Source organism: Pseudomonas sp. GW822-FHT04H02 (assembly GCF_058800645.1).
In genome coordinates, this window is record NZ_JBXAMM010000006.1 from 171,346 (window position 1) to 229,016 (window position 57,671).

The following is a 57,671-nucleotide window of genomic DNA, read 5'->3' on the forward strand; positions in this document are numbered from 1 at the left end:
GGCAATCAGCTCGGAGCCGGGAATCGGTCGGTCGAACAGGTAGCCCTGGCCCACGTCGCAGCGGTGGCGGCGCAGGAAGGCCAGTTGCTCGGCGGTCTCGATGCCTTCGGCGACCACCTTGATCTTCAGGTTGTGGGCCATGGCGATCACCGCGGAGGTGATTTCCATGTCGTCCTGGTTGTCGGGGATCTCGTGGATGAAGCTGCGATCGATCTTGATGATATCGATGGGGAATTTCTTCAGGTAACTCAGGGACGAATAGCCGGTGCCGAAGTCGTCCATGGCCAGGGTCAGGCCGAGTTTTTTCAGTTGTTCCAGCTGCTGGTGGGTGTCGTCGGTGGCTTCCAGCAGCAGGCCCTCTGTTAGCTCAAGCTCCAGCAGCGAGGAGGGCAGCTGTTCTTCCTTGAGGATGCTGGCGATGGAGGCCACCAGGTCCGGGTCGGAAAACTGCTTGGGCGACAGGTTGATGGCCACGTGCAGGTTGCCCATGCCGGCGGCGGTCAGTTGCTTGCTCATGCGGCAGGCCTGGCGGGCGATCCACTTGCCGATGGGGATGATCAGGCCGGTTTCTTCCGCCACGCTGATGAACTGGTCGGGGCGGATCATGCCCTTTTCCGGATGGTTCCAGCGCAGCAGCGCCTCCATGCCCAGCAGGCGGCCGCTGCGCAGGCACAGCTTGGGCTGGTAGAACACGTCCAGCTCGTTCTGGGTCAGGGCGCGGCGCAGGTTGTTCTCGACGAACAGTTTGTAGCTGGCCTCGGCGTTCAGCGCCTCGGTGAACACCTGCACCTGGTGCTTGCCGTTGGCCTTGGCCTTGTGCAGGGCCAGGCCGGCGTTGCGCATCAGGGTCTGCGGGTCACGGCCGTGCAGCGGCGCACTGGCCAGGCCCACGGAGCCGGTGACGCTGATCAACTGGTTGTCGACGAACATCGGCTTGTCCAGGGTCATCAGCAACTGGCTGGCGATCTGTTGCCCGGTTTCCAGGTCGGTGTTGTCCAGCAGCACGGCGAATTCGTTGCTGGCGAAGCGCGCCAGGCTGCCGCTGGGGCTCAGGCTGTTGCGCAGGCGCCGGGCCAGGCTGATCAGCAGTTTGTCGCCGGTCTGGTGGCCGAGGCTGTCGTTGATCCGCTTGAAATTGTCGATGTCCACCAGCAGCAGGCTGATCGGGGTATCGCTGTCTCGGGCAAAGCGTTCATCGAGGTTGCGGATGAAGGCGGGGCGGTTGCCCAGGTTGGTCAGGTTGTCGGTGTAGGCCAGGCGCTCGATGCGCTGCTGGGCGAGCTTGGTCTGGGTGATGTCTTCGTAGATGCCGATGTAGTGGGTCAGCTCGCGGTTGTCGCCATACACCTTGGAGATCGACAGCTGGCCCCAGTAAGGCTCCAGGTTCTTGCGCCGGCTCTTGAACTCGCCCTGCCAGCTGTTGCTCTTGGCCAGGCTGGACGGAGCGTCGAACAGCAGCTCGCTGAGGTTTTCCAGGGCCGGCAGTTCGGACAGGCGGTGGCCATGGACCTCTTCGGTGCTGTATTGGGTGATCGCCGTGAAGCTGGGGTTGACGTACTCCACCACGCCGTCGCAATTGACCAGCAGGAAGGCGTTGGCGCTCTGTTCCACGGCGCGCTGGAACAGGTGCAGGGCGCTGGTGGCGGCCCGCCGGTTGTGATTGTTGATGACCTGGGCGAACTGGTCTGCCAGTTCGCCGGCGAAGGCGATCTCGTCGGACTGCCAGGCCCGGGTCATGCCGGTCTGTTCCAGGCACAGTACGCCGACCACCTGGCCGTCGATGCGGATGCTGGCGTCGAGCATGGCGTTGACGTCCCGCGGGCGCAGGCTCTCGGCCATCTCCCGGGTTCGCGGGTCGCGCATGGCGTTCTGCGCGTCGATGGCGCGGCAGCTGTGCAGGGCTTCCAGGTAGTCGGGAAAGCTGCTGGCGTCGATGGACTCCGGCATGCGGTATTCCTGGGGGCCGCGGTGATAGGCGGCAATCGGCACCAGTTGCTGGTCTTCCAGGTTCCAGATGCTGGCGCAGTCGATCTGGTAGATGTCGCAGGCGCTGCGGGTAATCAGTTCGGCAGCTTCCTTCAACGAATTGCCGGTGCTGTAGCGCTGGCGGGTCAGGAGCAGGATCAAATCCTGCTGCGCACGCACCCGTTCCAGGTGCTGCAATTGCTCCTGCTGGGCCCGCTGGTTGAGTTCCAGGGCGATCTGCAGGCGGGTGTTCTGGGTTTCCAGATCCAGTGCCGGCAGCGCCGAAGCATCGCTGAACAGCCCTTCGACCACCAACAGGTAGCCGCGCAGCAGGTGCCGGTTGTGCTGTTTGTAGGCTTCGCCCAGCTCGAGGATGCTCAAGGGCCCCTGGGCGGTGTGCAGGGTATAGCGGATCAGGTAATGGGAGCTGTTGCTCAGTTGCTGCTGGATGGTGTCGTGCAGCTGATAGCGGGCTTCGGGCTCCATCAGGCTGGCATAGGGCGAGCCGACCAGGGCGCAGAGTTCGACGGCGGGCAGGCCGAACTGGCGTTCGCAATTGGGATCGAGAAACAGCAGCGCCCAGCTCGCTTCATTCAGCCGTTCGAAACGCAACATGCCGAGCCGCGAGGGCACAGGCAACTGCGTCACTACCTCGGCCGCCATACGGCTGGCGGCATCGGGTTGGCTTTTCATGGGGAAACTCGCTTCGAAATTGCTGATCGCGCCGGGCTCACGCCCTCTTTACTGTTGCCTGCGGCAAGGTTGCATCATGGCGCATCGACTGACAAGTAAGATGAAGGCTAAGTGCTATAAACCTGTATCGGCAGGCAGAAGGATTTCTGCAAAGTAACTTTTTTGCTGTTTGGCGTCGTGCACTGACGGGCAATTGGCGACGTTTTTCTGGCAAAAAAAGCCCCGCCAAATTGACGGGGTTGAGGTACGAGCGTGGCGCTCGGAAAGCGTGCGCTACCGGCCCGCCCATGACAGGAGGGCCGGTACGCGGGTTACAGCAGAATGGTGCGGATGTCCGCCAGCAGGTCGCTCAGGCGCTTGGTGAAGCGTGCGGCGGCCGCGCCGTTGATCACACGGTGATCGTAGGACAGGGACAGTGGCAGCATCAGTTTCGGCTGGAAGGCCTTGCCGTCCCAGACTGGCTGGATGGTGGCCTTGGAAACACCGAGGATCGCCACTTCCGGCGCGTTGACGATCGGCGTGAAACCGGTGCCGCCAATGTGCCCGAGGCTGGAGATGGTGAAGCAGGCGCCTTGCATCTCGTCCGCGGAGAGCTTCTTGGTGCGGGCTTTTTCCGCCAGGGAAGCTGCCTCGGCCGCCAGTTGCAGCAGGCTCTTCTGGTCGACGTTCTTGATCACCGGTACCAGCAGGCCATCCGGAGTGTCCACGGCGAAGCCGATGTTCACGTACTTCTTGCGGATGATCGCCTTGCCGCTTGGCGCCAGGGAGCTGTTGAAGTCCGGCAGTTCCTTGAGCAGGTGGGCACAGGACTTGAGCAGCAGCGGCAGGATGGTCAGCTTGACGCCGGCCTTCTCGGCCACGGCCTTCTGTGCAACGCGGAAAGCTTCCAGCTCGGTGATGTCGGCCGAGTCGAATTGAGTCACGTGTGGCACGTTCAGCCAGCTGCGGTGCAGGTTGGCGGCGCCGGCCTGCATCAGGCGGGTCATCGGCACTTCTTCGATTTCACCGAAGCGGCTGAAGTCCACGACCGGAATCGGCGGGATGCCCGCGCCACCGGTTGCGCCGCCAGCAGCTGGCGCTTCCTTGGCCTTCTGCATCATGGCCTTGACGTAGACCTGCACGTCTTCTTTCAGGATGCGACCGTGCGGGCCGCTGGCGCCGACAGCGCTCAGTTCGACGCCGAATTCACGGGCCAGTTGACGCACAGCCGGGCCGGCGTGAACTTTCGCGCCTGGCTTGGCAGGTGCGGCGGCCGGGGCGGCAGCAGGTGCAGCGGCAGCCGGGGCAGCAGCGGCGGCTGGAGCCGGAGCGCTTGGCGCCGCAGCCGGAGCCGGGGCAGCAGCAGGCGCTGCGCCTTTGACTTTCAGCTTGAGGATCAGATCGCCGGTGCCGACTTCGTCGTCCAGCTTGATGGAAACGCTTTCCACCACGCCAGCGGCAGGCGATGGAATTTCCATGCTCGCCTTGTCGGATTCCAGAGTAATCAGCGACTGGTCGGCTTCAACGCTGTCGCCAGCCTTGACCAGCACTTCGATGATCTTGGCCTTGCCGGCCGAACCGATGTCCGGAACGTGGATGTCCTGAACACTGTCAGCCACTGGAGCAGCCGGGGCTGCTGCAGGCGCAGCGGCAGCGGCCGGAGCAGCAGCCTGGGCCGGAGCGGCAGCAGCAGGAGCCGCAGCAGCAGGAGCCGCAGCACCCGCCACTTCCAGGTCCAGGATCAGGTCGCCGGTGCCGACTTCGTCGTTGAGCTTGACGCTGATGGCCTTGACCACGCCAGCGGCAGGCGACGGGATTTCCATGCTTGCCTTGTCGGATTCCAGGGTGATCAGCGATTGATCAGCCTCGACCTTGTCGCCGACCTTGACCTGGATCTCGATGATCTGGGCCTTGCCCGACGAACCGATGTCCGGCACGTGCACTTGCTGAACCGAAGCGGCAGCAGGGGCTGCGGCTGGGGCTGGCGCTGCGGCAGGAGCAGCCGCCGGTTTGGCTTCAGCTTTTGCCGCAGGAGCAGCCGCCGGGGCCGCAGCAGCGGCGCCCTCGACTTCCAGCTCGAGCAGTTCGTCGCCTTCTTTCAGACGGTCGCCCAGCTTCACCTTGAGGCTCTTGATGACGCCGGCTTTCGGGGCCGGCACTTCCATGCTGGCCTTGTCCGATTCCAGGGTCAGGATGCTCTGGTCGGCTTCGATACGGTCGCCGACCTTCACAAACAGTTCGATTACTTCACCTTCACCGCTGCCGATGTCAGGTACGCGAATGAGTTCGCTCACAGAAAGTCTCCTCAGCAGTCCAGTGGGTTGCGTTTTTCCGGGTTGATACCGAACTTGGTGATGGCTTCAGCCACGACCTTAGGTTCGATGTCACCACGGTCAGCCAAGGCTTCCAGGGCTGCCAACACCACGAAATGACGGTCTACTTCGAAGAAGTGACGCAGTTTCTTGCGGCTGTCGCTGCGGCCGAAACCGTCGGTGCCCAGGACTTTGAACTCCTTGGATGGGACCCACTGGCGGATCTGCTCGGCGAACAGCTTCATGTAGTCGGTGGAGGCGATGACCGGACCCTTGCGGCCGTTCAGGCACTCTTCGACGTAGCTCAGCTTCGGCTTCTGGCCAGGGTGCAGGCGGTTGCTGCGTTCCACGGCCAGGCCGTCGCGGCGCAGTTCGTTGAAGCTGGTCACGCTCCAGACGTCGGCAGCGACGTTGAACTCGTCACGCAGGATCTTCGCGGCTTCGCGAACTTCGCGCAGGATGGTGCCGGAGCCCATCAGTTGCACGTGGTGCGCGGCCTCGCGGGTGTCTTCTTCCAGCAGGTACATGCCCTTGATGATGCCTTCCTCGACACCGGCCGGCATGGCTGGCTGCTGGTAGGACTCGTTCATCACGGTGATGTAGTAGAAGACGTCCTGTTGCTCTTCGGTCATCTTCTTCATGCCGTCCTGGATGATCACCGCCAGCTCGTAGCCGTAGGTCGGATCAAAGGTGCGGCAGTTCGGGATGGTCCCGGCCAGCATGTGGCTGTGACCGTCTTCGTGCTGCAGGCCTTCACCGTTGAGGGTGGTACGGCCGGCAGTACCGCCGATCAGGAAGCCCCGGGTACGGCTGTCGCCGGCAGCCCAGGCCAGGTCGCCGATACGCTGGAAGCCGAACATCGAATAGAAGATGTAGAACGGCAGCATTGGCTGGTTGTGGCTGGAGTACGAAGTACCGGCAGCGATGAAGGAGCTCATGGCGCCCGCTTCGTTGATGCCTTCTTCGAGGATCTGGCCCTTCTTGTCTTCGCGGTAGAACATCACCTGGTCTTTATCGACTGGCTCGTAGAGCTGGCCGACGGAGGAGTAGATGCCCAACTGGCGGAACATGCCTTCCATACCGAAGGTACGGGCTTCGTCCGGGATGATCGGCACGATGCGCTGGCCGATTTCCTTGTCCTTGACCAGCTGCGCGAGGATCCGCACGAAGGCCATGGTGGTGGAGATTTCACGGTCGCCCGAGCCGTCGAGGATGGCCTTGAGGGTATCCAGTGGCGGAGTCGGGACGCTGAAGCTCTTGGCGCGACGCTGCGGCACGAAACCGCCCAGTGCGGCACGACGCTCGCTCAGGTAGCGGGCTTCGGCGCTGCCTTCTTCTGGTTTGAAGAACGGCAGGTTCTCGATGTCGTCGTCTTTCACCGGAATGTCGAAACGGTCGCGGAACAGCTTCAGGCTGTCGACGTCGACTTTCTTGGTGTTGTGCGCGGTGTTCTTCGCTTCGCCGGCGCCGGTGCCATAACCCTTGATGGTCTTGGCCAGGATGACGGTCGGCTGCTCTTTGTGGTTGACCGCCTCGTGGTAGGCCGCATAGACCTTGTACGGGTCATGGCCGCCACGGTTGAGTTTCCAGATCTCGTCGTCGGACAGATCGGCAACCATCGCCTTGAGTTCAGGGGTATTGAAGAAGTGCTCACGGACGAACGCACCGTCCTTGGCCTTGTAGTTCTGGTACTCGCCGTCGATGACTTCGTCCATGCGACGTTGCAGGATGCCGTCGACGTCCTTGGCCAGCAGTGGGTCCCAGAAACGGCCCCAGACCACCTTGTTGACGTTCCACTGGGCACCACGGAACACGCCTTCGAGTTCCTGGATGATCTTGCCGTTGCCGCGAACCGGGCCGTCGAGGCGCTGCAGGTTGCAGTTGATGACGAAGATCAGGTTGTCCAGCTTCTCGCGGCCGGCCAGGGAGATCGCGCCCAGGGATTCCGGCTCGTCGCACTCGCCGTCGCCCATGAAGCACCAGACTTTCTGTTTGCCGGCAGGGATGAAGCCACGGGCTTCCAGGTACTTCATGAAGCGCGCCTGGTAGATCGCCTGGATCGGGCCCAGACCCATGGAAACGGTCGGGAACTGCCAGAAGTCAGGCATCAGCCAAGGGTGCGGGTAGGACGACAGGCCATTGCCATCGACTTCCTGGCGGAAGTTGTTCATCTGGTCTTCGGTGATGCGGCCTTCCATGAACGCACGGGCGTAGACGCCAGGCGATGCGTGACCCTGGAAGTAGATCAGGTCGCCGCCGTGTTCGTCGGTCGGGGCCTGGAAGAAGTAGTTGAAGCCGATGTCATACAAGGTGGCGCTGGAGGCGAAGCTGGAGATGTGACCGCCCAGGTCAGAATCTTTCAGGTTCGTACGCATGACCATGGCCAACGCGTTCCAACGTACCAGCGAGCGAATGCGGCGTTCCATGAACAGGTCGCCAGGCATGCGTGCTTCGTGGGTGACGGGAATCGTGTTGCGGTACGGCGTGGTGATGGCGTAGGGCAGTTGCGAGCCGCTGCGGGTCGCGAGTTCGCCCATACGGGTCATCAGATAGTGAGCACGGTCTTCGCCTTCTTTGTCGAGAACCGATTCCAGGGCGTCCAGCCATTCCTGGGTTTCGACGGGATCGAGGTCTTGCATGGCTTGCTCCAGGGCGGAAAGGCTTCCAGAATCGGTTGCCTGAGTTTGCGACTGGCCTTTTGGGCAGACGATTATAAATTCTTGGATTGCCGGAGGTTGATCCAGCGGCGTGTAGTTTTACTACAAATCGTCGGCCATTTCAGCCTTTCGAATGTATATACGAGTAGTAAAACTACAGAAGAGCGGCTTGTGGCCTCCTGCTGCGTTGTGAGAATAATCGTTACTGTTGGTCGATGACTAACGGGAATAGGTAATAAATTAATGCCAGCTGCTAAAAAAAACCTATTTTCAGCTATTTCTAACTTTTGTTCGACAGTCCATCAGGCGGCCTGCCCGCGACATCCGTCCCCGCCCGCATTTTCCACGCCGATCAAGGATAGCCCATGAGCCTGCCCGCGCTTGCCCCCGTCCCCGCGATTCTCTTGCCATTGGTCAGCCGCGCAGAGCAGTCGTTGCGTGGCGCCGTCGCGGCCCTGGAAGGCGATCCCGGGTTGGCCGACTGGAGCGCCGAACGCTGGGCGGAGTTCGCCCGGGTGGGCGCCGCCAGCGACTTTGTCATTGAACAGAGCCTGCGTGACCCTTTGATGTTGCTGGAGCTGGTGCGCAGCGGCGAGCTGGACCGCCCATTCGCGCCTGGGGAGTTGTGCGCGCAAATCGCCGCCGCGGTGCAGGCGGCCGAGAGCGAGGATCAATTGGGGCGCGTGCTGCGGCGCCAGCGCACCCGTCAGCAGGTGCGGATCATCTGGCGCGACCTGACCCGCCAGGCGGATCTGGTGCAGACCTGCCGCGACCTTTCCGATCTGGCCGACGCCTGCATCGACCAGGCCTATCAATGGTTGTATCTGCGTCACACCCAGCAGTTCGGCGTGCCCACCGGCGGGCGTAGCGGCGAGCCGCAGCAGATGGTGATCCTCGGCATGGGCAAGCTGGGGGCGGTGGAACTCAACCTGTCGTCGGACATCGACCTGATCTTCGCCTACCCCGAAGGCGGCGAGACCGTCGGCGTCAAGCGGCCCCTGGATAATCAGGAGTTCTTCATTCGCCTCGGGCAGCGCCTGATCAAGGCTCTGGACCCGATGACCGTCGACGGGTTCGTGTTCCGCGTCGACATGCGCCTGCGGCCCTATGGTTCTGCCGGTGCCCTGGTGCTGAGCTTCAATGCGCTGGAGCAGTACTACCAGGATCAGGGGCGCGACTGGGAACGCTACGCCATGATCAAGGCCCGGGTGGTGGCAGGGGATCAGGCCGCCGGTGCGCAGTTGCTGGACATGCTGCGGCCTTTCGTCTATCGCCGTTACCTGGACTTTTCCGCCATCGAGGCGCTGCGCACCATGAAGCAGCTGATCCAGCAGGAAGTCCGGCGCAAGGGCATGGCCGACAATATCAAGCTGGGCTCGGGGGGGATCCGCGAGGTCGAGTTCATCGCCCAGGCTTTCCAGCTGATCCATGGCGGACGCGACCTGAGCCTGCAGCAGCGTCCTCTATTAAAGGTGCTGGGCACTCTGGAAGGGCAGGGCTACCTGCCGCCTGCCGTGATCAGCGAGCTGCGCGAAGGCTATGAGTTCCTGCGCTATACCGAGCACGCGATCCAGGCCATCGCCGATCGCCAGACGCAGATGCTTCCGGACAATCCCCAGGATCAGGCGCGGATCGCCTTCATGCTGGGCTTTGCCGACTGGAACGCCTTCCACGAACAGTTGATGCACTGGCGCGGCCGGGTAGATTGGCACTTCCGTCAGGTCATCGCCGACCCGGATGAGGATGAAGGCGCCGAAAGCGAAGTGGTGGTGGGTGGCGAATGGCTGCCGTTGTGGGAGGAAGCCCAGGACGAGGAGGCCGCCTGCCGCCAGTTGCAGGAGGGCGGCTTCGTCGATGCGCCCAAGGCCCTGCGTGCCCTGGCCGGTCTGCGGGGCAGCCCGCAGCTACGTGCCATGCAGCGCCTGGGACGCGAACGTCTGGATGCCTTTATTCCGCGGTTGCTGGCCCAGGCGGTGGAGCACGCCAATCCGGACCTGGTGCTGGAGCGAGTGCTGCCGCTGGTGGAAGCCGTGGCGCGGCGTTCGGCCTATCTGGTGCTGCTCACCGAGAACCCGGGGGCTCTACGTCGTCTGCTGACCTTGTGCGCCGCCAGCCCGTGGATCGCCGAGCAGATCACCCGCTTCCCCCTGCTGCTGGATGAACTGCTCAACGAAGGGCGCCTGTTCAAGCCGCCCCTGGCGCCGGAACTGGCTGCCGAGTTGCGCGAGCGCCTGACGCGCATTCCCGAGGATGACCTGGAGCAGCAGATGGAAGCCCTGCGCCACTTCAAGCTGGCCCACCGCCTGCGAGTGGCCGCCTCGGAGATCGCCGGCAGCCTGCCTTTAATGAAAGTCAGCGATTACCTGACCTGGCTCGCCGAAGCGATCCTGGAGCAGGTGCTGGCCCTGGCCTGGCGCCAGACGGTGTCCAAGCACGGTGCACCGCTGCGTACCGACGGCACCTTGTGCGACCCGGGCTTCATCATTGTCGGTTACGGCAAGGTCGGCGGCATCGAGCTGGGCCACGGTTCCGACCTGGACCTGGTGTTCATCCATGATGGCGACCCCCAGGCGGAAACCGACGGGCCCAAACCCATAGACGGTGCGCAGTTCTTCACCCGGCTGGGGCAGCGCATCATTCACCTGCTGACCACCCAGACCAACTCCGGCCAGCTCTATGAAGTGGATATGCGCCTGCGGCCTTCCGGCGCTTCGGGGTTGCTGGTGAGTTCCCTGGGGGCCTTTGCCCGCTATCAGGAAAACGAGGCCTGGACCTGGGAGCACCAGGCGCTGGTGCGGGCGCGGGTGCTGGTGGGCAGCCAGGATGTGGGCCAGGCCTTTGAAAAGGTCAGGGCCGCGGTGCTGGGGAAAAAACGCGACCTGCCCAGGCTGCGCCAGGAAGTCAGCGAGATGCGGGCCAAGATGCGCGACAACCTGGGCAGCCGCCTGACCGCCGCCGGAACCGCAGCCAATGCCTTCGAAGCCACGGCGCCGTTCGACCTCAAGCAGGACGCCGGAGGTATCGTCGATATCGAATTTATGGTGCAATACGCGGCCCTGGCGTGGTCCGAAGAGCACCCGTCACTGCTGCGCTATACCGATAACATCCGCATCCTGGAAGGTCTGGAGCAAGTCGGGCTGATGCCCGCGAGCGATGCCAGCCTGCTGCGCGAGGTCTACAAGGCCTACCGTTCCGCGGCTCACCGGCAGGCGTTGCAGAATGAGGCCGGAATCATTACCGGTGATCAATTTGTGACCGAACGACGGGAAGTGTTACGAATTTGGCGCGAGCTGGGGCTAAGCTAAGCGGCCTGAGAAGGCCAACCATGTATTCGGCGGGCCTTGCCGGCTCGCCCAAACTGAACCGGCGGTGAAGGCCGCGGTGCTGGATTCTCGAGGCGGGGAGGCGTATGCCTCCCCGGTTCGTTTATGGAAACCACATGAATATTCTGATCGTTGGGCCCAGTTGGGTCGGTGACATGGTGATGGCGCAGACACTCTTCGAGTGCCTGAAACAGCGTCATCCACAATGCGAGATCGACGTGCTGGCCCCCGAGTGGAGCCGGCCGATCCTCGAACGCATGCCCCAGGTGCGTCGGGCCCTGAGCTTTCCCCTGGGCCATGGCGCCCTGGAACTGGCGACCCGCCGGCGGATCGGCAAGTCCCTGGCTGGCCAGTACGATCAGGCGATCCTGCTGCCCAACTCGCTGAAGTCGGCGCTGGTGCCGTTTTTTGCCGGCATTCCCAAGCGCACCGGCTGGCGCGGCGAGTTCCGCTACGGCCTGCTCAATGACGTGCGCAAGCTCGACAAAGAACGTTATCCGCTGATGATCGAGCGCTTCATGGCCCTGGCCTATGCGCCCGGCGCGGAACTGCCCCAGCCTTATCCGCGGCCGAGCCTGCAGATCGATCCGCAAAGCCGTGAGGCCGCCCTGGCCAAGTTCGGTCTGACTCTCGATCGGCCGGTGCTGGCGCTGTGCCCAGGGGCGGAGTTCGGCGAGGCCAAGCGCTGGCCGTCCGAACATTACGCCCAGGTGGCCGAGGCCAAGATCCGCGAGGGCTGGCAGGTGTGGCTGTTCGGTTCGAAGAATGACCATGCTGTGGGTGAAGAGATTCGCGGGCGACTGATTCCCGGCTTGCGCGAGGAATCGACCAACCTCAGCGGCGAAACCTCCCTGGCCGAGGCCATCGACCTGCTGTCCTGCGCCGACTCGGTGGTGTCCAACGATTCCGGCTTGATGCACGTGGCTGCGGCGCTCAATCGCCCGCTGGTGGCGGTGTACGGCTCCACTTCGCCGGGCTTCACCCCGCCCCTGGCAGATCAGGTCGAGGTGGTGCGCCTGGGCATCGAATGCAGCCCGTGCTTTGACCGCACCTGCCGCTTCGGCCATTACAACTGCCTGCGCCAGTTGTTGCCGCAGCCGGTGAACGAAGCCCTGCAGCGGTTGCAGGGCACCGTGGTCGAGGTCCAGTAAGTTGCGGGTACTGTTGATCAAGACGTCCTCCCTGGGTGATGTGATCCATGCATTGCCGGCCCTTACCGATGCTGCGCGGGCGATCCCCGGGATCAAGTTCGACTGGGTGGTGGAAGAGGGCTTTGCCGAAATTCCCACCTGGCATCCGGCGGTAGGCAAGGTGATACCGGTGGCGATCCGTCGCTGGCGCAAGAACATCTGGCAGACCATCAAGAGTGGCGAGTGGCGGCGCTTTAAGCAGAGCGTGCGCTCGACCAAGTACGACCTGGTGATCGATGCCCAGGGCCTGCTCAAGAGTGCCTGGCTGACCCGTTACGTGCGTGCCCCGGTGGCTGGGCTGGACAAGAACTCGGCCCGCGAGCCTCTGGCTTCACGCTTCTATTCCCGGCGCCTGGCGGTGGCCCGTGGGCAGCACGCGGTGGAGCGCGTGCGTCAACTGTTCGCCGTGGCCCTGGGCTACGACCTGCCCCAGGGCCTGGGCGACTATGGCCTGAACGTCGAAAAACTCGTGGAGTTGCCGCGCAAGAAGCCCTTTGTGCTGTTCCTGCATGGCACCACCTGGGACACCAAGCACTGGCCCGAGGCCTACTGGCGCGAGCTGACCGAACGCATGGGCATGCTCGGCGTCGAGGTCAAGCTGCCCTGGGGCAATCCCGCGGAAAAGGCTCGCGCCGAGCGCATCGCCAGCGGCCTGAAAAACGCCACGGTGCTGCCGAAGCTGAACCTGGCCGGGGTCGCCAAGGTGCTGGCCGATGCCCAGGCCTGCGTGGCCGTGGACACCGGGCTGGGCCACCTCGCCGCGGCACTGGATGTACCGACCATCTCACTGTTCGGGCCGACCAACCCGGGGCTGACCGGCGCCTATGGCCGGGTGCAGATCCACCTGGGCAGCAACTTCCCGTGCGCGCCGTGCCTGCAAAAGAAATGCACCTATCAGCCCACCGCTGTGGACCAGCAGCGTTATGACCTCAAGCGCGAGTGGCCGCTGTGCTTCACTCGCCTGAATCCCGAGCGTGTCGCCAGCCGACTGAGCACCCTGTTACTGGCTGAGGAGCCGCGCTGATGCAATTGGCTTTTGTCCTTTATAAGTATTTCCCCTTCGGCGGCCTGCAGCGCGATTTCATGCGCATCGCCCTGGAGTGCCAGCGGCGCGGGCATCAGATCCGTGTCTACACCCTGATCTGGGAAGGCGATGTCCCTCCCGGTTTTGAAGTGCTGGTGGCGCCGGTCAAGGCGCTGTTCAACCATCGTCGCAATGAAAAGCTCAGCGCCTGGATGGAGGCCGACCTGGCCAAGCGCCCGGTGGACCGGCTGGTGGGTTTCAACAAGATGCCGGGGCTGGACGTGTACTACGCCGCCGATGGCTGTTTCGAGGACAAGGCACAGAACCTGCGGCACTCCCTGTACCGGCGCTGGGGCCGTTACCGGCACTTTGCCGAGTACGAGCGCGCGGTGTTTGCCAAGGACGCCAAGACCGAGATCCTGATGATCTCCGAGGTCCAGCAGCCGCTGTTCATCAAGCACTACGACACCCCGCTGGAGCGCTTCCATCTGCTGCCGCCGGGGATCGCCCAGGACCGCCGGGCACCGGCCAACGCCGCCGAGATCCGGGCGGATTTTCGTCGCGAATTCAAGCTCAAGGATGACGACCTGCTGCTGGTGCAGATCGGTTCCGGGTTCAAGACCAAGGGTGTGGACCGCAGCCTCAAGGCCCTGGCGGCATTGCCCTCGGCGCTGAAAAAACGCACCCGACTGTTTGTAATCGGCCAGGACGACCCCAAGGTATTCCAGGTGCAAAGTGCTGCGCTGGGGTTGAGCGACCAGGTGCAGTTCATGAAGGGCCGCAGCGATATCCCGCGGTTTCTGCTGGGCGCCGACCTGCTGATTCACCCGGCCTACAACGAAAACACCGGCACCGTATTGCTGGAGGCCCTGGTGGCCGGCCTGCCGGTGCTGGTCAGCGCGGTCTGCGGTTATGCCCATTACATTGCCGAGGCCCAGAGCGGCCTGGTGCTGGATGAGCCGCTGGAACAGGCGCAGCTCAATCAATACCTCACCACCATGTTGACCGACGACGCTGCACGCGCGACCTGGAGCCGAAATGGCCTGGCGTTCGCCGAGACGGCCGACCTTTACAGCATGCCGCAGCACGCTGCGGATGTGATTCTGGCGGAGCAACACCGATGAAGTTGATGCTTGCCGAACCCTTCAAGAGCCTCTGGGCCGGACGCGATGCGTTCGACGCTGTCGAGGGCCTGAAGGGCCAGGTCTACCGTGAGCTGGAAGCGCGCCGTACCTTGCGTACGGAAGTCGACGGCCGCGGTTATTTCGTGAAGATCCATCGTGGTATCGGCTGGGGCGAGATCGTCAAGAACCTGGTCACCGCCAAACTGCCGGTGCTCGGCGCCGGCCAGGAATGGCGCGCCCTGGAGCGCCTGCATCAGGTGGGCGTGCCCACCATGACCGCCGTGGCCTACGGCGAGCGTGGGGCCAATCCGGCAGACCAGCATTCGTTCATCGTCACCGAGGAACTGGCGCCGACCGTCAGCCTCGAAGATTTCAGCATCGGCTGGGTCAAGCAGCCGCCGGCGCCTGCGCTCAAGCGCGCGCTGATCGCCGAGGTAGCGCGCATGACCGGCATGATGCATCGTGCCGGGGTCAACCACCGCGACTGCTATATCTGCCACTTCCTGCTGCACACCGATCGGCCTGTCACTCCCGAAGGGCTCAAGCTCTCGGTGATCGACCTGCACCGGGCCCAGACCCGGCCGAAGATCACTCAGCGCTGGCGCAACAAGGATCTGGCGGCGCTGTATTTCTCGGCCCTGGATATCGGCCTGACGCGCCGCGACAAGCTGCGCTTTCTCAAGGGCTACTTCCAGCAGCCGTTGCGGCAGATTCTGGCCGAGGAGGCCGCACTGCTGGCCTGGCTCGAAGGCAAGGCGGAAAAGCTCTACGCCCGCAAGCAACGGTACGGAGATGCACTCTGATGGCGAGCTGGAACCTGGACCCGGCCTATCAGGCGTTGGCGGAGGATTTCGGCAGTCTGGAAGCGGTGTTTGCCCTGCAGGGCGAGCACCTGACCCGGGATCCGTTGTCCGAAGTCATCCGCGTCGAGCGTGGTGGCGTCAACTATTACGTCAAGCGCTATACCGGCGCCGGCAAGAATCTGCGGCGCTACCTGGGCAAGCCCCGGGTCAAGTTCGAGTGGCAGAACCTCAAGCGCTTCGCCAAATGGGGCATTCCCACCGCCGATGTGGTGGCCTGGGGCCTGGAGCGTCGCTGCCTGGCCTATTCCCGGGGGGCGATGATCACCCGGGAGCTGCCGCGTACCGAGGATCTCTCGGTGCTGGCCGAACGCAACGACCCGCGTCTGCAGGACCGTCGTTGGGTGGATGGCGTCAGCCGTCAGTTGGCCGCTTACACCCGGGTCATGCATGACCACCGCTTTACCCACAATGATTTGAAGTGGCGCAACCTGCTGGTCGACGACCAGGACCGGTTGTACCTGATCGATTGCCCGAACGGCGATTTCTGGCGTGGTTTCTGGCTCAAGTACCGGATCACCAAGGACCTGGCCTGTCTGGATAAGGTGGCCAAATACCATCTGTCGGCCACCCAGCGCCTGCGTTTCTACCTGCAATATCGTCAGCGTGATCACTTGAGTGCCGCCGACAAGGAGCGTATTCGCCACGTGGTGAGATTTTTCGAGGGGCGTGAATGACTGATTTTCTGGCGTCCGAGGAGCGTGCGCTGCTGGAGCGCAATGGCCTCGGCACTTTCGACCAGCTGTGGGCCACTCAATTGGAAGCGGTGGATGAACCCAATACCGGTCGTGGCGGCAGCAGCAGTGTGTTTCGCCTGGATGTGGAAGGGCAGGGGTTCTACCTCAAGCGCCAGACCAACTACCTGACCCGGACCCTGCACCGGCCCTTTGGCGAGCCGAGTTTCGCCCGTGAATTTCGCAATATCCGCCGCTACCAACAGTTGGGCATTCCGGCCTTGCAAGCGGTGTTCTTCGGTATGCGCAAGGTCGATGGCGAGTCCCGGGCGATCCTGGTGACCCGGGCCCTGGATGGCTGGGATGACCTGGATGCGCTGCTGTTGCGGTGGGACCAGCTCAGCGAGCATCAGCGGCAGGCGGTGCTCCAGGCTTGCGGGCAACTGGCCCGGCAGCTGCACGGCTTGCGCCAGGTGCATGGCTGTTTCTATCCCAAGCATATTTTCCTGCGGGCCGAGGGCGATGGGTATCAGGCGCAGTTGATCGACCTGGAAAAGACCCGGCCCCTGCTGTTTGGCCAGCGTGATCGGGTCAAGGATCTGGAACCCTTGCTGCGCCGGGCTGCGGTGTGGAGCAGCGATGAGGTGCGCAGCCTGCTGGCGGCCTATGTGGGCCAGCCTCAGGACAGCTCCCTGGTGGATGCCTGGGTGGCGCGGCTCAGTGCTCGGCGCAGCCACAAGGGGGCACGCTGATGCGTCTGTCTGAACTGAAGAACAGCGGGCGCAGCCCGACGCTGCCCTTGAGCCTTGAGTTGGCGGACGCCGCCGGCCCGGCACAGTTGCAGTTGCTGAGCCTGCTGCGGGTGCTGCCGGGGCAGCGTTACGTGGGGGCCGGGGTCTGGCGCGGGCGTCCGGTGCTGGCCAAGCTGCTGGTGGGCTCCAAGGCCGCTCGGCATTTCCAGCGAGAATTGCAGGGTGTGCGCCTGCTGGCAGAACAAGGGCTGACGACGCCCTTGCTGCTGGCGGACGGTTTGCAGGAAGGCGAGGGCGGCTGGCTGCTGTTCGAGTTACTGCAGGGCGCACAAAGCCTGGGCGACGCCTGGAAGCAGGTGGAAGCTCTGCCAGTGCTGGCCGACGAGCAGGCTGAGGTACTGGCCGAGGCCCTCGGGGCTATCGGCCAGTTGCACGCCAAGGGCCTGTGGCAATCGGACCTGCACCTGGACAATCTGCTGCGCCATGATGGCCGGCTGTATTTGATCGATGGGGCGGGGATCTGTGTCGAAGAGGCGGGCAAGCCCCTGTCCCGGCAGAAGGTCCTGGAGAACCTCGGGGTATTCTTCGCCCAGTTGCCCAAGAGCCTGGAACCGTTCACCGAAGAGTTGCTGGTGCACTACCTGTTGAGCAACGCCGAGCATGCCTTGCCCCTGGAAGCCCTGCAGAAGCAGGTGAACAAGGTCCGGGGCTGGCGCCTGCGGGACTTTCTCAACAAGGTCGGCCGCGAGTGCACGCTGTTCAGCGTGCAGCGCGGCCCGTTCGCCTTGCGCGCGATCCGCCGCGAGGAAGAGGCGGCGATGCTGCCGGTGCTGGAGCAGGCCGACGCCCTGCTGGATCAGGGCCATCTGTACAAGACCGGTGGCGCGGCCAGCGTTGGGCGGGTCGAGGTTGCGGGCCGGCCGCTGGTGATCAAGCGCTACAACATCAAGGGCTTTGCTCACTGGCTCAAGCGCTTCTGGCGCCCGAGCCGGGCCTGGCATTCCTGGCGCGAAGGCAATCGCCTGGCGTTCCTGGGCATTGCCACGCCCAAGCCTCTGGCCTTGCTGGAGCGGCGTTTCCTGTGGCTGCGGCGCAGCGCCTACCTGGTGACCGAGCATCTGCCAGGGCCGGACATCATCGAGCGCTTTGCACCCTTCGTGGACAGCGGGCAAGCCCCGGAGCCGGAATTGCTGGCGCTGGACCAGCTGTTTGCCGAGCTGATCAAGGAGCGCATCAGCCATGGCGACTTCAAGGGCCATAACCTGTTCTGGCAAGAGGGTCGCTGGGCGCTGATAGACCTCGACTCCATGTGCCAGCACTCCAGCCTGAGCAGCTTTGCCCCGGCTTATGCCCGTGATCGCGCACGATTCATGCGCAATTGGCCGCAAGACAGCAATTTGTATCAAGTGATTGACCAGCGCCTGCCCAAGACGGCCCAGGGCACCGAGGCCTGACCTGCGACCCATGGCCGCTGCCTGCGCCGCGGCCACGGCGCGCGGCGGGTGCCAACCCATGCTTGGCGCTCGCCGCTAGAGGCTTGCACCTGCTTTTACGTTATAATCCCGCCCTTTCGTTGTTTCTCGCCCCTTGCGAGCACACTTCATTTTCAAGGCGCATCGCGCCCGCATGCAGACTAAACGAGGCTAGACCCCTGTGGCATTGACGATTCTTGGCCTGTCCGGCGCCCTTAGCCATGATCCTTCAGCGGCCCTGTATATCGACGGCAAGCTGATTGCCGCCGCTGAAGAAGAGCGTTTCGTGCGCGACAAACATGCAAAGAACCGCATGCCCTACGAGTCGGCGAAATTCTGCCTGGAGCAGGCCGGGATCAAGCCTTCCGACGTTGACGTAGTCGCGATTCCGTTTGCCCCGATCAGCCTGTTCGGCAAGGCTCGCTGGCACTACGCCAAGCGCTACTGGTACGCCCCGGACCGCGCCCTGGACGCGATCCTGATGGGTAACCGTCGCTACAAGCGCTACCGCAATAAGATCGTCTGGTGCCTGGAGCAGCTGGGCTTCGACCCGAAAAAGGTCAAGATCGAGCCGGTGGAACACCACCTGGCCCACGCCTCCAGTGCCTACCACTGCTCGGGCTTTACGGAGAAGACCGCGATCCTCGGGATCGACGGCAAGGGTGAGTACGCCACCACCTTCTTCGGCTACGGCGAAAACGGCAAGATCCACAAGATCAAGGAATTCTTCGACCCGGACTCCCTGGGCGGCCTCTATGGCGCGATCACCGAGTTCCTCGGCTTCGAGATGCTCGACGGCGAGTTCAAGGTCATGGGCATGGCGCCGTACGGCGATGCCAGCAAATACGATTTCTCGCGCCTGGCCAGTTTTGAAAACGGCGAGCTGGTGATCAACACCGATTACGCCAACGTCATCGGCCTGCGTCGCTACAAAGAGAAGGGCAAGGGTTTCTACTTCTCGCCAAAACTCATCGAGTGGCTGGGTCCCAAGCGCGAAGGCGACATCGCCGACGAGCCGTACATCCACTACGCGGCGAGCATGCAGGCGCTGTTCGAGAAGCTGGCCCTGCAGATGATCGACCATTACCTGGGCGACATCCTCAAGGAAACCGGCAAGCTGGCCTTCGCCGGCGGCTGTGCGCTGAACGTCAAGCTGAACCAGAAGATCATTGCCCGTCCCGAGGTCAAGGAGCTGTTCGTGCAGCCGGCTTCCGGCGACGCCGGTACCGCCGTTGGTGCGGCGGCTTACGTTTCCCATGCCCGTGGGGTGCCGGTAGAGAAGATGGAGCATGTCTATCTCGGCCCGTCCTACAGCAACGAAGACGTGATCGCGGCCTGTGCCCGCCACCCGAACAAGCCAGCCTGGCGGCAGATCGACAACACCCCGGAGCGTATCGCCAAGATCATGGTGGATGGCAACCCGGTGGCCTGGTTCCAGGGCCGCATGGAGTTCGGTCCGCGTGCCCTGGGCGGCCGTTCGATCATCGGTTGCCCGAGCGCCACTGGCGTGGCCGACCGGATCAACGAACAGATCAAGTTCCGCGAGCGCTGGAGGCCTTTCTGCCCGTCGATGCTCGACACCGTCGGCCCACAGATGATCAAGGTCGATCACCCGGCGCCGTTCATGACCTTCACCTTCGAAGTGGCTGAAGAGTGGAAGACCCGGGTGCCGGAAGTGGTCCACGAGGACGGCACGTCCCGGGCCCAGGTGCTCAAGCGCGAATACAACCCGCGCTACTACGACATGATGAAGGCCCTGGAAGTACTGACCGGCAACGGCGTGTCGCTGAACACCTCGTTGAACCGCCGTGGCGAACCGATGATCTGTTCGCCCACCGATGCCCTGAACATGTTCTACGGGTCCGACCTGCAGTACCTGATCATGGAAGACATTCTGGTGGTCAAAGACGGCGTGGACCCTTATGACACGCTCGGCTGAACGCCATGTGCTGCAGTTCTGCCACGGCTATGACGGGCCGTTCCTGGACTGTGCCCGGCAATACGCCAACCTGTTCGCGGGCAGCGGCTATCGAGTGACCACGGTGTTTCTCACCGGGGCCGCCGATGCCGATGTCGCCGCGGGCTGCGCGTCTGATGAAGTGCTGTTCATGGAATACAGCTCCAAGGCCATCCGCGGCCTGAAGCTGGGCGCCATCCGCGACCTGCGCAAGATCGCCGCGTCACGCAATTTCAGCTTCTGCATCGCTCACCGCTTCAAGCCGATCTATATCGCCTTGCTGGGTACCGGCTTGCCGGTGATCGGTGTCCATCATGCGTTTTCCGATTACAAGCGCGGCAGCCGCAAGCTCTTCGCCCAACTGTTCCGTAAGCGCCTGAGCCTGCTCGGGGTGTCCGATGCGGTGCGTGACGACATGCGTGCCTGCCTGCCGAAATGGCCGGCGCAGCGCATTCAGACCCTGTACAACCGTATCGACCTTGAGGCACTGCAGGCCGAGCAACTGAACGCTGCCCAGGCGCGCAGCGAGCTGGGCCTGTCCGCCGATGCCTGGATTGTCGGCAACGTCGGGCGCCTGCACCCGGACAAGGACCAGGCCACCTTGCTGCGTGGCTTTGCCGCGGCTTTGCCGCAATTGCCGCCGCACAGCCAACTGGCGATTCTCGGAACCGGGCGTCTGGAAAAAGACCTGAAGTCCCTGGCCCGCGAGCTGGGGATTGCCGATCGCGTGCTGTTCCTCGGGCAGGTGCCTCAGGCCCGACGCTATTTCCGCGCCTTCGATGTGTTTGCCTTGAGCTCCGACCACGAGCCTTTTGGCATGGTCCTGCTGGAGGCCATGGCCGCCGGCGTGCCGCTGCTGGCCACCGCCTGTGGCGGTGCCCGGGAAGTGGTCGAGGGGGTGGGCATCCTCTTCCCCCTGGGCGACGTTGAACATATGGCCCAGGGGCTTCAGCATCTGGCCGCGATGGACGATCACCAGCGCCGGGTCTGTGCCGAGCTGATGCTCGACCGCCTGCGCGAGCGCTTCTCCGACCGTGCTGTACGCGACGTATTCTGGCGTTTGCCGCAAGTCACCGATCTGACCGCGAGGGGCTGATGCTCAATCGATTTCAAGGCTGGCGCGAACGTGGCTGGTCAGTCATTGACGCATCGACCTACGCCGATGCCTGGCAGCGGTTCGGTGGCAGTGTGGCAACCCATCCCCTGGTGGTGGAGCAGTTGGCGGACCTGGCGCAGATCCCGGTGCGCTACCTGGCCTGGGAGCGCAACGGCCAATTGCAGGCGGCCATTGCCACCTGGGGGCGCGACCTGGCGCTGTCCAAGGACGTGCTCAAGCGGGCCGGCAAGAAGGGCCTGTTCGATATCGGCAATGCCGAACTGATCCTGCCCGCCGCTGCCGATGCTCAGGCGGTGTTGCGCCATCGTGGGCGTTACCTGTCCGCATTGAACGAGGGGCGCCTGACCGGCCTCAAGCCCCAGGCTGAACAGCTGGCCATGGCCAGGACGCCGGAAGAGCTGTCGAAGAAGTTTCGTTACAACCAGCGTCGTGAGCTGCGCCTGCTGGAAGAGGCGGGCGGAGTTGTACGCCCGGTCAGTGATTTCAGCAGCCCCGAGCTGGCGGCGATCTACTGCGACCTGTTCCAGCGCCGCTGGGGCTTTGCCGCCACCGGTGCCGAGCGTATGGCCGAGGTGCTGGAGCGCCTGCGCGAGCTGCTGATCGGTTCGGTGATCTTCCTCAACGGCGCGCCGATTGCCGTGCAACTGATCTACCGGGTCGAAGCGCCGGAGTGGATCAGCGTCGAGTACGTGAACGGTGGGGTAGACCCCGAGACCCGTGAGTTCAGCCCTGGCAGCGTGCTGAGTTTTCTCAACACCCAGAGTGCCTGGGAACAGGCCCGTGCCCTGAACAAGCCACTGCGTTTCTCCTTCGGGCGTGCCGACCGTGAATACAAGGACCGTTGGTGCAACCCTGTGCCGGTTTTCCAGGTGTGAGTCAGCCCATGAGTCGCAAGCAACAACTGCTCAAGCGCCACCGGCGCAATAAACGAATCGCTCTGTTGATCGGGCTGGTGCTGCTATTGGTGGTCGGCATCCTGGTGGCCTGGTGGGCGCCGGTATTGCTGGCGGTATTGGCCTGGCTGGCCCATGAAGCCTGGTTTGCCGATCATCTGTTCTATTCGCCCAAGGATGATTACTGCTACGACTTCGGCAGCGATGCCCAGCAGGCCGCTGTGCGCCTTGAAGCGGGTCACCTGTTGCTGGAGGCGCCGCTGGCGCTGGCCGGGAATGAAACCCTGGTTCTGGGCGTGCACGTCAAGAGTTCATGGCTGGGACGTTTTCTCGACCCGGCTGTTGAGGTGTTGGGCGGTCCGCTTGCCGATCGTCAGGTGTTCGAGCGCGGGGTCAATGGCCTGCGCTACCTCAACCTCAGCGGCCTGGCCAGTTCCCTGGTCAGTGGCGAGCTGAGGTTGCGCGGGCGCTTCTGTCGGCTCCGCATCCAGCCGCAACTGATGTTCTGGCGGGATCCCGACTACCGGCGCCAGCGGGTGATGGTGATCGCTCCCCATGCCGACGATGCCGAGTTGGCAGCCTTCGGTCTGTACAGCCAGGCCGACGAGGCCTGGATCGTGACCCTCACCGCAGGCGAAATCGAGGCTGAGCATTACCAGGCCATGGGCATGAACCCGGCAGAGGCGGCGCGGATCAAGGGGCGCTTGCGGGCCTGGGACAGTATTACTGTGCCGCGCTGGGCCGGGGTGCCTGAATCCCATTGTGTGCAGTTGGGCTATTTCTGCCTGCAGCTGCCTGCCATGCAGGCCTCCCCTGAACAGCCGGTGGCCTCTCGCGAGGCGCAACTGAGCGATATCCGCTTGTTCCGCCAGTTCAATCCATTCCCGCTGCCCGCCGACCAGGACGGGTTGCCGACCTGGAACAATCTCCTGGCCGACCTGCGTGAGCTGCTGCTCAAGGCGCGCCCTGAAGTGATAGTGCTGCCGCACCCGACGCTGGACCCTCATCCCGATCACATCTGTGCTCGCGAGGCGGTCATGCAAGCCCTGGAAGGGCTGGCCTGGCAGCCGACCACTATCCTTGGCTACGCCAATCACCTGCATGACAACGACCGCTGGCCCATGGGGGATTCGGGCGCAGGCATTGCGTTGCCGCCGGTGTTCGAGTCGACGGCTGTGTTGCGCCCCTGGTGCTTGTCACTGTCCCAGGGCGAGCAGTATGACAAGGCCATGGCCTTGGGCATGATGCATGACCTGCAACCGAAAATGCCGTTCAAGCGACGCCTGCGCAGGTCGATACAATGGCTTATGGCCAGTAGGATGCCTTCAGCACTTGGGGAGAATGAGTTCTTTCGCAAGGCGGTCAGACGCCATGAGCTGTTCTGGCTATTGCAACAGCGATAAACCGACATAACCATGGGGGCGTTTTGTAGCCCCAATCCGACAGTGAGTCCTTTGTGATCAATCCTCGCCCGCGAATCTTGTTTCTCATGCCCTACTTCGGGCGTTGGCCATTCTGGATGCCGTTTTTTCTCGAAAGCTGCCGCCGGAATCCGGATATCGACTGGCTCTTTTTCAGCGACTGCGGGACCCCGGACAATCTGCCGCCGAACGTCAAGCTAGAAAGCATGAGCTTTGCTGAGTACTGCGCTTTGGTATCCCGGCGCCTGGAGATCGACTTTGCGCCCAATGCTGCCTACAAGCTCTGTGATATCAGGCCGGCAATGGGGTACATCCATATTGATCGTCTGGAGGGCTACGACTTCTGGGCCTTCGGCGATATCGACCTGGTCTACGGTGACCTGCGGGCCTATTTCACTGCGGATCGCCTGGCGGGGTATGACCTGTTCTCCACCCATGAACGGCGTGTCGCCGGGCACTTGTGCCTGATACGCAATACTGCACGCAAGCTTGAGTTGTTCAGGCAGATCAAGGATTGGCAGACGCGCTTTACCGACCAGCAGCATCACGCACTGGATGAAGGGGCGTTCAGTCGGATTTTCCTCTGGCGCAAGAATTTTCCTGAGCCGCTGTTCAAGCTGGTGGGCAAGTTCAATCCATGGCGCCGCCGCAGTGAGTTCACCGAGGCCTTCAGCACGCCGGGCGGAGTCATCAAGTGGCATGACGGCAGCCGTGATTTTCCGACGCGCTGGTACTGGAAGGATGGGCATCTGACCAATGACCGCGACGGCGACCGCAGTTTCCCGTATTTCCACTTTGTGTGCTGGAAGCGCAATGAGTGGTCGCAGTTGTCAGAGCCTGATGCGCAGTCGGTTCGGGCCCTGGCCAGCGAGCCGTCCTGGATCATCGATGCCACAGGTTTTCACCGGGGATAGTTATGAGTCAGCGCTTCAAGGTCCTGCAGTTGCAGCCGGACTACAACGTCAAGTCCCACGACTTCGCCGACCTCGCCGAGCAGATCGTCAAGGCCTTGCCGGCTGAGCGTTACGAAGTCACTGCAGCGTTCCTGCGGGGGCGCCCCGGGCCGAACGATCCGGTAAGCCGCGCCGCACATTCGGTGTATTTCGAGTTTTCCGACAAATCCCTCAAGGGCATGCGCCTGCGGGCCATGTGGCGGCTGTTTCAGTTCTGCCGCAAGGAAAAGTTCGATGTGGTGATCTGCAACCGCTTCAAGCCGGTGAACATGATGCTGGCCCTCAACCGCTGGTTGAAGGTGCCATTGTGCATAGGAATTTCCCACGGTTTCGGTGAGTACGACCGGCTTTATCGGCGCCGCCAGACCCAGCGTCTGATCGATCGGCATTGGCGCTTTGTCGGTGTGTCCCCGGCCGTCAAGCAGTACCTGCTCGATTGCCAATGCGGTTTCACCGACCAGAACACCTGGGCGATCACCAACGCCATCGATATCGAACAGGCAGAGGCCTTGCAGCATTCCCGCGAGCGCTCCCGGGAGTTGCTGGGGCTGGCCCCCGATGTGCGGCTGATTGGTGCCTTGGGCCGGCTGGTGCCGGTCAAGGGTCATACCTATCTGCTGCAGGCCTTTGCTCAACTCAAGGACAAGTACCCGCAAACTCAGTTGGCAATCATTGGTGCCGGTCGTGAGGAAGCCAATCTGTGCGCTGAAATCGAGCGCCTGGGGCTGCAGGGCCGGGCTCACCTGCTGGGTTTCAGGGAGAACGCCCTGCAATACGTGCGGGCCTTCGATATCTGGACCATGCCGTCGCTCGCCGAGGGGCTGGGCCTGGCCTTGCTTGAAGGCATGAGCGGGCAGTTGCCGGTGATCGCCTCGAACGTGCCGGCCATGCTGCCGCTGATCGAGGGGGCTGGCGGCCTGGCCGTGGAGCCGGCCAATGTGCCGGCGCTGGTAGCCGCGCTGGATGCCTATCTCGGGCTGTCCGACGAGGAACTGGCCGCCAAGGGCCAGCAGGCCTATGCCTATCTGCAGAAAGAACACGATATCGAGGTGTTCCGCGAGGAGTACCGGCAATTGATCGACTCCGGCTTGAGTCAAGCGGGCAAGAGGCAGCAATGACAGACCAGCAACCTGTGGTGACGGTGATTATCGCCTCCTACAACCACGCGCCCTACATTGAGCAAAGCATTCTCAGTGTGCTCAACCAGACCTATCCGAACATCGAGCTGCTGGTGGTGGATGACGGTTCCAGCGATGACAGTGTCGAGCGTATCCGGCGCCTGCAGGAGCAGCATGGCTTCGACTTTCGGGTCCAGCAGAATCAGGGCCTGACCAACACTCTCAATGGTGCCATTGCACGGTCCAGGGGCAGCCTGATCGTGCCTTTCGGCTCCGACGACATCATGCTGCCCGAGCGCATTGCGACTCAGGTGGCCTACATGGATGGCAAGCCTGAAGTGGGGATCTGCGCGGGCAATATCGAGCTGATCGACAGCGATGGCAACCTGTTTCCCGAGAAGCGCCAGCGCCGTGACGTGCCGTTCCGGCGCCTGGACTTCGACGACATGTTCCTTGAGCGCAAGCCCTATCCACCGGCTCCGACCCTGATGATTCGTCGTGAGGCCCTGGAAAAGGTCGGCGGTTTCGATCCGAATATCCGCCTTGAAGACCTGCTGATCGAGTTGAAGATCACCCGGGCCGGCTATTTCATCGATGGCTTGAACGTGTTGATGGCGCGGTATCGCAAGCACGCCACCAATTCCTACAAGAATCACCGGTTCATGATCGACAACATCCTGCGTTCCTACGCCCTGTTCAGCGACCACCCGCTGTATGAGGAAGTGCGCTACAAGTTCCTCAGTTCGATGTTCCTCAAAGTCTCCAATCGGGATCGCAAGCTGGCGCGCGAACTGCTGGCACAGATCCCCCTCAGGGCCTGGAACAAGAAAACCTGGCGTGGATTGGCCCGCCTGTTCTTTTCTCCTCTGGAAAAAGACTGAAGAGCTACGGCGCTCTGGAAGGGCGGTACACCGCAAAAAAAAGACAGCCCGAGAGGCTGTCTTTTTTTGCGTTCAATTCGGGCTATTGCCTAATGGGCGCCCTTGAGGCCCTTGGCTGCTGGTGGTTGCAGCAGCAGGTTGGCCCGCTCGGTTGAAGTGCGCTGAGCGTAACCTTCCTGCAATGCCTTCAGGTGCTCCTGGAAAAGCCATTGGCTGTCTTCGGGATAGCGTTGCATGTGGCGCAGGTTGCGCTGGCGCAATGAGGTTCTCAGCGATGATGGGTAAACACGCAGGTCGGCCAGGTCGATCAGTCCAAACTGACGATTGTCCAGGACCAGCACATTCGCCAGATGCAGAGAGCGGAAGTACACGCCCTGTTCGTGCAGGGCGGCCATGAAGGTGCCAAAGCTCTTGATCAGGCTAGCGCGCGCCTGCGGCGAGTCCGCGGAGTGCAGGCACTGGCGCAGGGTTCGTCCAGGCAGTGGCTGGTAACGTACGGCGTTGCTGCCATCCGCGAGACGATACAAGCCCAGGATGCTTGGAGTAGTGATTCCTAGATCGCGTAGTTGCTCGCTGTTTGTGGCAAAGCGCTCCGAGTAGGGATTGAAACCGCCAGAGGTGTACCAGCGCCGCGGCCGGAACAGCTTGAAGAAGCTGCCATCCTCCAACTGCAGGACCTTGGGCCCGAGGCCATCGGATTCTATTACCTGGGCGTTGGCGGTGAGCTGCTCGGCGGCAGCTGGTGTGAGTACCTGGCAGGTCAGGGCCGGTGTGCGCCTGGCTCGCTGGCTGATGCACAAGGCGGCAATCAGGGCCAGGGGAATCCACAGCAGGAACCAGTGCTCCTTGGGCCGGGAAAGAATCCCTCCTCCCTCTGTCAGGCCGGCGCCGATACCGAACATGAGCCAGGTCGAGGCCAGGATGAACAGCGGAGCGCTTCGTAATTGCCAGCTCTTGAACAAGCCCCAGGCTTGCATGAACAGCCAGGGAAGCAAGCCGATGATGCCGACGTAGTACAGCACGCCCAATGCAAAATTATGAGGTTCTGCCAGGAGATAGCCAATGCCGACATCTACCACCAGGTCCGCGTTGTAACCGTGGCCGATCCATGGGTGGGCGGCAATGTAGTTGAGCATCAGTGCCCAGATCTCAAAGCGGTAGGAGTTGCCACGCTCGCCCAGCATTTGCGAGAACAGCAACAGCACGGTTGTCCCGCCAATCAGCATCGCCGCGAGCAGCAGCAACGAGCGGCGGTTCCAGCAGATAAAGCAGATCCAGGCAGCGGCTAGTGTCAAGGCCACTAGTGGAGTACGCGAGCCAGTCGCAATCACCGTGGCGAACATGATGCCCATGGCCGGGACACTGAGGAAAAGGACCCGCATGCGCTGGCAGGTCATGCTGAGCCAGAGCCAGTAGACCAGGAAGAACCCGAAGACGTGGGAGCTCAGCAGAGGGTTGTCGAAGGCGCCGCTGCCAATCATGCGTGTGCCGGGGGCATAGACCTTGCTGAACGCATACAGATTGAAGAGCGAGGCAAGGAGGGCCACGGTTGCCGCACAGAAAAGCAGCGGTTGCACAATGTCCCGGCGATAGCTGAGCAGCAGGCTGCAACCGGCAAAGAGCATGAGCAGGTGCAGGGGCGTCTTGAACTCGCCAGCCACGCTATCGACTGGCGGGCTCCAGGCCAGGCTGATCAGGGCCCAGCTGCAAAACAGCAGGACGGCGATGAAAATAGGCTCGCGCAGCAGGTTCTTGATTTCGCCGGGACGCATGCACAGCGCGATCAGCGTCGGGATGCTGAACAGTCCGTAGTACAGCTTGTGCAATCCACTGCGCCCCGGCAGGAAGAACATCGCACAGAGAAGCAGTAGATAACCGATCGGCAGAATCCACAGGCAAATGAAATCGAATACTCGATTGGCCGTGTTGTGAAGGGCATTGGGTTGCATGCTTGAACGTTCATCCCGGAAGTTAAGCTGGCAATCATAACGACTTATGGCTGGCGGTGTCGTTGGTCAGCTGAACAATCTCGGGCCTATGGGAGTGCCAGTACCGCGAACAAGCTGTGCTAAAGTCAGCCTCCTTTTTGACGACATTCGCGTGATATGACCGACTCCAGTCCTGACGCAAGCCCCTCGAGCTTGAAAATCTACTTCCGTCTGCTCGGCTATGTGCGGCCCTATATTGGTCTGTTTCTCATCAGCATCGTCGGGTTCCTGATCTTCGCTTCGACTCAGCCCATGCTCGGCTACATCCTCAAGTATTTCGTCGACGGCCTGTCCAACCCTCAGGCGGTGCTGTTTCCCGGTGTGCCTTATCTGCGCGACATGCAGTTGCTCCAAGCGGTGCCGCTGCTGATCGTGCTGATCGCTGCCTGGCAAGGCCTGGGCTCCTACCTGGGCAACTACTTCCTGGCCAAGGTATCCCTGGGGCTGGTGCACGATTTGCGGGTGCAACTGTTCAACAACCTGTTGACCCTGCCCAACCGTTACTTCGACAAGCACAACTCCGGGCACCTGATCTCGCGTATCACCTTCAACGTGACCATGGTCACGGGGGCGGCGACGGACGCGATCAAGGTGGTGATCCGCGAAGGCATGACCGTGATCTTCCTGTTCGCCTCGCTGTTGTGGATGAACTGGCGCCTGACCCTGGTGATGATCGCCATCCTGCCGCTGATCGCGGTCATGGTCCGCACCGCCAGCAAGAAATTCCGCAAGCAGAGTAAGAAGATCCAGGTGGCCATGGGTGATGTGACCCATGTTGCCTCGGAAACCATCCAGGGCTATCGCGTGGTTCGCAGCTTTGGCGGCGAGACCTATGAGCAGCAGCGTTTTCTTGCTGCCAGCCAGGGCAACACCGACAAGCAACTGCGCATGACCCGTACCGGCGCCATCTACACCCCACTGTTGCAACTGGTGATCTACAGCGCCATGGCGGTGCTGATGTTCCTGGTGCTGTATCTGCGCGGTGATGCTTCTGCCGGTGAAATGGTGGCCTATATCACCATGGCCGGTCTGCTGCCCAAGCCGATCCGCCAACTGTCCGAAGTCAGCTCAACGATCCAGAAAGGCGTGGCGGGTGCGGAGAGCATCTTCGAGCAGTTGGACGTCGAGCCCGAGGTCGATCGCGGCACCGTCGAGCGCGCCAGCATCAATGGGCACCTGGAGGTGCGCAACCTGAGTTTCACCTACCCGGGAACCGAACGGCAGGTGCTCGATGACATCAGCTTCAGTATCGAGCCCGGGAAAATGGTGGCGTTGGTGGGGCGTTCCGGCAGTGGCAAGTCGACCCTGGCCAACCTGATTCCGCGGTTCTACCACCACGACAAGGGCCAGATTCTTCTGGATGGCACCGAGGTCGAAGACTTCCGCCTGCTGAACCTGCGTCGGCATATCGCTCAGGTTACCCAGCACGTCACGCTGTTCAGTGACACCGTGGCCAACAACATTGCCTACGGTGACCTGGCCGGTGCGCCGCGTGAGGACATCGAGAAGGCCGCCGCCGATGCCTATGCCATGGACTTCATTGCCCAGTTGCCCGAAGGCCTGGATACCCAGGTAGGGGAGAACGGCGTACTGCTTTCAGGTGGCCAGCGCCAGCGCCTGGCGATTGCCCGGGCCTTGCTGAAGAACGCCCCGCTGCTGATTCTCGACGAGGCCACTTCGGCCCTGGACACCGAATCCGAGCGGCACATCCAGGCCGCCCTGGACAAGGTCATGAAGGGCCGCACCACCCTGGTGATTGCCCACCGCCTGTCGACCATCGAGAAAGCCGACCTGATCCTGGTCATGGACCAGGGGCGGATTGTCGAGCGCGGCAGCCATACCCAGCTGCTGGCACAGAACGGCTACTACTCGCGGCTGCATGCCATGGGCCTGGAAGAGCCCGCGCCCAGCGGAATCGCCTGACCTGTTCCGGGGAGCGAGCCGGCTCGCTCCCCGGGGCCTTGGTGTGCAAGGCACCTTGGCATCATTTGTAGCCGCTTCCTTACAGTCTTGACCAAGCCTAAATAATTCTGCGTTTCCCGCTTGTTATGGTTCCCGCCTGAATCTTTGAACAGATCGAGGGGGCCATCCCTCTCGCGTGGGTAGCAGAATGTTGCAACGCTTTGTGTGGAAGTTATTACCCAAGACCCAGCGCAATTTCCTGCTTGGGCGCCTGTCGGTGGTGGATCGCCAAGTGGTGAACAAGTCCATGTCGGCCAATGTGCGCTTTCCTGATGCCTTCTCCCGGCACTCCTGCCTGTTCATTCATGTCCCCAAGTGCGCGGGCAGCAGCATCTGTTCGGCATTGTTCGACGGTTGGATGCCCGGGCACCTGCCGTTGTACTGGTACGAGCAGCAGTTTCCCCAGGCCTTTTCCAGCAGCTTCAAGTTTGCCTTCGTGCGCGACCCCCTGGAGCGCGCCTACTCGGCCTACGCTTTCCTGCGGGGCAATCGCCTCGGCCGACGGGACCAGGCAGCCCAGGCGCTGGTAGGGCATTACCGCGACTTCGATGACTTTATCGGCCGCTGGCTGCACCCGGAAACCATCCACAAGCAGATGCACTTTGCTGCCCAGAGCGATTTTCTCATCGACTCCCTGGGCCGACTGGCCCTGGATTTCGTCGGCTATCAGGAGCACCTGCAGCGAGATTTCCAACTGCTGTGCGAGCAGTTGCAGGTCCAGACCCGACTGCCCCATGTCAACAGCACCCAGCAGCGCCATGGCACCCCCGTCAGGGATATTTGTTCGGTACGCACCCGGCGCCTGGTGCGCCGGGTCTATCAACGCGACTACGAGATGCTCGGTTATGAATAAGCTTGCCTGTGTACCGCTGGAGCGCCCGCAAATCCGTCCCTACAGCCTGTCGTTGTCCACCGAGGCCCGGGCCGCCCTCAAGCAGCAGCAACCCTGCTGTTTTTGGCTGACCGGATTGTCGGGGGCCGGCAAGTCGACCCTGGCCAATCTGTTGGAGCTGCGGCTCAACGAGTTGGGTATGCACACCTTCGTCCTCGACGGCGACAACGTTCGTAGTGGCCTGTGCAGTGACCTGGGAATGGGGGCCGAGGCGCGCAAGGAGAATATCCGCCGCATGGCCGAGGTGGCACGGCTGATGGTGGACGCCGGCCTGCTGGTCATAGTGTCGGCGATCTCGCCGTTTCGCGCCGAGCGCGATGCCGCCCGCGTGCTGTTCGGCCCGGGGGAATTCATCGAGGTGTACGTCAGTACACCTTTTGACACCTGTGCCCGGCGTGACCCCAAAGGGTTGTACCAGGCTGCGCTGGAGGGGCGGATCAAGGACTTCACCGGGCTCGACAGCCCCTATGAAGCGCCGTTGCAGGCCGATTGCGAGATCGACACGGCGACCGTGGCACTGCCGGAGGCGATCCGCCGCCTGCTGCAACTCCTGCCCCGTAAATAAGCGGCAAGAATTCTTCGTCGGCCCCATTCAAGGCATAGAACTAGGCGGCGCCAACCCTGTGTTAATATCGCGCCCCTGTTCATTTTGTATGTGGGATGCTCCATGAAGTTGTCCATGCCGCGATTCGATCAAGCCCCCGTCTTGGTGGTCGGCGATGTCATGCTCGACCGTTACTGGCATGGTGGTACCTCACGGATTTCCCCTGAGGCGCCAGTGCCGGTGGTCAAGGTCGAGCAAATCGAGGATCGCCCCGGCGGTGCCGCCAACGTTGCCCTGAACATCGCTGCCCTCGGCGCGCCGGCCTCCCTGGTGGGCGTGACCGGCGACGATGAAGCCGCCGACAGCCTGGCCAACAGCCTGCAAGGCGCGGGCGTGCGTGCGCTGTTCCAGCGCATCAAGCACCAGCCGACCATCGTCAAGCTGCGGGTCATGAGCCGTCACCAGCAGTTGTTGCGTATCGATTTCGAAGAACCCTTCGCCACCGACGCCCTGGCCCTGGCGGCCGAGGTCGATGCCCTGCTCGACGGGATCAAGGTGCTGGTGTTGTCCGACTACGGCAAGGGCGCGCTGCGCAATCACCAGGTGCTGATCGCCGCTGCGCGGGCCCGGGGCATTCCGGTGCTGGCGGACCCCAAGGGCAAGGATTTCTCCATCTACCGCGGCGCCAGCCTGATCACGCCGAACCTCAGCGAGTTCGAGACCATCGTCGGCGGCTGCGCCGACGAGCACGAACTGGTGAGCAAGGGCGCGCAGTTGATGCATGACCTGGAGCTGGGGGCGCTGCTGGTGACCCGTGGCGAACATGGCATGACCCTGTTGCGCCCCGACCACCCGGCCATGCACTTGCCAGCCCGGGCCCGGGAAGTGTTCGACGTTACCGGTGCCGGGGATACGGTGATCTCCACCCTGGCGGCCGCCATTGCCGCCGGCGAAGAGCTGCCCCACGCAGTGGGCCTGGCCAATCTGGCGGCCGGCATCGTGGTTGGCAAGCTGGGTACCGCCGCCATCAGTGCTCCCGAACTGCGCCGGGCGATCCAGCGCGAGGAAGGCTCCGAGCGCGGGGTGCTGAGCCTCGACCAGTTGTTGCTGGCCATCGATGATGCCCGAGCCCACAACGAGAAGATCGTCTTCACCAACGGCTGCTTTGACATCCTGCATGCCGGGCACGTGACCTACCTGGAACAGGCGCGAGCCCAGGGCGACCGGTTGATCGTGGCGATCAACGATGACGCTTCGGTCAGCCGCCTCAAGGGCCCAGGCCGTCCGATCAACAGTGTCGACCGGCGCATGGCGGTGCTGGCGGGGCTGGGGGCGGTGGACTGGGTGATCAGTTTCCCCGAAGGCACCCCGGAAAACCTCCTGTCCCAGGTTCGGCCGGACGTGCTGGTGAAGGGCGGTGACTATTCCATCGACCAGGTTGTAGGTGCCGATATAGTCGGTGCCTATGGCGGCACCGTTAAGGTGCTGGGGCTGGTGGAAAACAGCTCGACCACGGCTATCGTCGAGAAGATCCGCAAGACCGACAAGGCCGAGTAACGGCCTTGCGGTCCACAAAAAAGGCGCCTGTTGCAGGCGCCTTTTTTTTGCCTCAGCCCTGGCGCCGGGCCTTGCCGGGGACGATCTTGCGCAGGATCTGCCGGGCCCGGCCGGTTAGCCGCGATAGCTTCGACGCCTTTTGCGGTGGCTCCAGGCCCCGCTGCCTGAGCCAGTCCTTCCAGCGAATCCGCTCGTCACTCACCACCCAGCCTTCCTGCTGGGCGAAGCTTTCCGCCAGGTACAGGCCGCGGGTGCTGGCCGGATGCAACTGGTCTTTCTTCAGGGTGTAGAGCTCGGCGCAGGGCTCGCCGTTGTCCAGGGGCATCAGGTACAGGTCCGGGCGCTTGCGGTCCAGCCGTGCCACCAGTTGGTCGCCCTCCAGGCGCTCGTCGACGTGGAACAGGCTCAGGGACTTGGCTTCCCTCGGCACGTCCAGGCGCAGGTCGTAGATCAACTGCAGTGAGGCGGTGGGCAGGTGCACATAGGCCCGGGGACGCTCCAGCAACTGCAGGTTGCCACAGCGCACCGGCAGCGCCGCCCCGGACAGCGGGGTCAGGCGAAAGGGCAGGGCCTCGCGATAGTGCAGGGCGCCGGCGTAGGGCGCGGGCAGCCAGGTGTCGTTGAAGCGCCCACCGAGCCAGCCTTCGGGGGTTTCCAGCAGGCATTCCTCGGCAATTTCCTGGATCGCGGTATGCAGTGGCAGGTTGAGCTCGTGAGCCGGGACATAGCCGGAAATCAGCTTGAGCACCACATCGCCGCGATCCTGGCGGCGCTGGCGCACCAGCACCCAGTAGTCGCGGTTCTGCCAGTGCAGGGTCAGGCGCACCGAGACCCCGAGGTTGGCCAGCTCCAGGGCGAAGCGCTGATTGTCGGCCACCGTCACCGCGCGCCGGCGCTGCAGGGTCTGGGCGAAGTTCAGCGGCATTCCGACGCTCTGGTAGCTCAAGCCTTCGGGAGTCGCTTCGACGAACAGGGGCAGGGTCTTGAAGTTGCTGGGGTTCTTTCTAATGAGCGGTCGCGACATCTCGGCTCCTTCTTGCGTCGGGGTCGGCCGCGTCGGCGGCATCAGTTCTTGCCAAGGACCTGCGCCACAGTCGACACGTTATGGGCCAGGTGCAAGGGATTGATGGTCCCGACAATAGCACTGGCGACACCGGGCCGGTCAAACAGCAGTTCGAAGCTGGCCCGCACCGGATCGATGCCCGGGCTCAGGCAGACGTGGCCGCTGGCAAGCGCCTTTTTCACCAGGATGCCCTTGTGGTGAGCGGTAGCGTAGTCAATGACTGCCCGCTCGGCCTGTTCGTTCAGATTGTAGGTAACCATGGCGCAATCGCCTTGCTCCAGGGCCTTCAGGCCGCCGTCTACGGTCTTGCCGGAGAAGCCGAAGCCACGGATCTTGCCCTCCTGCTTGAGCTGCGCCAGGGCCTGGTAGACCTCGCACTGCTCGAGGATCGCCAGGTCGTTGCCGTCGGAATGCACCAGCACCAGGTCGATGAAGTCGGTTTCCAGGCGTTGCAGGCTGCGCTCCACGGACATCCGGGTATGGGCCGCGCTGAAATCGTGCCGCGACAGGCCATCGGCGAACTCTTCGCCGACCTTGCTGACAATCACCCATTCCTGGCGCTGGCCGCGCAGTAGCGGGCCCAGGCGCTCTTCGCTGCGGCCGTAGGCCGGAGCGGTGTCGATCAGGTTGATGCCCAGGTCGCGGGTCAGCTTGAGCAGCATGCGGGCCTCCTGGTCGTCGGGGATCTGGAAGCCGTTGGGGTATTTCACGCCCTGGTCGCGGCCCAGTTTCACCGTGCCCAGACCCAGGGGCGACACCAGCAGGCCGGTGCTGCCCAAGGGGCGATGCAGATCGTGCAGGGTTGGCTGGCTCATGGCAGCAGTTGCTCCCAGGCTGGTTGCGCCAGGGGCGGCTTGGGCAGTTCGGGCAGGGCCTGGGCGGCGGCGGGGTGAATGCCGTCGCGCTCCAGGGCAGCCAGGACCCGGTCGGCGAAGTCCGGCGCCAGGGCCAGCTTGGTCGGCCAGCCCACCAGCAGGCGATCCTGCTCGGCGAGGAAGGCGTTGTCCGGGCGGGTCAGGCCCGACTGTGCCGGTTCGGCGCGGTCGACACGCAGGGTGGCCCATTGCGCCTGGCTCAGGTCGATCCAGGGCAGCAGTTGCCCCAGTTCCTTCTGGGCTGCGGCAATCTGCGCTGCCGGTTCCCGGGCCACGCCCTCGGCTTCGGCGATATCGCCCCCCAGGTACCAGACCCACTGGCCGTCGGCGGCCGGGTGAGTGGTGACGGTGATCCGTGGTTTTGGCCCGCCGCCCAGGCAGTGGGCGTACAGCGGTTTCAGGCTCGGGCCCTTGACCAGCACCATGTGCAATGGTCGCCGTTGCATGGCGGGCTGGCTCAGGCCGGCCGCTTGCAGCAGCTCGGCATTGCCGGCTCCGGCGCTGAGGACAATGCGTTGCGCGCGGATTTCCCGCCCGTCGACCCGCAGGCCCAGCAGTTGGCCGTTCTCCAGCAGGGGCTCGATCTTCTGCCCGGCCAGCAGGCTGTCTCCCGCCAGGTGCGCGAGGCGCTCGATCAGGCTCGGCACATCCACTACCAGTTCGGCGAGGCGGTAGACCTTGCCCTTGAAGCGCTTGTCCTGCAGGGCCGGGGGCAGTTGCTCGCCCTTGACTTGATCGACCCGTCCGCGTACCGCCTTGCTGGCGAAGAAGCTGGTGAGGTTGCCGGCCAGGGTGCCGGGGGACCAGAGGTAGTGGGCCTCGGACAGCAGGCGCACGCCGGACAGGTCCAGCTCGCCATTGCCCGCCAGGGCTTCGCGCCAGCGCCGTGGCATGTCGGCAATGGCCTCGGAGGCGCCAGTGAGGGCGCCGTGCAGGGCGTATTTGGCGCCGCCGTGGATGATCCCCTGGGATTTCACGCTCTGTCCGCCGCCGAGGCTGGCGCTTTCCACCAGCACGGTGGAAAAACCCAGGCGTTGCAGGCGAGCGTTGAGCCAGAGACCGGCGACGCCTGCGCCGACAATCAGCACATCGGTGGAAATAGCGGATGGCATGCAGCGACCTCGGTAAGTAAAACGAAGCCGCAAGTTTCAAGCCTCAGGCCTCAAGCTGCAAGCTTGGCGCTCACTCTGGCCGCTTGAGGCGTGTGGCGTGAGGCTGCTTTCTAGTGCCCGGCGGTTTTCGAGAACAACTGGATCACCACCACGCCGAGGACGATCAGCGCCATGCCCAGCATCGCCGGGATATCCAGCTTCTGGCCGTACAGAAACAGCGCGGCGATGCTCACCATGACGATGCCCATGCCGGCCCATACCGCGTAGGCCACGCCCACCGGCACCGTACGCACCACCAGGGTCAGCATCCAGAAGGCCACGCCGTAGCCGACGATGATCAATGCCAGGGGCAGCGGAGTGCTCAGGCCCTTGACCGCTTTCATTGAAACAGTGGCGATCACTTCCGCGCAGATGGCGATAGCCAGGTAGTAGTAAGCGTTCATGGGAGGGTTCCTCGGGGCTGGGACTGCTTTATGAGGTCGGCATTCTAGAGAAAGTTCAGATGGGGTAAAGTCATTACCTATCTGGATGATAGATAGGTTGTGCCATGAACATGCAATGGAACCTGGAGCAGTTGCGCCTGTTTGTCGGGGTCGCCGAACTGCGTTCGTTTTCTGCCGTGGCCCGCCAGCAGCGCAAGGCGCAATCGGCCATCAGCAGTGCCATCGCCCAGTTGGAGGATGACCTGGGAGTGAGCCTGTTCGAACGCAGCAGTGGCCGCCAGCCAAGGCTGACGGAGGCGGGCAGTGCACTGTTGCAGGAAGCGCGGGAGATCCTGCGCCAGTGCGACCGCCTCAATGGCCGGGCGCTGGCCTTGATGCGCGGCCAGGAGGCGCGGTTGCGCCTGGCCCAGGACGAAGCGATGCCCTATCAGCCGGTGCTCGACAGCCTGGAGGCTTTGGCGGAACACTTTCCCAGCCTGGAGGTGCAACTGGCCAGCGGGGCCCAGGGCGACGTAGCGCGCAAACTGGTGGAGCGCCGGGCCGACCTGGGGTTGCTGTTTCACCATGAGCAGATGCCGGAAACTTTGGAGCGCCGGGCCCTGGGCAGTGTGGAGATGGTCACTGTCTGCGCCGTGGGGCATCCGCTGGCCCATGAAAAAAGGGTCAACCGCCAGTTGCTGGCGCTACACCGGCAGTTGCTCATCGCTCCGCAAGCCAGTGGCTACCCCGGTGGTGAGCAGGTCAGCCCCCAGGTCTGGCGGGCTGACAGCTTCTACGTCCTGGCCGAATGGCTGATGCGCGGGCTGGGCTGGGCCTGGCTGCCACGGCATGTGGTGCAGTACCCGGCCTATCAGAACCAGATGGTGGAGCTGGCCAGCCAATGGACGCCCCCGGCACTGGTGGTGGAGCTGGCCTGGCGCCGTGACGAACCTCTGGGCCCCGCGGCGCACTGGCTGGCAGAACGTTTTGCCGTGCACCTGAAGGCGATCGGCTAAAAAACCGATAAACTCCGCCGCCATGAATAGAACTCTCTATACCGCATTGTTTTACCTGGGGCTGCCGTTGGTAGCGATCCGCCTGTGGCTGCGCTCGCGCAAGGCGCCGGCTTATGCCAAGCGCATTGGCGAGCGTTTCTCTCTCGGCTTGCCGAGCATGCAACCCGGTGGCATCTGGGTGCATGCGGTGTCGGTGGGCGAGAGCATCGCTGCCGCGCCGATGATCCGGGCGCTGCTGGCGCGTTATCCACAGCTGCCGATTACCGTGACCTGCATGACTCCCACCGGCTCCGAGCGCATCCACGCGCTGTTTGCCAACGAGCCGCGGATCCAGCACTGCTACCTGCCCTACGACTTGCCTTGCGCCGCGGCGCGGTTTCTCGATCGGGTGCAGCCCAAGCTGGCGGTGATCATGGAAACCGAACTGTGGCCCAACCATATCGACCAGTGTGCCCGGCGCGGGATTCCTGTAGCCCTGGCCAATGCCCGGTTGTCCGAGCGTTCGGCCAAGGGCTATGGGCGTTTTGCTCGGCTGACCGCACCGATGCTGGCGCAGATGAGCCTGTTCGCGGTGCAGACCGAAGCCGAGGCCCAGCGTTTCCTCCGGCTTGGGGCTCGCCCAGAGACTGTGCAAGTGACCGGATCGATCAAGTTCGACCTGAGCATCGACCCGCAGTTGCTGCAGCGGGCCACTGAGCTGCGCCAGCAATGGCAGGCCATGGAGCGCCCGGTGTGGATCGCCGCCAGTACCCACGAGGGCGAAGACGCGGTGGTGCTCGATGCCCACCGGCAACTGCTGGGCAATTACCCCAATGCCTTGCTGATCCTGGTGCCGCGGCACCCGGAGCGCTTCGACTCGGTGCATGAGCTGTGCCGGCAGCAGGGTTTTGCCACGGTGCGCCGTTCTGCAGCCGAGCCGGTGCTGGCCACCACCTCGGTACTGCTGGGGGACACCATGGGCGAATTGCTGTTCCTCTATGCCCTGGCCGACAGCGCCTTTGTCGGCGGCAGCCTGGTGCCCAACGGTGGGCACAACCTGCTGGAGCCGGCAGCCCTGGCCAAGCCGGTGATCAGCGGGCCGCATCTGTTCAATTTCCTGGAAATCGCCGCGATGCTGCGTGAGGCCGGAGCCTTGCAGGAAGTGGACGATGCCGAGGGGCTCGCGGTGGCGGTGCAGCGTCTGTTCGAGCTACCCCAGGATGCGCGCAAGATGGCCGATGCCGGGCTCAAGGTGCTCAAGGCCAACCAGGGCGCCTTGCAACGGCTGCTCGACGGCCTTGGCCGCCTCCTGGGCAGGCACTGATCGTCGCCTTCGGTAGCCGCTGTCGCATGGCCGTAAAAGGCCGTTACACCGCCATGAAAAAGGCCACCGCAAAGGTGGCCTTTTTCATGCCTGCGACCTTCAGGGGCGGGCCCTGAGCTGCTCCTGGGCGGCCTTGGCCAGGTCTGGCGGCAGGAAGTCGCGATCTGGGTTGTAGTCGGCCTTGAGATAGCGCGACAGGTCCTGCAGGTCCCCCGGATTGAGGGTGCCGGCCGCCTGTTTCAGGCGCAGGTTGTCGAGGATGTAGTCGTAGCGGCTGTTGTTGTAGTTGCGCACCGAGGTGTACAGCTGGCGCTGGGCGTCGAGCACATCGACGATATTGCGCGTGCCCACCTGGTAGCCGATCTCCGTGGCCTCCACTGCGCTCTGGTTGGAAATGATCGACTGGCGCCGGGCCTGGACCTGCTCGACATCGGTGTTCACCGCGCGGTGCAGGTTGCGGGTGTTTTCCACCACCTGGCGGCGCAGGGATTCACGCTGTTGCTCGGTCTGGCTCAGGCGCGAGTAGGATTCACGCACCTGGGAGCTGGTCAGGCCGCCGCTGTAGATCGGAATGTTCAGTTGCAGGCCGATGGAGCGCTGTTCGACGTCGCTGCCATAGCGCGTCAGCGGGTTGGGGTTGCTGAAGCCCAAAGCATCGTTGTCGCCTTTCTTGTACTGCGCCACTGCGTCCAGGGTCGGCGCATGCCCGGCCTTGCGCTGCTTGAGGGTTTCCTCGGCGGCGCTGACTGCGTAGTTGCTGGCCAGCAGGTTGAGGTTCTGCTTGGCGGCGGTGTCCACCCAGGCCTTGGCGTCGTTGGGGGTCGGCGCCAGCACTGGCAGGGTATGGACGATGCCCTGGATCGAGTTGTACTCGCGGTTGGTCAGGGTGATCAGGGCCTCGAAGGCATCATCCACCTGGCGCTGGGCAAGGATCCGGTTGGCCCGGGCAGTATCGTAGCTGGCCTGGGATTGCAGGACGTCGGTCTTGTCCGACAGGCCCACGTCGAAGCGTTCGTTGGATTGGTCCAGCTGACGCTTGAAGGCCGCTTCCTCGGCCTTGGTCGAGGCCAGGTTGTCCTGGGCGCGCAACACCGCGAAGTAGTTCTCTGCGCTCTGCAGGATCAGGTTCTGCTCGGTGGCCGAGAGTTGCAGGGAAGCCTGTTCGTTGATGTCCTTGGCCGCCTGCAGCTGGAACCAGCGGTCGGCCCGGAACAGTGGCTGGGCCAGGGTCGCCTGGTAGACGTTGCCGCTGCGGGTAGAGGTCATCGACGGTTCGTCGAACTTGGTGCGGGTGTTGTTCATGTCCGCGCCGGCCGAAAGGTTGGGCAGCAACCCGGCACGAGCCTGGGGCACCACTTCCTTCTGGGCACCGTACTGGGCGCGCGCAGCGGCCAGATCGGCATTGTTGTCCACCGCTTCCTGATAGACGCTGACCAGATCGGTCTTGGTGGTCAAAGGCGCTTCTGCTGCCCAGGCCATTCCATTGGACGCACAAGACACGGCAACAGCCAGTGAGAGTTTGCGCAGCATTCGGCGATCCCTAGAGTTGATATTACGGCAATAATTCAGGCGCCAAGGCTAAGGCGCGACCCACAGAGCGTCAAGGTTCGACACAGGGCAACGAGTGTAGATGCGCTGGGGGGTGGCAACAATCCTGCAATTACGCCATTCATCATGCTGATCGTACGGGGGGTTGGCGTTCTGCTGTGGCTTTGTCTAGACTGGCCCGGTTCTTGTCGGGGTGCCTTGCTATGAGGCTGAGATCGGATAATCCGGATCCCGTTGAACCTGATCAGGTTAGCGCCTGCGTAGGGAACAAGATTTCTCGTCACCCGGCGAGTCCTCTTGTGCTTCGTCCGGGATGTTGTTCGACAATCGAACACCCCTCGAGTACCAAGCACTGCACTCACTAGTTGCCTAGCCAGGGTGCGTCCGTCCGTTACAGGTTCGCTCCGACAAAAATCCACTGCCTGGATGCTGTCTGGAGAGCCCGTGATGACTACAAAATTAAAAAACGCTAGCAACCTCAGTGAGTCGGCCCAAGTCGACCAACAATCGGTTCAGCCCTTTACCCGCTCGCAAAAAGTCTATGTCCAGGGTTCGCGCCCGGACATCCGCGTGCCCATGCGCGAAATCACCCTGGACGTGACCCCCACCGACTTCGGCGGCGAGATCAACGCCCCGGTGACCGTGTATGACACCTCCGGCCCCTACACCGATCCGAACGTGGTGATCGATGTGCGCAAGGGCCTGGGCGATGTGCGTTCGGCGTGGATCGAGGACCGTGGCGACACCGAGCGCCTGGCCGGCCTGAGCTCCAACTTCGGCCAGCAGCGCCTGGCCGACCCGGAGCTGACCAAGCTGCGCTTCGCCCACGTCAACAACCCGCGCCGGGCCAAGGCCGGGGCCAACGTCAGCCAGATGCACTACGCGCGCAAAGGCATCATCACCGCCGAGATGGAATACGTCGCCATCCGCGAAAACATGAAGCTGCAAGAGGCCCGTGCCGCCGGCCTGCTGAAGCAGCAACACGCCGGCCACAGCTTCGGCGCCAGCATCCCCAAGGAAATCACCGCCGAGTTCGTGCGTGAGGAAATCGCCCGTGGCCGCGCGATCATCCCGGCCAACATCAACCACGTCGAACTGGAACCGATGATCATCGGCCGCAACTTCCTGGTGAAGATCAACGGCAACATCGGCAACAGTGCCCTGGGTTCCTCGATCGAGGAAGAAGTGGCGAAACTGACCTGGGGCATCCGCTGGGGTTCGGACACGGTGATGGACCTGTCCACCGGCAAGCACATCCATGAAACCCGCGAGTGGATCATCCGCAACTCGCCGGTGCCGATCGGTACCGTACCGATCTACCAGGCCCTGGAAAAGGTCAACGGCGTGGCCGAGGACCTGACCTGGGAGCTGTTCCGCGACACCCTGATCGAGCAGGCCGAGCAGGGCGTGGACTACTTCACCATCCACGCAGGCGTCTTGCTGCGTTACGTGCCGCTGACCGCCAAGCGGGTCACCGGCATCGTGTCCCGGGGTGGCTCGATCATGGCCAAGTGGTGCCTGGCGCACCACAAGGAGAACTTCCTCTACACCCACTTCGACGAAATCTGCGAAATCATGAAGGCCTACGACGTCAGCTTCTCCCTGGGAGATGGCCTGCGCCCGGGGTCGATTGCCGACGCCAACGACGAAGCCCAGTTCGGCGAACTGGAAACCCTCGGCGAGCTGACCAAGATCGCCTGGAAGCATGACGTGCAGTGCATGATCGAAGGCCCGGGCCACGTGCCGATGCAGTTGATCAAGGAGAACATGGACAAGCAGCTGGAGTGCTGCGACGAGGCGCCGTTCTACACCCTCGGCCCGCTGACTACCGACATTGCCCCCGGCTACGACCACATCACCTCCGGTATCGGTGCGGCGATGATCGGCTGGTTCGGCTGCGCCATGCTCTGCTACGTCACGCCCAAGGAACACCTGGGCCTGCCGAACAAGGATGACGTGAAGACCGGGATCATCACCTACAAGATCGCCGCGCATGCTGCGGATCTGGCGAAAGGTCACCCGGGCGCGCAGATCCGCGACAACGCCTTGTCCAAGGCGCGTTTCGAGTTCCGCTGGGAAGACCAGTTCAACCTCGGCCTGGACCCGGACACCGCCCGTTCGTACCACGACGAGACCCTGCCCAAGGATTCGGCCAAGGTCGCGCATTTCTGCTCCATGTGCGGGCCGAAGTTCTGCTCGATGAAGATCACCCAGGAAGTGCGTGAGTACGCAGCCAACCAGCGTATCGAAGCGGTGGATGTGGATGTCGCCAAGGGCCTGGCGGAACAGGCCGAGCGCTTCAAGCAGGAAGGCAGCCAGCTGTACAAGAAAGTCTGACCCCTCTCTGCAGGAGCGGGCTTGCCCGCGAACCAGGCGCTGCGCTCTCGACAAGGTGGCGCTTTCGCTGGCAAGCCGGCTCCTGCAGAGGCTGGGCGTTCGAGATAGCCCCCGTGAACATTCCTGTAGGAGCGGGCTTGCCCGCGAACCGGGCGCCGCGCTCTCGACAAGGTGGCGCTTTCGCCGGCAATCCGGCTCCTGCAGACCCTATTCCTTCGAGATATCAACCTTGAGCAGTCCAATCAGTACCTACTCTCCCGATCTCGCGGTACCGGCCGACAAGCGCGTGTTTGGCGCCCGCGATCTGTTTTCCCTGTGGTTCTCCCTCGGTATCGGCCTGATGGTGCTGCAGACCGGCGCCTTGCTGGCGCCAGGCCTGGGGCTGGCCCATTCGCTGCTGGCGATCCTGCTCGGCACCGCGGTCGGCGTTCTGCTGCTGGCGGCGGTGGGGGTGATCGGCAGCGACACCGGCCTGTCGTCCATGGCTGCGCTCAAACTCAGCCTGGGCCGGCGCGGTGCCAGCCTGCCGGCACTGTTGAACCTCTTACAACTGGTGGGCTGGGGCTCGTTTGAAATCATCGTCATGCGCGATGCCGCGAGCCTCCTGGGCAGCCGGGCCTTCAGCGAAGGCAGCCTGCTGGCCAACCCGTTGCTCTGGACCCTGTTTTTCGGTGCCCTGGCCACCTTGCTGGCGGTCAGCGGGCCCTTGACCTTCGTCCGGCAGATCCTGCGCAAATGGGGAATCTGGTTGTTGTTGGCCGCCTGCCTGTGGCTGACCTGGAACCTCTTCGCCCGAGCCGACCTGGCGGCGCTCTGGGCCCAGGCCGGGGACGGCTCGATGCCGTTCGCCGTGGGTTTCGATATCGCCATCGCCATGCCCTTGTCCTGGTTGCCGCTGATCGCCGACTACTCGCGGTTCGGCAAGCGCGCCAAGAGCGTGTTCGGCGGCACGGCCCTGGGCTTTTTCATCGGCAATTTCTGGTTGATGAGCCTGGGCGTCGCCTACACCCTGGCCTTCGCTCCCAGTGGTGAAGTGAATGCCTTGCTGCTGGCGCTGGCCGGGGCCGGGCTGGGGATTCCGTTGCTGCTGATTCTGCTGGACGAATCGGAAAATGCCTTTGCCGATATCCATTCGGCGGCGGTTTCCAGCGGCATCCTGCTGCGCCTCAAGGTCGAGCACCTAGCGCTGGCCATAGGCGTGCTCTGCACCCTGATCGCCTGCCTGGCGCCGTTGGCCCAGTACCAGAACTTCCTGTTGCTGATCGGCTCGGTATTCGCGCCGCTGTTTGGCGTGGTGCTGGTGGATCACTTCATCCTGCGTCGGCGCTCGGGGCAGAACCCGGCGTCAGCCTTGCGCTGGCCGGCGCTGCTGGCCTGGCTGGGTGGGGTGAGCACCTATCATCTGTTGGCCAATCTGTACCCGGATATCGGCGCAACCCTGCCGTCACTGGTACTGGCAGGGCTGCTGCAATGGCTGTTGGGCCGGGCTTTCAGTTGCCGCCAGGAAACAGCTCGGGCTTGAGCACGCCCTTGAGGCGGTCGTAGGGGATCTGCAGTTCGATGTGGCCCAGGACCGAGGGCGCGATGGTGGTGACGTCGTACTTGAGGGTCACGGCGTTGCGGGTCAGCGCTACGTTCTGGGTCTTCTGGAAGGGCCAGGTCTTCACGAACTCGGCCTCGCGATCCAGGTGAGTGCTGATCAGCCAGTTGTTGTGGGCGACCCGCGCGGCCTTCCAGAATATCTCTTCCTGGCCGGGCAGGAGCATGTCCGCCAGGTTCAGGGCCTTGTGCTGCTGGCGTGAATAGTTGACGAAGCCACGGCCCGGGGTGCCGTTGGCGGCGCCGGTGTCCAGGTAACTGGCCAGTTCGATGATCACCAGGCCGTCATGCTGCTCGCGTAGCTTGGATTGCAGGTACATGCCGTGGCGGTCCGGCGCGCTGCGCAGGAACTGCTCGCGATAGGCCGCAAGGCTGGCCGGCAGCGCAGCATCGGGGCTGGTGCGGGTCATTTGCAGCAGGCGCTTTTCGACGATGGCATCCAGCTGCGGTTCGGCGGGGAAGTGCACGGTGTCGAGGTTGACCAGCGGGCAGTCGGCGCCGCTACAGCCCGGCTTGAGTTGTTCGGACTTGTCCCGGGTGGTTTCCAGCGGGGTCATGTAGCTGGGTTGAAACAGGCTTTGGCAGGCACCCAGGGTCAGGGCGATACAGGCCACGGAGGCGATTTTGACAAGCGACATGGGCGTCCTTCATAAACCAGGGGGAGGCAAAAGTTACCGGCTTCGACTGCCTGCGAGGCAGTCGGTTCGCCACTAAGCTCAATAGAGGCAATTAGAGTAGGTTTAGCCCCTCGCCGTCTATCCCGCTGAGGGTAAAGGGGCTGCATGATCAGCTGCGAGCGCGTTAGGATGGCGCGAAGTCGAGGGGGATCCTCGGATTGAACACGCTGTACACGAGGATTGTTATGACTGACTTTGCCAACTCCACGCCGAGTGCCGTCGAGATCATCCGGCGCGAAAACTGTTTCCAGGGTTTCTACCGGCTCGATCGCCTGCAACTGCGTCATGAGCTGTTCGCCGGTGGCATGGGGCGTGAAATCAATCGTGAAGTCTTTGTCCGTCACGATGCGGTCTGCGTACTGCCGTACGACCCGCAGCGCGATGAGGTGGTGCTGATCGAACAGTTCCGCGTCGGTGCCATGGGCAAGACGGCTTCGCCCTGGCTGGTGGAACTGGTGGCCGGGCTGATCGACAAGGACGAGCAGCCGGAACAGGTTGCCCGCCGCGAGGCGCAGGAGGAAGCTGGCCTGGACATCTCGGCGCTGTGGCCGATGACCCAGTACTTCCCGTCGCCCGGTGGCAGCACCGAATTCGTCCATCTGTACCTGGGGCGTTGCGACAGCAGCGCCGCCGGTGGGCTGCATGGGCTGGAGGAAGAGGCGGAAGACATTCGGGTGTGCGTGATGGCCTATGAGGATGCCTTGCAGGCCATGCGCGACGGGCGGATTTGCAATGCCGCCAGCATCATTGCCTTGCAGTGGCTGGCGCTCAATCGCGCGGAAGTGAGGGGGTTATGGTCGTAAACAAGGTACGCGACCGCTATCGGGTGGATCTCGCGGGGCTGCAAGCTTCCTGCGAGGCCAACTACGCCCGGCTGATGCGCCTGCTGCCCGACATGCGCAACCAGCCCGTGGCGCGGCGCATCGCCGTGACCCAGGGCGACCAGATGCTCGGCGTACTGGCCCTGGAGGTGGTACTGGCCTGCCCGTATACCACCACCTTGCAGGTGCGCCAGGAGCACAGCCTGCCCTGGCTGCCTGTGCCGCAGTTGGAAGTGCAGGTCTATCACGACGCGCGCATGGCGGAAGTCATCAGTGCCGAACATGCCCGGCGTTTTCGCAGCATCTATCCCTATCCCAATGCCTTCATGCACCAGCCTGATGAAAAGGCCCAGCTGAACGTGTTCCTCGGCGAGTGGCTGAGCCACTGCCTGGCCTGCGGTCACGAGTTCGAAGCCGTGCGCTAGATGTGAACTGGGTCCGCTTCCCAGGTTTCCTCTTTTTCACTTCCCCCAGCATAATTGCCCCCTTCTTCACGCTTTGTGATCTTGCTCCGGGAGAACGCCGTGCCAAGCGTATCCGCACTGACTGCCGCCGACCCCGTGTTGCTGGTGCAGCTGTCCGATAGCCACCTGTTTGCCGAGACGGACGGCACGCTCTTGGGCATGAACACCGCCGACAGCCTGCAACGGGTCATCGACCTGGTGTTGGCGCAGCAGCCACGGATCGACCTGATGCTGGCCACCGGCGACCTGTCCCAGGACGGCACGCTGGAGTCCTATCAACGCTTTCGCCAACTGACCCGGCAGATTGCCGCCCCAGGCCGCTGGCTGCCGGGCAACCACGACGAACCGCAGGTCATGGAGCAGGCCGCCAGCGGCAGTGACTTGCTGGACCCGGTGGTGGACATCGGCAACTGGCGCATCACCCTGCTGGACTCGGCGGTGCCGGGTTCGGTACCGGGTTATCTGCAGGATGAGCAGTTGCAACTGCTGACCCGCTCCCTGCGCGAAGCACCAGAGCGGCACCACCTGGTCTGCCTGCATCACCATCCGGTGTCCATCGATTGCGCCTGGATGGAGCCCATCGGCCTGCGCAATGCCCAGGCGCTGTTTGCCGTGATCGACGCTTTCCCCCAGGTGCGCGCCGTGCTCTGGGGGCATGTTCACCAGGAGATCGATCGCCTGCGGGGCGACGTGCGGCTATTGGCCTCACCTTCCACCTGCATCCAGTTCGAGCCCTTGAGCGACGACTTCAAGGTCGAGGAGCAGGTGCCGGGCTACCGTTGGTTGCGGCTGCTGCCCGATGGACGGCTGGAAACCGGCGTGCAGCGGGTCGAAGGCTATGAATTCACCATCGACTACGGTAGCGAAGGCTACTGAAGCGGCTGCGTAACCTGGCCCCATCCCTGTAAACTGCGGCTTTTGCCCAGGTGCACAGGGAGCTCGCATGTCCGGTTCGATCCTCTATATCCACGGCTTCAACAGTGCTCCGGCATCGACCAAGGCCTCCCAGTTGCGCCAGGTCATGGAGCAGCTCGGCCTGGCCGGGCAACTGCGGGTGCCGGCCCTGCATCACCATCCGCGCCAGGCCATTGGCCAGCTGGAACAGGCGATTGCCGAACTCGGTCGTCCATTGCTGGTCGGCAGCTCGCTCGGCGGCTACTATGCGACTCACCTTGCCGAGCGCTATGGTCTGAAGGCCCTGCTGATCAACCCTGCTGTCAGCCCGCACCGGATGTTCGACGGTTATCTGGGCACGCAGAAGAACCTGTACACCGACGAGACCTGGGAGCTGACCCACGACCATGTCGCGGCCCTGGCAGCGCTGGAAGTGGCGCCGCCCCAGGACCCTGAGCGTTATCAGGTGTGGTTGCAGACCGGGGACGAGACGCTGGACTATCGCAGCGCCGAGCGCTACTACCGCGCCTGCGCCTTGCGCATACAGGCCGGCGGCGATCATAGTTTCCAAGGTTTTGCCGGACAATTGCCGGCGATGTTGAATTTTGCCGGCATCACTGCCGATCAGTACCAGGCGATCGACTTCACTGCACTGTGAGCCTTCGCCCCATATTCATTGAACGACTAACGACGAGAACCCATGGCCACTCCCAGCGCTAGCTCTTATAACGCAGACGCCATCGAAGTCCTCTCGGGACTCGACCCGGTGCGCAAACGCCCGGGCATGTACACCGACACCACGCGGCCCAACCATTTGGCCCAGGAAGTCATCGACAACAGCGTCGACGAAGCCCTGGCCGGCCATGCGAAGTCGATACAGGTCATCCTGCACGCCGACCATTCCCTGGAAGTGTCCGACGACGGCCGCGGCATGCCCGTGGACATCCACCCGGAAGAAGGCGTGTCCGGGATCGAGCTGATCCTCACCAAGCTCCACGCCGGCGGCAAGTTCTCCAACAAGAACTACCAGTTCTCCGGCGGTCTGCACGGGGTGGGCATCTCCGTGGTCAACGCCTTGTCGAACCAGGTGCGGGTGCGGGTCAAGCGCGACGGCAACGAATACCAGATGACTTTCGCCGACGGCTACAAGGCCACCGAGCTGGAAGTGGTCGGCACCGTGGGCAAGCGCAACACCGGCACCAGCGTGTACTTCGCTCCGGACCCAAAATACTTCGACTCGCCGAAATTCTCCGTCAGCCGTCTCAAGCACGTGCTCAAGGCCAAGGCCGTACTCTGCCCGGGGCTGCTGGTGAGCTTCGAGGACAAGTCCAGCGGCGAGAAGGTCGAGTGGCACTACGAAGATGGCCTGCGCTCCTACCTGGTGGATGCGGTCAGTGAATTCGAACGCCTTCCGGCCGAGCCGTTCTGCGGCAGCCTGGCAGGGAACAAGGAAGCGGTGGACTGGGCCCTGTTGTGGCTGCCCGAAGGCGGCGACAGCGTCCAGGAAAGCTACGTCAACTTGATCCCCACGGCCCAGGGCGGCACCCATGTCAACGGCCTGCGCCAGGGCCTGCTGGATGCCATGCGCGAGTTCTGCGAGTTCCGCAACCTGCTGCCCCGCGGCCTGAAGCTGGCCCCGGAAGACGTCTGGGAGCGCATTGCCTTTGTCCTGTCGATGAAAATGCAGGACGCGCAGTTCTCCGGCCAGACCAAGGAGCGCCTGTCATCCCGCGAGGCGGCGGCGTTCGTTTCCGGTGTGGTCAAGGACGCCTTCAGCCTGTGGCTCAACGCCAACCCCGAGCTGGGCATGCAACTGGCGGAGCTGGCCATCAGCAACGCCGGGCGCCGCTTGAAGGCCAGCAAGAAGGTCGAGCGCAAGCGCATTACCCAGGGCCCGGCACTGCCAGGCAAGCTGGCGGACTGTGCCGGCCAGGACCCGATGCGCTCCGAGCTGTTCCTGGTGGAGGGTGACTCCGCCGGCGGTTCGGCCAAGCAGGCGCGGGACAAGGAATTCCAGGCGATCCTGCCGTTGCGCGGCAAGATCCTCAACACCTGGGAAGTGGACGGCAGCGAGGTCCTGGCCAGCCAGGAAGTGCACAACATCGCCGTGGCCATCGGGGTCGATCCGGGCGCCGAGGACATGAGCCAGCTGCGCTACGGCAAGATCTGCATCCTCGCCGACGCCGACTCCGACGGCTTGCACATCGCTACCTTGCTGTGTGCCTTGTTCGTCCAGCATTTCCGTCCGCTGGTGGATGCCGGTCACGTCTACGTGGCCATGCCGCCGCTGTACCGCATCGACCTGGGCAAGGAGATCTACTACGCCCTGGATGAAGCCGAGCGCGACGGCATTCTCGACCGCCTGGTGGCCGAGAAGAAGCGCGGCAAGCCACAGGTCACCCGATTCAAGGGGCTGGGTGAAATGAACCCGCCGCAACTGCGCGAGACCACCATGGACCCGAACACCCGGCGCCTGGTGCAGTTGACCCTGGACGACGTCGAGGCCACCGCGGAAATCATGGACATGCTGCTGGCCAAGAAGCGCGCCGGTGATCGCAAGTCCTGGCTGGAGTCCAAGGGCAACCTGGCCGAGGTGCTGGCCTGATGCACAGAGGTTTTGCCCTGGCCCTGGCGCTATTGGCAACCTCGGTGGTGGCCGCGCCGGCGCCCGAACTGAAACTGCTGTCCGAGCATCCTGTGCAAGGCATGCGCGGCGGCAATCTGTCCGGGCTGGCGCTGTGTGGTCAGGAGCTCTGGACCGTCTCCGATCGCGACGACGAGCAGATCTACAGGCTCGATACCCGGAACACTGTCTGGCAGGCCGAGACCGTCGGGATCGAGGCGCCTGCGGTGCCGGATTCCGGCTTGCCCTGGGGCTTGAAGGTGCGGACCTGGGCGGCGTCCTTCGTGCGTGGCGGCGACCTGGACTTCGAGGGCATCACCTGTGATGCCGCCGGCAACAAATATGTGGTCAGCGAAGCCCATGCCGCGGTGCTGCAGGTTCCGGCGCAAGGCGCGCCGGCCTGGTTGAAGATTTCCCCGATCATGGTGCGCGAAGCCCGTGCCAGCGGCATGCTGCTGCACTTCAATGCCCTGTTCGAAGGGCTGGCGGTCAACCCTGCCGGGGATCGGATCTGGCTGGCGGCGGAACGCGAGCGGCGCGGGCTGCTGTTGATCAAGCGTGGCCAGACCGCCTGGGACTGCGATGGCGGTTGCGTGCTGCTCAGTGAAGCAGGGGCGCTAATGCAGCCTGAGCAGGTGCCCAACGCCAAGGCCGTGTCCCGTGACTTTGCCGACCTGTCGCTGTTCGACGGCAAGCTGTTCACCCTGGAGCGCAACGCCTATCAGATCTGTCGCCGTGACGCGCTGAGCGCCAAGGTCGAGCAGTGCTGGTCGTATGCTGGCGAAGCACTGGTGGAGCATCGGCGTTATCCACAGCCCTATGGGTTGGCGGAAGCCCTGGTGGTGGACGCCAAGGGCGCCTGGATTGGCCTGGACAACAACAACGGTGCTCGCGCCGACGGCGAGGCCCGACCGATCGTCTGGCGTTTTGCAGCTCCCGAAGGCGGCTGGAGTGCCAAGCCGTGAGCCAGCAACCGGGCAAGAGTGCCGGGCGGGTGATGCTGATCATGGCCTGGGCGGCGGCGCTGTTCCTGGCCACGCGGTTCTTTGCCGACTGGGAAGCGCACCAGGAGAACCCCAACACTGTCGTCAGTTCGCAACAACATGAGGGTTACATCGAAGTGCAACTGGCGGGCAATCGCCAGGGGCATTTCGTCGCCAGCGGCCATATCAACGGGCGGCCGGTGCAATTCATGCTCGACACCGGGGCCACCGACGTCTCGGTACCTGCGGATCTCGCTGAACGTCTGGGCCTGGAGCGCGGTGCGCCGGTCACCCTGAGCACGGCCAATGGGCGCAGCGAGGGTTATCGGACCCGTATCGAACTCCTGCAGTTGGGGGATATCGTGCTGCGGGACGTGGCCGCGCTGGTGGCGCCGGGGCTCGACGGCGACCAGGTTCTGCTGGGCATGAGCGCTTTGAAAAAACTTGAATTTACTCAGCGCGGCGGCAGCATGCTGCTGCGCCAGACTACGAACCAATGAGGCCCGCATGAGCGACTCCCTTGATCTCAGCCTGGATGGCGTAGAACGCCGGTCACTGGCTGACTTCACCGAAAATGCCTACCTCAACTACTCCATGTACGTGATCATGGACCGTGCTCTGCCGCATATCGGCGACGGCCTGAAACCGGTACAGCGGCGTATCGTCTACGCCATGAGTGAGCTGGGGCTGGATGCCGATTCCAAGCACAAGAAATCCGCGCGTACCGTGGGTGACGTGCTCGGCAAGTTCCACCCGCACGGCGATTCGGCCTGCTATGAGGCCATGGTGCTGATGGCCCAGCCTTTCAGTTACCGCTACACGCTGGTGGACGGCCAGGGCAACTGGGGTGCGCCAGACGATCCCAAGTCCTTCGCTGCCATGCGTTACACCGAGGCGCGCCTGTCGCGCTATTCCGAAGTGCTGCTCAGCGAACTGGGCCAGGGCACTGCGGACTGGGGGCCGAACTTCGACGGCACGCTGCAGGAGCCGCTGGTACTGCCGGCACGCCTGCCGAACATCCTGCTCAACGGCACCACCGGCATCGCCGTGGGCATGGCCACCGACGTGCCCCCGCACAACCTGCGGGAAGTGGCTTCGGCCTGCGTGCGCCTGCTGGATGAGCCCAAGGCCACGGTCGAGCAGCTCTGCGAGCATATCCAGGGGCCGGACTACCCCACCGAAGCCGAGATCATCACCCCGCGTGCCGACCTGCTGAAGATCTACGAAACCGGCCGTGGCTCGGTGCGCATGCGCGCCGTGTACCGGGTCGAGGACGGCGACATCATCGTCACCGCGCTGCCGCACCAGGTCTCCGGGGCCAAGGTGCTGGAACAGATCGCCGGCCAGATGCAGGCCAAGAAGCTGCCGATGGTGGCCGACCTGCGTGACGAGTCGGACCATGAAAACCCGTGCCGCATCGTGATCATCCCGCGCTCCAACCGGGTCGACGCCGATGAGTTGATGCAGCACCTGTTCGCCACCACCGAGCTGGAATCCACCTACCGGGTCAACATCAACATCATTGGCCTGGACGGCAAGCCGCAGTTGAAGAACCTGCGGGCCCTGCTGGTGGAGTGGCTGGAGTTCCGGGTCACCACCGTGCGTCGCCGGCTGCAGTTCCGCCTGGACAAGGTCGAGCGTCGCCTGCATCTGTTGGACGGTTTGCTGATTGCCTACCTCAACCTGGATGAAGTGATCCACATCATCCGTACCGAGGAGCATCCACGGGCCAAGCTGATCGAGCGTTTCGCCCTGAGCGAAATCCAGGCCGACTACATCCTCGACACGCGCCTGCGCCAATTGGCGCGTCTGGAAGAGATGAAGCTGCGGGCCGAACAGGATGAGTTGCTCAAGGAGCAGGCCAAGCTGCAAGCCTTGCTCAACAGCGAAGCCAAACTGAAGAAGCTGGTGCGCACCGAGTTGCTGCAAGACGCAGAAACCTACGGCGATGACCGCCGTTCGCCGATCGTCGCCCGGGCCGAGGCCAAGGCGCTGTCGGAAAACGAGCTGATGCCTACCGAGCCGGTGACTATCGTTCTGTCGGAAAAAGGCTGGGTGCGTTGCGCCAAGGGGCATGATATTGACGCCACTGGTCTGTCCTACAAGGCCGGTGATGGCTACAAGACCGCCGCGCCCGGGCGTTCCAACCAGTTCGCGGTGTTCATCGACTCCACCGGGCGCAGTTACTCGGTGGCGGCCCATACGCTGCCATCGGCCCGGGGTCAGGGCGAGCCGCTGACCGGCCGTCTGACGCCGCCGCCGGGTGCGACGTTCGAATGCGTGCTGCTGCCGGATGACGATGCCTTGTATGTGATCGCTTCTGACGCCGGCTACGGCTTCGTGGTCAAGGGCGAGGACCTGCAGGCCAAGAACAAGGCGGGCAAGGCGCTGTTGAGCCTGCCGAACAATGCCAAGGTGCTGGCGCCGCGGCCAGTGGCCGATCGTGAACAGAACTGGCTGGCTTCGGTGACCACCGAAGGGCGCCTGCTGGTGTTCAAGATCAGCGACCTGCCGCAGCTGGGCAAGGGCAAGGGCAACAAGATCATCGGCATTCCCGGTGAGCGCGTGGCCAGCCGTGAAGAGTACGTCACCGATATCGCGGTGCTGCCGGACGGCGCGACCCTGGTGCTGCAGGCTGGCAAGCGCACCTTGTCGCTCAAGGCTGACGATCTGGAGCACTACAAAGGCGAGCGCGGGCGCCGTGGCAACAAACTGCCTCGCGGCTTCCAGCGGGTGGATGCGTTGTTGGTAGAGCCTCTCAGTTAAGGGCGGGCTAGAGCGTTCGATCTGCGATTTAAGCGCAGGATCGACGCTACAACACTGGAGTCAGGGCGCATATTCACGGATGATATGCGCTTTCAAACGCTGGCGTGGCCGGGCGTTATTCAGGTTTTTTTTGAGTATTTACACTGTGGCTAGCCTTGTGGCCGCCACCTGGATGGGATGATGACTGCTCTGCGCCTTCCTCTTGTTTTCTTGCTCGCCGGCGTTCTTGGCCTGGCGGGTTGCAGCGTACACCAGCCGGTGTCGCTGTATCAGCTGGACAGCGGAAGTCCAGCTCAGCCGGCCAGTGCCGGCATGTCGGTATTGCTGGGGCCGGTGCTGATCGCCGATTACCTGCAACGTGAAACCCTCCTGCAGCGTCAGGATGATGGCAGCCTGCAGGCCTCCACTGATGGTCGCTGGGCCGGCAGCCTGTCTTCGGACATCGACCAGTTGCTGTTGCGCCAGGTGGCCGGTCATCTCGACAGCCAGCGGGTTGTATTGGCTCCGGCCACCAGCGGCTTCACTCCGGATGTCCAGGTGCTGCTGTCGATCACTCGCCTGGATTCAGGCAAGTCGCAGCCGGCGGTGCTGGATGCGCAATGGCGCCTGATCGACCGTCGTGGCCAGGTGCGGGACAACCGCATCGTTCATCTGCAGGAGCAGCACGCGGGAACCACGGCGTCCCAGGTCCAGGCCCAGGGCGTGCTGTTGCAGCGTCTGGCGGAACAGTTGTCGGGTGCCCTCAAGCCTCTGGCCAATCAGCCGGCGGTGGCGGAGGTGCCACGCAAGGCGGCCCCGGCTCCTGCGCCCAAACCTGCCGAGCAGGAAAAGCAACCGAAGATCCCGATGGCCACGCCGATCCGCACGGATATGGAAGTGTTCAGGTTCTGAGTTGACACGCCGCGAGACAAGGCCCGCCCAACAGCGGGCCTTGTCGTTTCTGGCTCTGGCCAACGCAATCTCCTGTAGCCGCTGCCGAAGGCTGCGAGCGGGCCGCAGGCACGCAGCGATATCACCAGCGTTGAAGCCCCTGCGGGGCTTGTCGCAGGCTGCGCCAGCGGCTACACAAAGCTCATGAAAAAGCCCGCACTGGGCGGGCTTCTTTTTGCGGGTCAGCCTTACAGCTTGGCCCGTGTTTCATGCATGCGTGCCAGTTGCCGCTCCAGCATCGACGGGTAGGGCTCCATCAGGCGTTCCACGCAGCAGGCACCTTCCGGGCTGGCGATCGGGCGAATACGTGCCCGCTGGCGCAGCAGCGGGTCGTCATTGACCTTGCGCTCCACCAGCAGCAGGTTGCGGCTGTGCTGGGACAGGGCCAGGGCATCCTGAGCGGTTTCGGTGAGCAGCAGGTCGATCTGGCTCAGGCCGAACAGTTCGTCGCCCAGGGTCAGGCCCAGTTGCAGTTGCAGGGTGATGCCGCTGTCCGCCACTTCGATCTGCAGGGCATGGCCCAGGGCGCGCAGCAACTCGCCGCAGCAGATGGCGTTGGTCAGGTAGTCGTCACCGCTGTCTTCGCTGTGGAACAGCATCAGCGTGCTGCCATCGTTCAGGGTATGCAGTTCGCTCTGGTACAGCGAGGCGGCCTGGTCGAGGCAATCGCGGTAGCGTTCCAGCAGTTCCATCAGGCGGGCGCGGGGCAGGCGTCGCAGTTGCTCCTGGGCACCGAGTTGCACCGCCAGTACCGCACTGTGCTGGGGCTGGGCCGGAACCTGTGGTTGCGGTTGTGGCTTGGCAGCAGGCGTCGATGAGCTGTCCCGCAGGTCGGCGAAGGGGTCTTCCTCGTCCAGTTCGTCTTCTTCGGCGTGAACCAGGTGCCGGGGTGCAGGCTTCAGGCCTGCTACCGGAGCGCTTTCGTCGAAGCTCGGGTCCCGCAGGTTGCGCACTTCGAATGCCGGCTCATCGTCCTCGTCGTCTTGTACTTCAGCCTCGGGCTGCGGTGCCGGTTCGGGTTTTTCCGGCACCAGGCGGGCATGCAGCTGACGCGCCAGATCGCCGATTTCGTCCTGGCGCTGAGTGGCGGGAGTGTGTTCGTCCAGGTCACGCAGCCAGACTCGCAGTTGCAGCAGCGGAGTCGAGATGTGCCGCCCCAGGCGCAGGCTCAAGGCCAGGGCCAGGGCCAGCAGGATGGCGCTGAGGATGCCCATGCTTTGCAGGCTGATGGTCATCGGCTGCTGGAATTGCGCCATGTCCAGGCTGATTCGCAGGTTGCCCGCGGTCACGTCCTGGAAGGTGATCTTGGTCTGGTACACGCCCTCGGTTTCACCCAGCAGGCTGCTCTTGGGGCGCTGGCCGGCCTCGGCGAGGATGCGGTTGTCCACGCTGTAGATGGCCGCGTGGGCCACCAGCGGGTTCTTGGTCAGATTGTTGAGCAGGACATTGAGGCTGAGGATGTCGTTGGACACCAGCAGCTCGGTGGCCGAGGTGGCGGTCTGGGTGGTCAGGCTCTGACCCAGGGCGTCGGCTTGTTCGTGCATGGCTTGCTTGAACTGCAGGCCCATCACGCCGGCATAGATCACCAGGGCCAGGGCGACCAGGATCACGTTATGGCTGGCAATGCGCAATGCAATCGGCACACGGCGGTGGCGCAGTGCACGGAAGATCAGCAGGAAGAAGTTATCGGTTTTAACTGGCGTGGGCCGGTTCACTGAGCTCGGCTCTTTTGTCCGTGAAGTTGACGCGCAGTATAGCGACAGGCCCTAGACCGGCAAAGCGCTGGCTGTGCCCGATGGTCACCGAAAGTGGGTAGAATGCGCTTTTTTTCCACCTCGGGGGTGCGCCTTGCGCGAAATTGTCCTGATAAACATCACCGGCGAAGATCGTCCCGGTCTGACTGCGGCCATTACCGGCGTTCTGGCCCAGGGTGGTGTGAACATTCTCGACATCGGTCAGGCGGTGATCCACGACACCTTGTCGTTCGGCATCCTGGTTGAAATTCCCAGCAACGAGCAGAGCTCGTCGGTGCTCAAGGACATCCTGTTCACCGCCTACAAGCTCGACCAGCAGGTGCGCTTCACGCCGGTGTCCGAGGAGGATTACCAGCAGTGGGTCGCCGGGCAGGGCAAGAAGCGCCATATCGTGACCCTGCTGACGCGCAAGGTTACCGCCGAACAGTTGCAGCGCGTGAGTTCCATCACCGCCAAGTACGGCCTGAACATCGACCATATCGATCGCCTGTCCGGGCGCATGCCCCTGGACATGCCAGCCGACCAGGGCAAGGGCTGCATCGAGTTCTCGGTACGTGGCGAAGCCGCCGATCCGCAAGCCCTGCGGGCCGAGTTCCTCAGCGTGGCCCAGGAGCTGAACGTCGATATCGCGTTCCAGGAAGACTCGCTGTTCCGCCGTAACCGGCGCCTGGCGGTGTTCGACATGGATTCGACGCTGATCGAGGCCGAAGTCATCGACGAGCTGGCCAAGGCGGCCGGTGTCGGCGATCGGGTCGCGGAAATCACCGAGCGGGCGATGGCCGGCGAGCTGGACTTCCGCGCCAGTTTCAAGGAGCGCCTGGCGCTACTCAAGGGCCTGGACGTCAATGTGCTGGACGCCATCGGCGCCTCCCTGCGCCTGACCGAGGGCGCCGAAACCCTGTTCGCCGAGCTCAAGCGCCTGGGCTACAAGACCGCGATCCTCTCCGGCGGCTTCACCTACTTTGCCAAGCAGCTGCAAGCCAAGCTGGGTATCGACTACGTGTTCGCCAACGAGCTGGAAGTGGTGGACGGCAAGGTCACTGGCGTGGCGGTGGAGCCGATTGTCGACGCCCAGCGCAAGGCTGATCTGCTGCGTGAGCTGGCGCACAAGGAAGGCCTGCGCCTGGAGCAGACCATCGCTGTCGGCGATGGCGCCAACGATCTGCCGATGCTCGG

The 57,671-nt window shown here is 63.3% G+C and carries 44 protein-coding genes and 1 riboswitch (2 of these 45 only partly in view); of the genes, 33 read left to right on the forward strand and 11 right to left on the reverse strand.

Annotation, left to right across the window (positions count from 1 at the left end; all coding sequences use genetic code 11):
- From AC1RMG_RS25455 to aceE, 3 genes are all read right to left on the reverse strand, one after another.
- Nucleotides 1-2,658, reverse strand: partial view of a sensor domain-containing phosphodiesterase gene (locus AC1RMG_RS25455; RefSeq protein ID WP_011058880.1) — the 5' portion only. It extends 36 nt beyond the left edge of the window; the window shows 2,658 of its 2,694 coding nt (coding positions 1-2,658); its start codon is at nucleotides 2,656-2,658; the stop codon falls past the left edge of the window.
- Between the two features lie 311 nt (nucleotides 2,659-2,969).
- On the reverse strand, nucleotides 2,970-4,931 hold the full coding sequence (gene aceF / locus AC1RMG_RS25460; protein WP_493170519.1) for a dihydrolipoyllysine-residue acetyltransferase: 1,962 nt from the start codon (nucleotides 4,929-4,931) through the stop codon (nucleotides 2,970-2,972).
- 11 nt (nucleotides 4,932-4,942) lie between these two features.
- Entirely contained in the window at nucleotides 4,943-7,588 is a 2,646-nt protein-coding gene (gene aceE, locus AC1RMG_RS25465) for a pyruvate dehydrogenase (acetyl-transferring), homodimeric type (protein ID WP_011058882.1), read from the reverse strand.
- Between the two features lie 383 nt (nucleotides 7,589-7,971).
- Between aceE and glnE the strand changes: the two genes are divergently transcribed.
- The 15 genes from glnE to AC1RMG_RS25540 all read left to right on the forward strand — a co-directional run bounded on the left by glnE (nucleotide 7,972) and on the right by AC1RMG_RS25540 (nucleotide 26,365).
- On the forward strand, nucleotides 7,972-10,911 hold the full coding sequence (glnE, locus tag AC1RMG_RS25470) for a bifunctional [glutamate--ammonia ligase]-adenylyl-L-tyrosine phosphorylase/[glutamate--ammonia-ligase] adenylyltransferase (protein WP_169893021.1): 2,940 nt from the start codon (nucleotides 7,972-7,974) through the stop codon (nucleotides 10,909-10,911).
- Between the two features lie 134 nt (nucleotides 10,912-11,045).
- Nucleotides 11,046-12,080 (forward strand): lipopolysaccharide heptosyltransferase II, encoded by a 1,035-nt coding sequence (gene waaF, locus AC1RMG_RS25475; RefSeq protein ID WP_493170521.1) that lies wholly within the window; start codon nucleotides 11,046-11,048, stop codon nucleotides 12,078-12,080.
- 1 nt (nucleotide 12,081) lies between these two features.
- A complete protein-coding gene (waaC, locus tag AC1RMG_RS25480) occupies nucleotides 12,082-13,143 on the forward strand; it encodes a lipopolysaccharide heptosyltransferase I (protein ID WP_011058885.1) in 1,062 nt (353 codons plus the stop codon).
- Nucleotides 13,143-14,267 (forward strand): glycosyltransferase family 4 protein, encoded by a 1,125-nt coding sequence (locus AC1RMG_RS25485; RefSeq protein WP_011058886.1) that lies wholly within the window; start codon nucleotides 13,143-13,145, stop codon nucleotides 14,265-14,267. The genes waaC and AC1RMG_RS25485 overlap by 1 nt, the downstream gene beginning before the upstream one ends.
- Entirely contained in the window at nucleotides 14,264-15,070 is an 807-nt protein-coding gene (rfaP, locus tag AC1RMG_RS25490; RefSeq protein WP_011058887.1) for a lipopolysaccharide core heptose(I) kinase RfaP, read from the forward strand. Before AC1RMG_RS25485 ends, rfaP begins: the two co-directional genes overlap by 4 nt.
- Nucleotides 15,070-15,804, forward strand: a complete 735-nt coding sequence (locus AC1RMG_RS25495; protein ID WP_011058888.1) for a lipopolysaccharide kinase InaA family protein — start codon at nucleotides 15,070-15,072, stop codon at nucleotides 15,802-15,804. Before rfaP ends, AC1RMG_RS25495 begins: the two co-directional genes overlap by 1 nt.
- Nucleotides 15,801-16,553 (forward strand): lipopolysaccharide kinase InaA family protein, encoded by a 753-nt coding sequence (locus AC1RMG_RS25500; RefSeq protein WP_262211979.1) that lies wholly within the window; start codon nucleotides 15,801-15,803, stop codon nucleotides 16,551-16,553. Before AC1RMG_RS25495 ends, AC1RMG_RS25500 begins: the two co-directional genes overlap by 4 nt.
- Complete coding sequence (locus AC1RMG_RS25505; RefSeq protein WP_265577767.1) at nucleotides 16,553-18,007, forward strand: lipopolysaccharide kinase InaA family protein; 1,455 nt, start codon at nucleotides 16,553-16,555, stop codon at nucleotides 18,005-18,007. The genes AC1RMG_RS25500 and AC1RMG_RS25505 overlap by 1 nt, the downstream gene beginning before the upstream one ends.
- Nucleotides 18,008-18,206: 199 nt before the next feature.
- Nucleotides 18,207-19,964 carry a carbamoyltransferase family protein gene (locus AC1RMG_RS25510; RefSeq protein ID WP_011058891.1) on the forward strand — a complete coding sequence of 586 codons (1,758 nt, stop codon included), beginning with the start codon at nucleotides 18,207-18,209 and terminating at the stop codon, nucleotides 19,962-19,964.
- Nucleotides 19,948-21,078, forward strand: coding sequence for a glycosyltransferase (locus AC1RMG_RS25515; protein WP_161466565.1), 1,131 nt, complete (start codon nucleotides 19,948-19,950; stop codon nucleotides 21,076-21,078). The genes AC1RMG_RS25510 and AC1RMG_RS25515 overlap by 17 nt, the downstream gene beginning before the upstream one ends.
- Nucleotides 21,078-21,974: an antimicrobial resistance protein Mig-14 gene (locus AC1RMG_RS25520; protein WP_220223606.1), complete on the forward strand. Its 897-nt coding sequence runs from the start codon at nucleotides 21,078-21,080 to the stop codon at nucleotides 21,972-21,974. Before AC1RMG_RS25515 ends, AC1RMG_RS25520 begins: the two co-directional genes overlap by 1 nt.
- 8 nt (nucleotides 21,975-21,982) lie before the next feature.
- A complete protein-coding gene (locus AC1RMG_RS25525; protein ID WP_368994655.1) occupies nucleotides 21,983-23,395 on the forward strand; it encodes a PIG-L deacetylase family protein in 1,413 nt (470 codons plus the stop codon).
- Nucleotides 23,396-23,448: 53 nt separating this feature from the next.
- Entirely contained in the window at nucleotides 23,449-24,327 is an 879-nt protein-coding gene (locus AC1RMG_RS25530; protein WP_493170525.1) for a DUF6625 family protein, read from the forward strand.
- 2 nt (nucleotides 24,328-24,329) lie between these two features.
- A complete protein-coding gene (locus AC1RMG_RS25535) occupies nucleotides 24,330-25,484 on the forward strand; it encodes a glycosyltransferase (protein ID WP_125062455.1) in 1,155 nt (384 codons plus the stop codon).
- Nucleotides 25,481-26,365: a glycosyltransferase gene (locus AC1RMG_RS25540; RefSeq protein ID WP_125062454.1), complete on the forward strand. Its 885-nt coding sequence runs from the start codon at nucleotides 25,481-25,483 to the stop codon at nucleotides 26,363-26,365. Before AC1RMG_RS25535 ends, AC1RMG_RS25540 begins: the two co-directional genes overlap by 4 nt.
- An 89-nt stretch (nucleotides 26,366-26,454) precedes the next feature.
- Here the strand turns inward: AC1RMG_RS25540 and AC1RMG_RS25545 are convergent, their stop codons facing one another.
- Nucleotides 26,455-28,314 (reverse strand): O-antigen ligase family protein, encoded by a 1,860-nt coding sequence (locus AC1RMG_RS25545; RefSeq protein ID WP_125062453.1) that lies wholly within the window; start codon nucleotides 28,312-28,314, stop codon nucleotides 26,455-26,457.
- 156 nt (nucleotides 28,315-28,470) lie between these two features.
- Here AC1RMG_RS25545 and msbA point away from each other — a divergent pair, with 156 nt between their 5' ends.
- The 4 genes from msbA to hldE all read left to right on the forward strand — a co-directional run bounded on the left by msbA (nucleotide 28,471) and on the right by hldE (nucleotide 33,308).
- A complete protein-coding gene (gene msbA, locus AC1RMG_RS25550) occupies nucleotides 28,471-30,276 on the forward strand; it encodes a lipid A export permease/ATP-binding protein MsbA (RefSeq protein ID WP_183000692.1) in 1,806 nt (601 codons plus the stop codon).
- Between the two features lie 187 nt (nucleotides 30,277-30,463).
- A complete protein-coding gene (locus AC1RMG_RS25555; RefSeq protein ID WP_262213893.1) occupies nucleotides 30,464-31,168 on the forward strand; it encodes a sulfotransferase family protein in 705 nt (234 codons plus the stop codon).
- A complete protein-coding gene (gene cysC, locus AC1RMG_RS25560; RefSeq protein WP_493170529.1) occupies nucleotides 31,161-31,772 on the forward strand; it encodes an adenylyl-sulfate kinase in 612 nt (203 codons plus the stop codon). Before AC1RMG_RS25555 ends, cysC begins: the two co-directional genes overlap by 8 nt.
- A 102-nt stretch (nucleotides 31,773-31,874) precedes the next feature.
- Nucleotides 31,875-33,308, forward strand: a complete 1,434-nt coding sequence (gene hldE / locus AC1RMG_RS25565; RefSeq protein ID WP_011058903.1) for a bifunctional D-glycero-beta-D-manno-heptose-7-phosphate kinase/D-glycero-beta-D-manno-heptose 1-phosphate adenylyltransferase HldE — start codon at nucleotides 31,875-31,877, stop codon at nucleotides 33,306-33,308.
- Between the two features lie 52 nt (nucleotides 33,309-33,360).
- On the opposite strand, the gene AC1RMG_RS25570 is transcribed toward hldE, so the two are convergent.
- From AC1RMG_RS25570 to AC1RMG_RS25585, 4 genes are all read right to left on the reverse strand, one after another.
- Entirely contained in the window at nucleotides 33,361-34,332 is a 972-nt protein-coding gene (locus AC1RMG_RS25570) for a hypothetical protein (protein ID WP_019093038.1), read from the reverse strand.
- Nucleotides 34,333-34,373: 41 nt separating this feature from the next.
- Nucleotides 34,374-35,186 carry an aldo/keto reductase gene (locus AC1RMG_RS25575; protein ID WP_015633920.1) on the reverse strand — a complete coding sequence of 271 codons (813 nt, stop codon included), beginning with the start codon at nucleotides 35,184-35,186 and terminating at the stop codon, nucleotides 34,374-34,376.
- Entirely contained in the window at nucleotides 35,183-36,358 is a 1,176-nt protein-coding gene (locus AC1RMG_RS25580) for an NAD(P)/FAD-dependent oxidoreductase (protein ID WP_493170531.1), read from the reverse strand. Before AC1RMG_RS25580 ends, AC1RMG_RS25575 begins: the two co-directional genes overlap by 4 nt.
- A 110-nt stretch (nucleotides 36,359-36,468) precedes the next feature.
- Nucleotides 36,469-36,801: a DMT family transporter gene (locus tag AC1RMG_RS25585; RefSeq protein WP_011058907.1), complete on the reverse strand. Its 333-nt coding sequence runs from the start codon at nucleotides 36,799-36,801 to the stop codon at nucleotides 36,469-36,471.
- Between the two features lie 110 nt (nucleotides 36,802-36,911).
- Here AC1RMG_RS25585 and AC1RMG_RS25590 point away from each other — a divergent pair, with 110 nt between their 5' ends.
- Nucleotides 36,912-37,796, forward strand: a complete 885-nt coding sequence (locus AC1RMG_RS25590) for a LysR family transcriptional regulator (RefSeq protein ID WP_015633922.1) — start codon at nucleotides 36,912-36,914, stop codon at nucleotides 37,794-37,796.
- Between the two features lie 22 nt (nucleotides 37,797-37,818).
- Nucleotides 37,819-39,099 (forward strand): lipid IV(A) 3-deoxy-D-manno-octulosonic acid transferase, encoded by a 1,281-nt coding sequence (gene waaA, locus AC1RMG_RS25595; protein ID WP_011058909.1) that lies wholly within the window; start codon nucleotides 37,819-37,821, stop codon nucleotides 39,097-39,099.
- A gap of 99 nt (nucleotides 39,100-39,198) precedes the next feature.
- Here the strand turns inward: waaA and AC1RMG_RS25600 are convergent, their stop codons facing one another.
- Nucleotides 39,199-40,629, reverse strand: coding sequence for a TolC family outer membrane protein (locus AC1RMG_RS25600; protein WP_011058910.1), 1,431 nt, complete (start codon nucleotides 40,627-40,629; stop codon nucleotides 39,199-39,201).
- Between the two features lie 197 nt (nucleotides 40,630-40,826).
- Nucleotides 40,827-40,931: riboswitch (TPP riboswitch) on the forward strand.
- Nucleotides 40,932-41,094: 163 nt separating this feature from the next.
- Between AC1RMG_RS25600 and thiC the strand changes: the two genes are divergently transcribed.
- Nucleotides 41,095-42,984: a phosphomethylpyrimidine synthase ThiC gene (thiC, locus tag AC1RMG_RS25605; RefSeq protein ID WP_015633923.1), complete on the forward strand. Its 1,890-nt coding sequence runs from the start codon at nucleotides 41,095-41,097 to the stop codon at nucleotides 42,982-42,984.
- Between the two features lie 229 nt (nucleotides 42,985-43,213).
- Nucleotides 43,214-44,506, forward strand: coding sequence for a putative hydroxymethylpyrimidine transporter CytX (gene cytX, locus AC1RMG_RS25610; RefSeq protein ID WP_493170533.1), 1,293 nt, complete (start codon nucleotides 43,214-43,216; stop codon nucleotides 44,504-44,506).
- On the opposite strand, the gene AC1RMG_RS25615 is transcribed toward cytX, so the two are convergent.
- Nucleotides 44,475-45,221, reverse strand: coding sequence for an RsiV family protein (locus tag AC1RMG_RS25615; protein WP_493170535.1), 747 nt, complete (start codon nucleotides 45,219-45,221; stop codon nucleotides 44,475-44,477). The genes cytX and AC1RMG_RS25615 overlap by 32 nt on opposite strands.
- Nucleotides 45,222-45,445: 224 nt before the next feature.
- On the opposite strand from AC1RMG_RS25615, the gene AC1RMG_RS25620 reads away from it, so the two are divergent.
- The 9 genes from AC1RMG_RS25620 (at nucleotide 45,446) to AC1RMG_RS25660 (ending at nucleotide 54,702) form a co-directional block, all read left to right on the forward strand.
- Nucleotides 45,446-46,063: an NUDIX domain-containing protein gene (locus AC1RMG_RS25620; protein WP_011058914.1), complete on the forward strand. Its 618-nt coding sequence runs from the start codon at nucleotides 45,446-45,448 to the stop codon at nucleotides 46,061-46,063.
- Nucleotides 46,054-46,506 carry a DUF1249 domain-containing protein gene (locus AC1RMG_RS25625; protein WP_011058915.1) on the forward strand — a complete coding sequence of 151 codons (453 nt, stop codon included), beginning with the start codon at nucleotides 46,054-46,056 and terminating at the stop codon, nucleotides 46,504-46,506. Before AC1RMG_RS25620 ends, AC1RMG_RS25625 begins: the two co-directional genes overlap by 10 nt.
- A 99-nt stretch (nucleotides 46,507-46,605) precedes the next feature.
- The gene (cpdA, locus tag AC1RMG_RS25630; protein ID WP_041115433.1) at nucleotides 46,606-47,421 is read left to right on the forward strand and encodes a 3',5'-cyclic-AMP phosphodiesterase; all 816 of its coding nucleotides are present in this window, start codon (nucleotides 46,606-46,608) and stop codon (nucleotides 47,419-47,421) included.
- A 67-nt stretch (nucleotides 47,422-47,488) separates the two neighbouring features.
- Complete coding sequence (locus tag AC1RMG_RS25635) at nucleotides 47,489-48,097, forward strand: YqiA/YcfP family alpha/beta fold hydrolase (RefSeq protein ID WP_015633927.1); 609 nt, start codon at nucleotides 47,489-47,491, stop codon at nucleotides 48,095-48,097.
- A gap of 42 nt (nucleotides 48,098-48,139) precedes the next feature.
- A complete protein-coding gene (gene parE, locus AC1RMG_RS25640) occupies nucleotides 48,140-50,044 on the forward strand; it encodes a DNA topoisomerase IV subunit B (protein WP_011058918.1) in 1,905 nt (634 codons plus the stop codon).
- A complete protein-coding gene (locus tag AC1RMG_RS25645) occupies nucleotides 50,044-51,027 on the forward strand; it encodes an esterase-like activity of phytase family protein (protein WP_493170537.1) in 984 nt (327 codons plus the stop codon). The genes parE and AC1RMG_RS25645 overlap by 1 nt, the downstream gene beginning before the upstream one ends.
- Nucleotides 51,024-51,545 (forward strand): retropepsin-like aspartic protease family protein, encoded by a 522-nt coding sequence (locus tag AC1RMG_RS25650; RefSeq protein WP_011058920.1) that lies wholly within the window; start codon nucleotides 51,024-51,026, stop codon nucleotides 51,543-51,545. Before AC1RMG_RS25645 ends, AC1RMG_RS25650 begins: the two co-directional genes overlap by 4 nt.
- Nucleotides 51,546-51,552: 7 nt before the next feature.
- Nucleotides 51,553-53,811, forward strand: coding sequence for a DNA topoisomerase IV subunit A (gene parC / locus AC1RMG_RS25655; protein ID WP_011058921.1), 2,259 nt, complete (start codon nucleotides 51,553-51,555; stop codon nucleotides 53,809-53,811).
- 180 nt (nucleotides 53,812-53,991) lie between these two features.
- Nucleotides 53,992-54,702 carry a PqiC family protein gene (locus AC1RMG_RS25660; RefSeq protein WP_026019966.1) on the forward strand — a complete coding sequence of 237 codons (711 nt, stop codon included), beginning with the start codon at nucleotides 53,992-53,994 and terminating at the stop codon, nucleotides 54,700-54,702.
- A gap of 227 nt (nucleotides 54,703-54,929) precedes the next feature.
- Here the strand turns inward: AC1RMG_RS25660 and AC1RMG_RS25665 are convergent, their stop codons facing one another.
- Nucleotides 54,930-56,456, reverse strand: coding sequence for an AhpA/YtjB family protein (locus tag AC1RMG_RS25665; RefSeq protein ID WP_015633930.1), 1,527 nt, complete (start codon nucleotides 56,454-56,456; stop codon nucleotides 54,930-54,932).
- 133 nt (nucleotides 56,457-56,589) lie between these two features.
- On the opposite strand from AC1RMG_RS25665, the gene serB reads away from it, so the two are divergent.
- Nucleotides 56,590-57,671, forward strand: partial view of a phosphoserine phosphatase SerB gene (serB, locus tag AC1RMG_RS25670; protein WP_011058924.1) — the 5' portion only. 133 nt of this gene lie beyond the right edge of the window; 1,082 of the gene's 1,215 nt are visible here — the first part of the coding sequence; the start codon lies at nucleotides 56,590-56,592; the stop codon falls past the right edge of the window.

Excerpts from the sequence above, each read along its gene's own strand:
- aceE (WP_011058882.1), bottom strand. The coding sequence starts at position 7,588 with ATGCAAGACCTCGATCCCGTCGAAACCCAGGAATGGCTGGACGCCCTG.
- glnE (WP_169893021.1), top strand. The coding sequence starts at position 7,972 with ATGAGCCTGCCCGCGCTTGCCCCCGTCCCCGCGATTCTCTTGCCATTG.
- waaF (WP_493170521.1), top strand. The coding sequence starts at position 11,046 with ATGAATATTCTGATCGTTGGGCCCAGTTGGGTCGGTGACATGGTGATG.
- AC1RMG_RS25485 (WP_011058886.1), top strand. The coding sequence starts at position 13,143 with ATGCAATTGGCTTTTGTCCTTTATAAGTATTTCCCCTTCGGCGGCCTG.
- rfaP (WP_011058887.1), top strand. The coding sequence starts at position 14,264 with ATGAAGTTGATGCTTGCCGAACCCTTCAAGAGCCTCTGGGCCGGACGC.
- AC1RMG_RS25495 (WP_011058888.1), top strand. The coding sequence starts at position 15,070 with ATGGCGAGCTGGAACCTGGACCCGGCCTATCAGGCGTTGGCGGAGGAT.
- AC1RMG_RS25500 (WP_262211979.1), top strand. The coding sequence starts at position 15,801 with ATGACTGATTTTCTGGCGTCCGAGGAGCGTGCGCTGCTGGAGCGCAAT.
- AC1RMG_RS25505 (WP_265577767.1), top strand. The coding sequence starts at position 16,553 with ATGCGTCTGTCTGAACTGAAGAACAGCGGGCGCAGCCCGACGCTGCCC.
- AC1RMG_RS25515 (WP_161466565.1), top strand. The coding sequence starts at position 19,948 with ATGACACGCTCGGCTGAACGCCATGTGCTGCAGTTCTGCCACGGCTAT.
- AC1RMG_RS25520 (WP_220223606.1), top strand. The coding sequence starts at position 21,078 with ATGCTCAATCGATTTCAAGGCTGGCGCGAACGTGGCTGGTCAGTCATT.
- AC1RMG_RS25525 (WP_368994655.1), top strand. The coding sequence starts at position 21,983 with ATGAGTCGCAAGCAACAACTGCTCAAGCGCCACCGGCGCAATAAACGA.
- AC1RMG_RS25535 (WP_125062455.1), top strand. The coding sequence starts at position 24,330 with ATGAGTCAGCGCTTCAAGGTCCTGCAGTTGCAGCCGGACTACAACGTC.
- AC1RMG_RS25540 (WP_125062454.1), top strand. The coding sequence starts at position 25,481 with ATGACAGACCAGCAACCTGTGGTGACGGTGATTATCGCCTCCTACAAC.
- AC1RMG_RS25545 (WP_125062453.1), bottom strand. The coding sequence starts at position 28,314 with ATGCAACCCAATGCCCTTCACAACACGGCCAATCGAGTATTCGATTTC.
- msbA (WP_183000692.1), top strand. The coding sequence starts at position 28,471 with ATGACCGACTCCAGTCCTGACGCAAGCCCCTCGAGCTTGAAAATCTAC.
- AC1RMG_RS25555 (WP_262213893.1), top strand. The coding sequence starts at position 30,464 with ATGTTGCAACGCTTTGTGTGGAAGTTATTACCCAAGACCCAGCGCAAT.
- cysC (WP_493170529.1), top strand. The coding sequence starts at position 31,161 with ATGAATAAGCTTGCCTGTGTACCGCTGGAGCGCCCGCAAATCCGTCCC.
- hldE (WP_011058903.1), top strand. The coding sequence starts at position 31,875 with ATGAAGTTGTCCATGCCGCGATTCGATCAAGCCCCCGTCTTGGTGGTC.
- AC1RMG_RS25570 (WP_019093038.1), bottom strand. The coding sequence starts at position 34,332 with ATGTCGCGACCGCTCATTAGAAAGAACCCCAGCAACTTCAAGACCCTG.
- AC1RMG_RS25575 (WP_015633920.1), bottom strand. The coding sequence starts at position 35,186 with ATGAGCCAGCCAACCCTGCACGATCTGCATCGCCCCTTGGGCAGCACC.
- AC1RMG_RS25580 (WP_493170531.1), bottom strand. The coding sequence starts at position 36,358 with ATGCCATCCGCTATTTCCACCGATGTGCTGATTGTCGGCGCAGGCGTC.
- AC1RMG_RS25585 (WP_011058907.1), bottom strand. The coding sequence starts at position 36,801 with ATGAACGCTTACTACTACCTGGCTATCGCCATCTGCGCGGAAGTGATC.
- AC1RMG_RS25590 (WP_015633922.1), top strand. The coding sequence starts at position 36,912 with ATGCAATGGAACCTGGAGCAGTTGCGCCTGTTTGTCGGGGTCGCCGAA.
- waaA (WP_011058909.1), top strand. The coding sequence starts at position 37,819 with ATGAATAGAACTCTCTATACCGCATTGTTTTACCTGGGGCTGCCGTTG.
- AC1RMG_RS25600 (WP_011058910.1), bottom strand. The coding sequence starts at position 40,629 with ATGCTGCGCAAACTCTCACTGGCTGTTGCCGTGTCTTGTGCGTCCAAT.
- thiC (WP_015633923.1), top strand. The coding sequence starts at position 41,095 with ATGACTACAAAATTAAAAAACGCTAGCAACCTCAGTGAGTCGGCCCAA.
- AC1RMG_RS25615 (WP_493170535.1), bottom strand. The coding sequence starts at position 45,221 with ATGTCGCTTGTCAAAATCGCCTCCGTGGCCTGTATCGCCCTGACCCTG.
- AC1RMG_RS25620 (WP_011058914.1), top strand. The coding sequence starts at position 45,446 with ATGACTGACTTTGCCAACTCCACGCCGAGTGCCGTCGAGATCATCCGG.
- AC1RMG_RS25625 (WP_011058915.1), top strand. The coding sequence starts at position 46,054 with ATGGTCGTAAACAAGGTACGCGACCGCTATCGGGTGGATCTCGCGGGG.
- AC1RMG_RS25635 (WP_015633927.1), top strand. The coding sequence starts at position 47,489 with ATGTCCGGTTCGATCCTCTATATCCACGGCTTCAACAGTGCTCCGGCA.
- parE (WP_011058918.1), top strand. The coding sequence starts at position 48,140 with ATGGCCACTCCCAGCGCTAGCTCTTATAACGCAGACGCCATCGAAGTC.
- AC1RMG_RS25645 (WP_493170537.1), top strand. The coding sequence starts at position 50,044 with ATGCACAGAGGTTTTGCCCTGGCCCTGGCGCTATTGGCAACCTCGGTG.
- parC (WP_011058921.1), top strand. The coding sequence starts at position 51,553 with ATGAGCGACTCCCTTGATCTCAGCCTGGATGGCGTAGAACGCCGGTCA.
- AC1RMG_RS25660 (WP_026019966.1), top strand. The coding sequence starts at position 53,992 with ATGACTGCTCTGCGCCTTCCTCTTGTTTTCTTGCTCGCCGGCGTTCTT.